Origin of the sequence: Undibacterium paludis (genome assembly GCF_022568815.1) — a bacterium.
Classification (GTDB): Bacteria; Pseudomonadota; Gammaproteobacteria; order Burkholderiales; family Burkholderiaceae_D; genus Undibacterium.
The window spans coordinates 1-43478 of record NZ_JAKZHX010000024.1 but is presented as its reverse complement, the minus strand read 5'-3'; the positions used below and the strand labels follow the sequence as shown (position 1 = coordinate 43478).

At 52.3% G+C, this 43478-nt stretch carries 34 protein-coding genes; 13 read left to right on the top strand and 21 right to left on the bottom strand.

The genetic code is table 11. The annotated features are described in order from the left end of the window. The 4 genes from LZ463_RS29165 to LZ463_RS27660 form a co-directional block, all read right to left on the bottom strand. A partial coding sequence (locus LZ463_RS29165) for a DUF4347 domain-containing protein (protein ID WP_277624196.1) occupies positions 1–3603 on the bottom strand: 3603 nt, incomplete at its 3' end. Between the two features lie 98 nt (positions 3604–3701). After that, complete coding sequence (locus LZ463_RS27670; protein WP_241459558.1) at positions 3702–4568, bottom strand: sulfotransferase; 867 nt, start codon at positions 4566–4568, stop codon at positions 3702–3704. Next, positions 4565–5125, bottom strand: coding sequence for an adenylyl-sulfate kinase (gene cysC / locus LZ463_RS27665; protein ID WP_241459557.1), 561 nt, complete (start codon positions 5123–5125; stop codon positions 4565–4567). The genes LZ463_RS27670 and cysC overlap by 4 nt, the downstream gene beginning before the upstream one ends. A gap of 279 nt (positions 5126–5404) precedes the next feature. Continuing rightward, a complete protein-coding gene (locus LZ463_RS27660) occupies positions 5405–5734 on the bottom strand; it encodes a DUF6916 family protein (RefSeq protein WP_241459556.1) in 330 nt (109 codons plus the stop codon). 90 nt (positions 5735–5824) lie between these two features. Between LZ463_RS27660 and LZ463_RS29250 the strand changes: the two genes are divergently transcribed. From LZ463_RS29250 to LZ463_RS27640, 4 genes are all read left to right on the top strand, one after another. Further along, entirely contained in the window at positions 5825–6343 is a 519-nt protein-coding gene (locus tag LZ463_RS29250) for a GNAT family N-acetyltransferase (RefSeq protein ID WP_241459555.1), read from the top strand. Then, complete coding sequence (locus LZ463_RS27650) at positions 6333–7043, top strand: aspartyl/asparaginyl beta-hydroxylase domain-containing protein (RefSeq protein ID WP_241459554.1); 711 nt, start codon at positions 6333–6335, stop codon at positions 7041–7043. Before LZ463_RS29250 ends, LZ463_RS27650 begins: the two co-directional genes overlap by 11 nt. Before the next feature lie 169 nt (positions 7044–7212). Continuing rightward, positions 7213–8244: a sulfotransferase gene (locus tag LZ463_RS27645; RefSeq protein WP_241459553.1), complete on the top strand. Its 1032-nt coding sequence runs from the start codon at positions 7213–7215 to the stop codon at positions 8242–8244. A 195-nt stretch (positions 8245–8439) separates the two neighbouring features. Beyond that, complete coding sequence (locus LZ463_RS27640) at positions 8440–9120, top strand: phage tail protein (protein ID WP_241459552.1); 681 nt, start codon at positions 8440–8442, stop codon at positions 9118–9120. A 51-nt stretch (positions 9121–9171) separates the two neighbouring features. On the opposite strand, the gene prmC is transcribed toward LZ463_RS27640, so the two are convergent. From prmC to LZ463_RS27585, 11 genes are all read right to left on the bottom strand, one after another. After that, positions 9172–10014 carry a peptide chain release factor N(5)-glutamine methyltransferase gene (gene prmC, locus LZ463_RS27635; RefSeq protein ID WP_241459551.1) on the bottom strand — a complete coding sequence of 281 codons (843 nt, stop codon included), beginning with the start codon at positions 10012–10014 and terminating at the stop codon, positions 9172–9174. Next, a complete protein-coding gene (locus LZ463_RS27630; RefSeq protein ID WP_241459550.1) occupies positions 10014–10520 on the bottom strand; it encodes a disulfide bond formation protein B in 507 nt (168 codons plus the stop codon). The genes prmC and LZ463_RS27630 overlap by 1 nt, the downstream gene beginning before the upstream one ends. 209 nt (positions 10521–10729) lie before the next feature. After that, entirely contained in the window at positions 10730–11809 is a 1080-nt protein-coding gene (gene prfA, locus LZ463_RS27625) for a peptide chain release factor 1 (RefSeq protein ID WP_241459549.1), read from the bottom strand. A 109-nt stretch (positions 11810–11918) separates the two neighbouring features. Next, a complete protein-coding gene (gene hemA, locus LZ463_RS27620; protein WP_241459548.1) occupies positions 11919–13199 on the bottom strand; it encodes a glutamyl-tRNA reductase in 1281 nt (426 codons plus the stop codon). A gap of 195 nt (positions 13200–13394) precedes the next feature. Continuing rightward, a complete protein-coding gene (locus LZ463_RS27615; RefSeq protein WP_241459547.1) occupies positions 13395–15800 on the bottom strand; it encodes a CHASE2 domain-containing protein in 2406 nt (801 codons plus the stop codon). 36 nt (positions 15801–15836) lie between these two features. Continuing rightward, positions 15837–17588, bottom strand: a complete 1752-nt coding sequence (locus LZ463_RS27610) for a FecR family protein (RefSeq protein ID WP_241459546.1) — start codon at positions 17586–17588, stop codon at positions 15837–15839. A 55-nt stretch (positions 17589–17643) separates the two neighbouring features. Continuing rightward, positions 17644–18336: a response regulator transcription factor gene (locus LZ463_RS27605; RefSeq protein WP_241459545.1), complete on the bottom strand. Its 693-nt coding sequence runs from the start codon at positions 18334–18336 to the stop codon at positions 17644–17646. Positions 18337–18590: 254 nt separating this feature from the next. After that, complete coding sequence (gene minE / locus LZ463_RS27600) at positions 18591–18854, bottom strand: cell division topological specificity factor MinE (protein ID WP_241459544.1); 264 nt, start codon at positions 18852–18854, stop codon at positions 18591–18593. A 1-nt stretch (position 18855) separates the two neighbouring features. After that, the gene (gene minD / locus LZ463_RS27595; RefSeq protein ID WP_241459543.1) at positions 18856–19671 is read right to left on the bottom strand and encodes a septum site-determining protein MinD; all 816 of its coding nucleotides are present in this window, start codon (positions 19669–19671) and stop codon (positions 18856–18858) included. 63 nt (positions 19672–19734) lie between these two features. Next, positions 19735–20523 carry a septum site-determining protein MinC gene (gene minC / locus LZ463_RS27590; RefSeq protein WP_241459542.1) on the bottom strand — a complete coding sequence of 263 codons (789 nt, stop codon included), beginning with the start codon at positions 20521–20523 and terminating at the stop codon, positions 19735–19737. A gap of 167 nt (positions 20524–20690) precedes the next feature. Then, on the bottom strand, positions 20691–21593 hold the full coding sequence (locus LZ463_RS27585; protein WP_241459541.1) for a LysR family transcriptional regulator: 903 nt from the start codon (positions 21591–21593) through the stop codon (positions 20691–20693). A gap of 148 nt (positions 21594–21741) precedes the next feature. Here LZ463_RS27585 and LZ463_RS27580 point away from each other — a divergent pair, with 148 nt between their 5' ends. From LZ463_RS27580 to LZ463_RS27565, 4 genes are all read left to right on the top strand, one after another. Further along, positions 21742–22671: a DMT family transporter gene (locus LZ463_RS27580; protein ID WP_241459540.1), complete on the top strand. Its 930-nt coding sequence runs from the start codon at positions 21742–21744 to the stop codon at positions 22669–22671. Further along, a complete protein-coding gene (locus LZ463_RS27575; RefSeq protein ID WP_241459539.1) occupies positions 22658–23635 on the top strand; it encodes an aldo/keto reductase in 978 nt (325 codons plus the stop codon). The genes LZ463_RS27580 and LZ463_RS27575 overlap by 14 nt, the downstream gene beginning before the upstream one ends. Positions 23636–23829: 194 nt before the next feature. Continuing rightward, complete coding sequence (locus LZ463_RS27570; protein ID WP_241459538.1) at positions 23830–24312, top strand: cyclic nucleotide-binding domain-containing protein; 483 nt, start codon at positions 23830–23832, stop codon at positions 24310–24312. Beyond that, positions 24309–25424, top strand: a complete 1116-nt coding sequence (locus tag LZ463_RS27565; RefSeq protein WP_241459537.1) for an AI-2E family transporter — start codon at positions 24309–24311, stop codon at positions 25422–25424. Before LZ463_RS27570 ends, LZ463_RS27565 begins: the two co-directional genes overlap by 4 nt. A gap of 182 nt (positions 25425–25606) precedes the next feature. On the opposite strand, the gene LZ463_RS27560 is transcribed toward LZ463_RS27565, so the two are convergent. Both LZ463_RS27560 and LZ463_RS27555 read right to left on the bottom strand, forming a co-directional pair. Further along, positions 25607–29044, bottom strand: a complete 3438-nt coding sequence (locus LZ463_RS27560) for a S8 family serine peptidase (protein ID WP_241459536.1) — start codon at positions 29042–29044, stop codon at positions 25607–25609. A gap of 173 nt (positions 29045–29217) precedes the next feature. Then, positions 29218–31629, bottom strand: coding sequence for a penicillin acylase family protein (locus tag LZ463_RS27555; protein ID WP_241459535.1), 2412 nt, complete (start codon positions 31627–31629; stop codon positions 29218–29220). Positions 31630–31859: 230 nt separating this feature from the next. Here LZ463_RS27555 and LZ463_RS27550 point away from each other — a divergent pair, with 230 nt between their 5' ends. Further along, positions 31860–32309, top strand: a complete 450-nt coding sequence (locus LZ463_RS27550) for a MerR family transcriptional regulator (RefSeq protein ID WP_241459534.1) — start codon at positions 31860–31862, stop codon at positions 32307–32309. A gap of 2 nt (positions 32310–32311) precedes the next feature. Here the strand turns inward: LZ463_RS27550 and prfH are convergent, their stop codons facing one another. The 3 genes from prfH to LZ463_RS27535 form a co-directional block, all read right to left on the bottom strand. After that, a complete protein-coding gene (prfH, locus tag LZ463_RS27545) occupies positions 32312–32938 on the bottom strand; it encodes a peptide chain release factor H (RefSeq protein WP_241459533.1) in 627 nt (208 codons plus the stop codon). Beyond that, positions 32938–34131: an RNA ligase RtcB family protein gene (locus tag LZ463_RS27540; RefSeq protein ID WP_241459532.1), complete on the bottom strand. Its 1194-nt coding sequence runs from the start codon at positions 34129–34131 to the stop codon at positions 32938–32940. Before LZ463_RS27540 ends, prfH begins: the two co-directional genes overlap by 1 nt. A gap of 349 nt (positions 34132–34480) precedes the next feature. Then, positions 34481–35674 carry a glycerophosphodiester phosphodiesterase gene (locus LZ463_RS27535; protein ID WP_241459531.1) on the bottom strand — a complete coding sequence of 398 codons (1194 nt, stop codon included), beginning with the start codon at positions 35672–35674 and terminating at the stop codon, positions 34481–34483. A 472-nt stretch (positions 35675–36146) separates the two neighbouring features. Between LZ463_RS27535 and LZ463_RS27530 the strand changes: the two genes are divergently transcribed. Continuing rightward, positions 36147–37340 carry an alpha/beta hydrolase family protein gene (locus LZ463_RS27530; RefSeq protein WP_241459530.1) on the top strand — a complete coding sequence of 398 codons (1194 nt, stop codon included), beginning with the start codon at positions 36147–36149 and terminating at the stop codon, positions 37338–37340. 190 nt (positions 37341–37530) lie between these two features. On the opposite strand, the gene LZ463_RS27525 is transcribed toward LZ463_RS27530, so the two are convergent. Then, positions 37531–38865 carry an Ig-like domain-containing protein gene (locus tag LZ463_RS27525; protein WP_241459529.1) on the bottom strand — a complete coding sequence of 445 codons (1335 nt, stop codon included), beginning with the start codon at positions 38863–38865 and terminating at the stop codon, positions 37531–37533. A gap of 824 nt (positions 38866–39689) precedes the next feature. Between LZ463_RS27525 and LZ463_RS27520 the strand changes: the two genes are divergently transcribed. From LZ463_RS27520 to LZ463_RS27510, 3 genes are all read left to right on the top strand, one after another. Then, positions 39690–40943 (top strand): glycosyl hydrolase family 28 protein, encoded by a 1254-nt coding sequence (locus LZ463_RS27520; protein WP_241459528.1) that lies wholly within the window; start codon positions 39690–39692, stop codon positions 40941–40943. 126 nt (positions 40944–41069) lie between these two features. Next, complete coding sequence (locus LZ463_RS27515; protein WP_241459527.1) at positions 41070–42119, top strand: pectinesterase family protein; 1050 nt, start codon at positions 41070–41072, stop codon at positions 42117–42119. A 265-nt stretch (positions 42120–42384) separates the two neighbouring features. Next, positions 42385–43461 carry a hypothetical protein gene (locus LZ463_RS27510; protein WP_241459526.1) on the top strand — a complete coding sequence of 359 codons (1077 nt, stop codon included), beginning with the start codon at positions 42385–42387 and terminating at the stop codon, positions 43459–43461. The last annotated feature ends 17 nt before the right edge of the window (positions 43462–43478 follow it).

Below are 43478 nucleotides of genomic sequence, written 5' to 3'. Positions count from 1 at the left end.
AGTGATGTCATTCGTCGCACCTATGGTTTTAACCAGACCCGTTCCTGTCACTACCAGGATATTGGTGGCGCCGTCAAAGGTTGCGGAGGTGATCGTTGGGGCTGCGACGTTCGATACCGTAACAGCATTGCCTGTCAGGTCAGCTGAGGTGGTACGGCTGGCGTCCCATGAGGCAGCGGCTGCCAGGTTGAAGGTGGTTGTATCCACCGCAGAGGTGCCGTTCTTGTTCAGGATGCCGTTGATGTTGATCTGGTCAGCAGCGTTCAGCGTGACGGTGAAAGAAGTTGCACTCGCTGCGGTGACGTTGGGCGAGGTCAGGGTGTAGGAACCGCCCTGGCCAGCAATCGACAGTTTGGACACATCAATCGTGTCGCCAGTGACCATGTTGGCACCGGTGACAACCAACGTGCCTGTGCTGGCATCATAGGTGGAGCTGATCACTACCGGTGCAGCATTGGACACGGTGATGCCGTTACCTGTCAGGTCAGCAATATTGCCGCCGGTGATGACGCTGTCCCAGTCGTCCGCAGCAGCAAGGTTGTAGGTGGTGCTGCTGATGGAGGAGGTGCCGTTCTTGTTGAGCAGATTGTTGACCCCGGCGATGTCGGCACCAGAGAGGGTGATGCTAAAGCTGGTCGCGGAGGTGATTTCGACATTGCTGGAAGTGGACAGGGTATAGGTCGCACCACCTTCACCGGTAAACGTCAGCTTGGAAACAGTGATGTCATTGGTCGCACCGATGGTTTTAACCAGGCCTGTACCCGTTACGACCAGGATGTTGGTGGCGCCATCAAAGGTGGCCGAGGTAATCGTCGGCGCAGTGACATTGGATACTGTGACACCATTACCTGTCAGGTCGGCTGAGGTAGTACGGCTGGCATCCCATGAAGCAGCGGCTGCCAGGTTGAAGGTGGTTGTATCCACCGCAGAGGTGCCATTCTTGTTCAGGATGCCGTTGATGTTGAGCTGGTCGGCAGCATTCAGCGTAACGGTGAACGAAGTTGCACTGGCCGCAGTCACATTGGCTGAAGTCAGTGTGTATGAACCACCCTGACCAGCAATCGACAGTTTGGAGACATCTATCGTGTCGCCTGTGACCATGTTGGCACCGGTGACAACCAGGGTGCCAGTGCTGGCATCATAGGTGGAACTGATGACGATAGGAGCAGCGTTGGAAACAGTAATACCATTGCCCGTTGCATCTGAGATATCGCCTCCGGTGATGACGCTGTCCCAGTCATCTGCCCCTGCCAGGTTATAGGTCGTGGCGCTGGCTGCTGAACTCGTGCCATTCTTGTTAAGCAAGGCGTTGACACCGGCAATATCGCCACCAGACAAGGTAATGCTGAAGCTGGTGGCAGATGTGATTTCCACATTGGATGTGGTGGACAGCGTATAAGTCGAGCCGCCTTCACCAGTGATCGTCAGCTTGGAAATGGTGATGTCGTTGGTCGCGCCTACCGTTTTAACGAGACCTGTACCCGTCACCACCAGCACATTGGTGGCCGCGTCATAGGTGGCCGAGGTAATGGTAGGCGCCGTGACGTTGGATACGGTGACGGCATTGCCCGTCAAATCTGCCGACGCACTTGCCGTTGAATCCCAGTTGGTGGCGGCAGCAAGATTGAAGGTCGCTCCACCTGCTGCAGTTGTACCGTTATTATTCAAAATGCCGTTGATATTGATCTTGTCGGTCGCATTGAGTGTGACGGTAAAAGTCGTACTGCTGGCAGCGGTGACGTTGGCTGATGTCAGTGTGTAGGAACCGCCTTCACCAGTCAGCGAGAGTTTGGAGACATCAATCGTGTCGCCAGTAGTCATGCCTGCGCCGGTAACAACCAGGGTGCCGGTGCTGGCGTCATAGGTCGCACTTGTTACAGTTGTTGGTACAAAGTTAGTGTTTTGTGTTCCACCGTTTGTGGAGGAAAGTGTGGATACCGCTGATCCATTTCCACCATTTGTGTTGGTACCGCCAACTGCAGAGCCTCCTGAACCACCAGCTCCTGTGTTGCCTGTGCTCAGAGTTGCATTAGTCGTTGCGTCCAGTTGGACGATGCCGCCTTTGTTCCAGATGGCGCCAATCCCGACACCGCCAGCACCGCCATTCCCAGTGTTTGAAAAGTAAGTTGAACCACCACCACCACCGCCACCGCCCGCCGCAATATTATTGGTGATACTACTGTTCGTAATGGTAATCTTACCCGTTGAGGCGTTATAAATACCACCCGCAGCATTGCCGCCGGCACCGCCAGTACCTTTGGTGCCCGTACCGCCGCCGCCGCCACCAATACCGATGCTGCCATTGTTTGCCGTCGCTCCATCGCCACCCGTTGTGTATCCCGTACCAGAGTAAGTTGCACCCGCCCCTCCAGTTGCGCTGCCGCCCTTACCCGCAGAGCCAGCTCCGCCGCCGCCGCCCTTACCACCTGTTATGCCAGAAGCAGCGCTTGCGGCGGCATAGGCTCCACCCGGAGTGCCATTGCCGCCGGAAGCTCCATTGCCGGCACCAAAGCCACCGCCGCCGCCGCCGCCGCCAGCATAGTTGGTGCCAGTAGATGCACCACCACCGCCGCCACCGGCAGCTTTATTTGTTGTAATGGTGCTGTTGGTAATGACCAGCGTACCTGCATTTTTTATGCCAGCACCCAAAGCATCACCGCCAGCTCCGGCTGCGCCACCAGCCCCGGCTGCACCACCAGTACCTGATACCTTCCCATTGGTAATGGTCAGATTATCGATGGAAACAGTGCTGCCTGCACCGCTGGTTGTAATGTCGAGTACCCGTGCAAAATTACCGCCGCTCAAAGTGAAACCACCGCCGACAATCGACATGGTCTGACCATCCGTCACATTGATGGTGATGGCATCTGCCGCGCTGGCAAAAGTGATGTTGCCGGTCAGCGTGATGGTATCAGCGGAGCCATCGGTATTGCCTGTTGCAATTGCGGCCTTCAACTGGGCAACCGTATTGACACTGGCGGTATGAAGCAGGTAACTGTATGCAGACAGGTCTTTGGTATTGATGGCTGAAGGCGCATCGATATTGCCTGTCTTGATCTCCAGATCCCAGTTGCCAGTCGCGCCGCTTGTGGTGTCGGAAGAGGCGGCAACATCGGCACCGGTTATCTGTGCCAGTTTATTGACGAAATTTGCACCTTGTTCACCGCGCCCGATATCGCAACCATACAAAAGGAAATCACCGCCTTTTGCCAGGGATTGACCGATGGTTTGCAGTTTTGCCTGGTTCTGTTCGAGATTGCCAGCAAACAAGGGGCCATTGCCGAGCAGTACTACGCCCTCATCACCATGCGAGATCACACTGATGGATTGCAGATTCTTTACACCCTGCAGCGCTGTGATCATCTGGTCCAGACCATTCTGGTTGGCATCCAGAACGACCACTTTCACTCCGGGGGCTGCTGCATTGATGAATTTTTGGAGGTCAGGGACGCGGCTGTCGATGAACAGGACTTCTTGCGGTGCGCCTGTAGCCGCTGGTGCGGGTGCAAGTGGATTTACCTGCACGGCGTCGTTGATCTGATTTGCAGCCTGATCATGTTCGGTTTGTACATCTTGAGGGCGATTGAAATTATTTGTGTTCATGATATGCAGGCCTGACTGTAAATTGGAAAACAAAAAGTAAAATCCGATGTGATGGTGCAGATAAAAATCAGATCAATAAGGTTTTTTCAAATGTGGCTTCACGATGCTGGCTCATGACCTGCCTCCTTTTCAGTAGCAGATGCTTTGACGGCAATGACATTGGCCCCGCTCTGGCTGGTATTGGTCCAGAACGACAGTGCAGCGTATTTCTCGAACAGGTCAGGCGGAAGTATGCTTGCGCGTTTTTCATAACTAACACTGTTGCGCACCTTGTGCATGCCATGCAAACCCAGCTGCGCGTCGAACTCTGGCGCGTCGTAGTTGACATTCGAAAAATCATGCTGGAAGGCGGGCTCGTCTATGAATTGATAAATCAGTGGCATGACTTTTTCTGGCGCCTGTGCCAGCAAGTCATAGTCAACGATCAGGAGTGACGATGCATGCTCACCATAGAAAGCATCTTTGAGGGCAGTCCATGGATAACCTACCAGCCGGTTGGCCTGTGCCAGGGTTTCAACACGGCTATACACTGTATTGCGCTCGATATCATCGTTGAACAGTCGGGTGATCTCGTAAGGGTTGGAGCGGTACCGGCGTTCCACGCTGTCCATGACCCAGGCTACATTGCGCACACAGGCAATCACTTTTGAACCAGGGAACTGATCCATCAGTACCGGCATATGAGCGCACCACATGCGGTTGGTATCAAAGATGACTTCCTTGTCTGCCTGGTCCGCATAAAACGATTCGAAGATACCGCGAGTCAGCCTGCGTCTTTGTTCCTTGGTAACGACACTGCCAAATTCGGAACCCGCACCCAACTGATTGAGCATGCCGCGAAACAGGCTGCCAACCGGACTGGTCATGCCTGCATGAAAGCGCGGGTTTTGCAAAAGCAATGCGGCCAGCAGAGTTGAACCCGAGCGCGGCAGTCCAGAAATAAAGTGATATGTGGTCTGACTCATGAAGTTACAGGTTCTTCCAAAAATGAAAACAGTTGATTGACAGCTTCAGTCAACGGGGTCTGGCTGGTATCGATAATACATTCGGGATTGGCCGGTACTTCATATGGAGCGGAAACACCCGTCAACTGCAATGCCGGGTTGTTTTTTGCCTTGGCGTACCAGCCTTTTGGGTCGCGCTGCTGGCAGATGTGCAGCGGGGTTGCTATATACGTTTCAATGAAATGCTTGTCGCCCACGATCTGGCGGGCCACTGCCCTGCCATCCGCGCTTGGAGAAACCAGGGCGACGATGGCACAGATACCGTTGTCGTTGAGGATTTTTGCTACCTCTGCTGTACGGCGGCTTTGCTCTTCCCGGTCTGCCGTACTGAACCCCAGGTCTTTTGATAAACCATGACGCAATTCATCGCCGTCCAGTACGCAAACAGGTACAGACTGATAGCGCAAGTGCTTTGCCAGTGCTTGCGCAATCGTGGTCTTGCCTGCACCGGGCAGGCCGCTGAGCCACCAGGTCTTGATGCACCTGCCAGCATGCGAGGGTGTTAGTGTTAAATTCAAATCAAGCATTCGCTAACCACCGATTATGTGACTTCATACATCGGGAGTCATTAAAGCCCGATACCTAAGCTCCTGCCAGGCGCCATTCAATTATTGTTGCCGCCAGGAACTTGTTAAGACTTGACGGTATTTACAATAAGAAAGACACAATAGGCGGAATTTTATTTAACAAATGATACTAAAAAAATAACTGTAAATTTAGCATTTATTTGTTACGGAAAATGAATTTAACAATAATTTGCTTATTTCTTGAGCATTGATTGTGCCACAGAAATTTTATTAACTGAACAGGACCTGATAGAAGACGGTAAAACTGCCATCCGCCTGGCGGTTGGCATGTTGGCCTTTTTCAGGAGCTGGCATGGTAGGGACGAATGTCCAGATTTGGTGTCCCAGAACAGGGTGATCAAAAGGAAAATTGGCCTGGGCGAGTTCAAACTGGCTGGGGCCCGTAAATATCAGGCTCAGCGGGGTACGAAACTGTTCTGGCAAGCCTCGCCTTGGCCGTTCTTCTGCTTCAATGAGCGTTAATTCTACGATGCCAGCAGTAGTCTGGACCCCAAACTTGTCGCCTACCAAGGCTTGCATTTGTTCAAAGGTAATGGTCATGCTTTTTCTAGTGTAAAAGACGGACTTGCAGAAAATGCCAAAAATAGGCAGGATGATAAGCATGTCATTCTAACCATCTTGGGAGCACGTGTGTACAATTTACCTGGGACTTTACGTTTGCGTGCTGTTGATGAGACAGACAGCGAATTTCTGGAGGAACTGTATTTCAGCCGTCGTGCAGATTTACAACAAATCCCGGGAGATGCGCAGTTTGTACGGCAGTTAATCAAGATGCAGCAGCAAATGCAGGCGGTCGGAATACGAAATAATTTCCCAATGGCAAAATACTTGCTGCTTGAGGATGGGGGGGGACGCATAGGGAGGCTGGTGGTTGACCTCGGTGCAAGCGATGTGCGCCTGGTTGACATTGCCTTGTTGCCGGAAGTGCAGGGGCGTGGCATAGGAAGGAAGGTTTTGCAGGCAATGCAGGAAGATGCCTTATCACAGGGATTGAGTATGAGTCTGGCAGTCGAAAAAAACAATGTGAGGGCCAGGGCGCTTTATCTTTCAGCAGGCTTTCATGTGCACAGTGAAGACAGCATGTTTGAGCAACTGCATTGGCACCCCGAATCAAAAAGACTGGCAGATGGGGTGCAAGATGCAGCCTAGCACTTATCTTAAACTGCCTTTTTCTTTTGAGCTTGCGCGCTTACAGGCAGATTTGAAGGCATTGGAAAATTCTGCATGGATCAGTCATTTCAATACCCGTGCCTATGAAAATGACTGGTCATGCCTGCCTTTGCGTTCTGTGGATGGTCGCATGGACCATATTATTCCTGTCAATGAGGGGAAGTTTGAGGATACGGTTTTACTGGAGAGCACTCCTTACTTCAGGGAGGTGATTGATTTTTTCCAGTGTGAAAAAACTTCGGTACGCCTGATGTCCTTGCAGGCAGGTGGAATAATCAAAGAGCACAGGGATGATGGCACTTCCCTCGAAGATGGAATTACCCGCCTGCACATTCCCATTACTACGACGCCTGATGTTCTGTTCCGGATTGAGGGAGAGAATGTGCATTTCTCTGCTGGCGACACCTGGTATCTCAATGCCAGTTGTTTGCATGGTGTGACTAATCCTGGGCCACGAGCGCGTGTTCACCTCATGCTCGATTGTGTTAGTAACGACTGGCTGGAGCAGGCATTCATGAAGGCAGGATGGATTGCCAGGCCCGCACCAAAATATGGTGATAAAGCCATACACGATGGCAATGTGGCAGATGTGATTGCGCAACTTCGCGCTACCGGGCAAATAACAGCACAGCAGATGGCCATCAGGCTTGAAGCCATCCGCAGCGGGCAGCAGGTTTGACTTAAAGGCTGTTGCGAAATTAACCTCGCTCTGTTGCGCCTCCGGCTTGTAAAACCCGGTACTAAAGTACTGCCTACGTCGGCGACGCCTAGCGATCTTAATTTCGCAGCAGCCTCTTTATACTTATTAGCATGTCGGTTTCGTCGGGCTTGTTCCCGGATAGGATTTCATGATCATCAAGCAGGGTTTTGCAGCAGAAGAGCGCGCCATGCTGCGCGGAACAAGAATCGATGCGCAGGAGCTCACGTCGTTCGTCAACTGGTATCCGGTAGCGATTTCTGCCGATGAGCAGGAACTGTGGTGGCGTAATATGCACGACCAGGCTTTTACCGAGGCATTTTTCCAGGACAGTCTGGCTATACAGGACCGTGACAAAAGACAGGTTTGCAACACTCCACTTCACGCATTGCACAGTATTGTGGCCGGCCTTGACTGCGTCAGGCCGACGGCGTTTATTTTTCATGTGTCGCGCTGCGGATCAACTCTGCTCACCCAAATGCTAAGCAAGCTGGAACAGTGCATTGTTTTGTCTGAGCCGCCTGTGCTGGATGCATTTTTCCGGTTTTATCATGACAATCCGGATATTCCTGATGCGCATGCCTTGTTCCGGCAACTTGTTTGCGCATTGGGGCAAAGACGTAGTCAGGCTGCTCGCAAGGAAGAGCATTTCTTTATCAAGTTTGATAGCTGGCATTTACCCTGGCTGGATTTCATTCGTGAAGCTTTTCCCGATGTTCGTTTTATTTTTCTTTACCGGGAGCCGCAGGCAGTGCTTGCTTCGCACCGCCGCCAGCGTGGTCCGCAGATGATTCCGGGACTGATCAACACCACCAGGTTGCAAGCAGGTTTTCCAGATTGTGCCAGGACAGACCATGATGCCTACACTGCTGCCATGTTGCTGGCCATGTTCCAGGCTGGCCTTGAACATGGGAAATTAACTGGCGCTAATCTGGTCAATTACAGCCAGTTGCCTGCGGTCTTGTGGCAACAGTTGCTTCCTATGGCGGGTGTGCATTTCGAGGAAAGCGAATTGAGACTGATGGAGCAGAGATCCGCGCGGCATTCAAAAAACAGGCATCAACTCTATACCGGCGATGCCTTCACAGGCACTCAAAGTAGTGAGACCTGCGAACTGCTCATGTCACAAGTTTCGGCTGCGTACGAGTTGCTGGAGCTGCAAAGGCTGGCAGAGGAGCAGTAATGTTTTGTTAAATGTTGTAAAGTTGGATGAATTCTTATCAATACTGTATTTTTACGGAAAGAATTGAAGTGTGTTTTTATGATAAGAATTGTAGAATTAGTTTGCTTTTTTTGAAAGCATCGAAGCACAAACGATTGGCCTTCAATTAGGCATTTGCAGGGTCTTCTACAACTGAAACTGAGATTGGAGTTAACGATGGACGCATTTATTGGGACGATTTTACCTGTGGCATTTAATTATCCACCACGCGGCTGGCTATTTTGTAATGGACAAACCTTGCCTATTGCACAAAATTCAGCACTATTTGCCCTTTTAGGTACTATGTACGGTGGTGATGGACAATCTACTTTTGGTATTCCAGATCTGCGTGGTCGTGTCATTGTCGGTTCGCAGGGAGCTGGTCCAGGATTATCCCCCGTTCAGCAAGGAGAGAAGGCCGGTACAAATAACACAACGGTAGTCAGTTCTGGCACCACATCTTTCACCTTGAGCGTCAATAATTTGCCATCGCACACGCACACTGGTACTGTGAATACTTCGGCTCTGACCGCAACAACAACTGTCACTGTAGGCACTGGTACCAATGGTGGCGTTGGCGCAGTATTGAATAATGGTGGCCTGACCAGTACAGCATCCGGTTCGGCTCCGGCAGCGGCAATTTACTTGCCTGCGAGCACGGCACCAACTTCCCCGGTCAATCTTGGCGGTGTTTCCACTGTTATTGGTGGAACTGCCGCGGTGGCTAATTCCAATACTGGCAACGGAGCCTCAGTTACAGCACCAGTGACGACAACAGCCAATATATCCAATATGCAGCCTTACCTCGGTATTAACTACATCATCGCAACAGAAGGTATATTCCCATCGAGGAACTAAGCCTTTTTGTTTGCCCTTGAAAATGGCGCATTTGATGCGCCATTTTTATTTTCAGTCTCTCAAGCTGCCGCCGGTGACACGTTCTATGCCTGCCAGGTCACGCCAGCTTTGTACTTGCCCAAAACCAGCCGCCGTCAGTAACTCCCGTACAGCTTCTGCCTGGTCATAGCCATGTTCGAGCAAAATCCAGCCCTGCTTTTCCAGATGCAGGTGCGCATCGTCGATCAGTCGGCGGTAAGCACTTAATCCGTCACCGTGATCGGTCAATGCGTTCAGCGGCTCGAAGCGTAAATCGCCCTGGGACAGATGATGGTCGTCCTTGACGATATATGGGGGATTGCTGACGATGGTTTGAAAGCGCCTGCCAGTGACCGCTGCATACCAGTCACTTTGCAGCAGTTCCATACCGTTCGCAGGCAAATGACGGTTTGCATTTTCTTGCGCAACGGCTAGAGCTGCGGTGCTGATATCAAGGGCGCAGACTGTGAGGTCCGGTCTTTGGTGTGCCAGCGAAACGGCAATGGCGCCGGAACCCGTGCCCAGATCCAGCAGGCTCGATGCCGACGGTGCATATTCCAGCGCCAGTTCCACCAGCAACTCGGTATCAGGACGCGGGATCAGCACATCTGGAGTGACATAAAAACTCAAGCCAAAAAACTCGCGCTCCTGCACGATGTAGGCTAACGGCTCACCATTGATACGGCGCTGGAATAGTTCGGCAAGCACCTGCACCTGAACGCTATCAAGTGCCTGATCGGATCGGGTAATCAGTTGTATGCGGGTTAAACCCAGGCCATGCATCATCAGCAGGCGCGTATCAAGCTTGTCCAGCGGACAGGCATTTTCGCAGGCTGCAATGCTGATACCTGCGCGTAGCCAGCCAAGATTCTGCATCAGCGTGAAGAGCCAAACATGCTGCGCTGGGTTTTTTTGCTGCGCACCAGGATGATCAGCAGCACCAGGCTAAAGGCGATAAAACTGATACCCGCCCACGCTGGCAACGATAGGCCCAAGGTTGGAGGGTAAGGTGTTTCGCACAGGCCGTCGGCCCTGAACATCGTCGGCCAGAGTTGCGCCAGGAAGATGCTGTTAAGCCCGGTCTCCAGTGGGTCTATGCCGCAAGACAGGGCAGGATTACTGAGTACCCAGAGATGCTTGCCAGCGACACCCAGGCCAACCAGACCCGACAGCAGGGCCAGACCCACCGTTATCCTGTGGCCGACTCCATCGGTAGCGGCGGCGATCAGGCAGAATATCGCAATCAGCGCGAAAGCATAACGCTGGAATACACAAAGCGGGCAAGGCAGCATTTTTTCCACAACTTGCAGATACAGGGCGCCAGCCAGCAAGCCAACACAGCTTGCAGCCACTAACAGCAAAACTTTTTTCGACAGATTCATGATGGGTACGTTGTGAGCGATCTAGGCGATCTGGTAAAAAACCTTGGATGCAGTTCAGGTGTTTTAGTTCTGCATCAACAAATTGCAACAGCAAATTCCCTCTGGTACAAAGCACATTGCCTGCGAGTATCTGACAGTTTAAGGGATGAACGCAATCAAAAATTGTTGCCATGGCGTCAAACCATGTTTAATCAGAACGTAATACCGGATTAATCATCACCCAGTTCGGCCAGCAATTCTGCCTGGTGCTCCGCCACCAGGGCGTTTGTCAATTCAGACAAGTCACCATCCATGATGAAATCCAGCTTGTACAGCGTCAGGTTGATGCGGTGATCCGTCATGCGGCCTTGGGGGTAATTGTAGGTACGTATGCGCTCACTGCGATCGCCTGAACCGATCAGGCTCTTGCGGGTTGCTGCTTCCTTGGCCTGCTTTTCGCGCAACTGGCCGTCCATGATACGGGTAGCCAGCACGCGCATTGCCTGCGCCTTGTTCTGATGCTGGCTGCGGCCATCCTGGCATTCCACCACGATACCGGTAGGGATGTGTGTCAGGCGCACGGCCGAGTCAGTCTTGTTGATATGCTGACCACCAGCACCACTGGCGCGGAAGGTATCTATGCGCAAATCCGCATTATTGATGACGACATCAGCCAGCTCATCAGCCTCGGGCATGACGGCTACCGTACAGGCCGAGGTATGGATGCGGCCCTGGGTCTCGGTGGCTGGTACGCGTTGCACCCGGTGGCCGCCTGATTCAAATTTCAGCTTGGAGTAAGCGCCCAGTCCGGCCAGGCGTACGATAACTTCTTTATACCCACCCAGTTCAGATGGGGACTCCGACATCATCTCCACCTGCCAGCGATTACGCTCGGCAAACCGCGTATACATGCGCAGCAGGTCACCGGCAAACAAGGCGGCTTCGTCACCGCCTGTGCCAGCGCGTATTTCCAGCAGGATATTCTTTTCGTCGTTGGGGTCTTTGGGGAGCAGCATTTTTTGCAGATCACTTTCCAGTGTCTGCATGGTGTTTTTTGCCGTTTCGATTTCTTCCTGGGCAAAGGCTTTCATGTCGGGGTCGCCGAGCATGCCTTCGGCTTCGACAATATCGGCCTGCGCCTGCTTGTAGTTATTATAAAGCTCGACCAGGGGGCTGAGTTCAGCATGCTCGCGATTGAGCTTGCGGTAGGCGTCCATGTCATTGGTGGCGCCTTCTTGCATCAGTAAATGACCGACTTCGTCGAGGCGTTCTGCCAGCTGGTCCAGCTTGGCAAGCATAGATGGTTTCATAGTGTGACTCTTAAGGCTGATGTTTGATATGAGGGCTCGGTCAGAGGGACCGTGTGTGCAGACACGCCTGCCAATAACGGTCAAGGCATGAGCAGGGCGTAGCGTTTCGCTAACGCTTGGTGCGGAATAATTGTGGTAACAAAGTAGCCAGACGGGCGCGTTCATCGCCGCTGGCCTGGTGCAGGGCTTGCTGCGGGCCGTGCAGGAATTTGGCAGTGATACCCTTGGACAGGGCCTCGAGCACGGCGTCTATGTCTTCACCGCGTGCCAGCATCTTGCGGGCGCGTTCAAGTTCCATCAGGCGCAATTGCTCGCTGCTTTCATGCAAATCCTGTATCACCGGGACAACAGCACGGCCATCGACCCAGTGCATGAAAGACTGCACGCGCGTTTCTATGATGGCTTCTGCCTGCGCAACGGCAGCCTGACGGTTCTCCAGGCCAGTCTGCACCACGGTACCCAGGTCATCAACAGTATATAAGAACACGTCATCGAGCTTGGCGACTTCAGGCTCGATATCCCGCGGCACCGCCAGGTCCACCATGAAAATGGGGCGATGCTTGCGCGCTTTTACCACACGCTCCACCAGGCCCAGGCCAATGATGGGCAGGGACGATGCGGTACAGGACACAATAATGTCGAACTGCACCAGTTGCTGCGGTAAATCGGCAAGTCGTATTGCTTTGCCACTGAACCTGTGCGCCAGAGCCTCACCACGTTCCAGTGTGCGATTGGCAATAGTCAGTGTTTTCGGGTTTTGTGCCGCAAAATGGGTGGCGCACAGCTCTATCATCTCACCGGCACCGATAAACAAGACATGCTGGTCGGCAATCTTGTCAAAAATCCTCTGTGACAGGCGTACCGCTGCGGCTGCCATGGACACGCTGTGGGCACCGATTTCGGTCGTGGTACGTACCTCTTTGGCCACCGCAAAGCTGCGCTGGAACATCTGATGCAGATAAGTGCCCAGGCCACCGGCAGCCTCTGCCTGACGCACTGCATCTTTCATTTGCCCCAGGATCTGGGGCTCACCGATGACCATGGAGTCCAGGCCAGAAGCTACACGGAAGGCATGCCTTACCGCATTGTCTTGCGGCAGGGTATACAGGTGTGGGCGCAAATCACCGTAAGGTAGCTTGTGGAAATCCGCCAGGAAATGCGCCGCCGCATCAACAGCATTGTCCGTCTTGCAGGCAGCATACAACTCAGTACGATTGCAAGTTGATAAGATGGCTGCCTCATTGCCGTGCTTGTCTGCATGACCGTCACGACCAAACCAGGCACGGGCAGCCGTCACCGCCTGGGCAATTTGCTCCGGCGAGAAAGCGACCTTTTCGCGCAAAGACAGCGGCGCGGTCGTATGGTTGAGGCCAACGGCAGACAGTTGCATGCAATGACAGGGCAATTAAAAGGCAAATAAAGGGGGCGGGATGAAGGCTCCATTATAGCGCGTTGGCCGAGCATTTTCTTGGGCGGCTGTGTTTGACGTACATCAAGGGCAGTCACCATCAAGAAATATGATATTTTTACAACATTCTATTGCTGCGTATTAATCAATGTTGATAACGAGTGATGGCAGGCAGGATCATTCGAGATCAGCTGGCATGCGAATGGTAAAAGTCGTGCCTTCGTTCGGTGCGCTGATAAAGTCTATTTTGGCAAGATGACGGTCAAGCACGGCTTTGACAAATACCATGCCCAGACCGACTCCGTCATTTTTAGGTTGATCATTGGCTTTGAAGCGCTGGAAGCGCTGGAACAGCTTGGCCTGGTCTGCGTGGGTAATGCCATAACCCTGGTCGGTGATGGAGCAGACTATGGTTGAATCGGCCAGGTTTTGTTCAAGTAGCAATGAGCATTTGATCGTGGTGTCACGCGGGCTGTACTTGATGGCATTCGATAATAAATTGGTCAGTACCCTGGTCATCAGGGACCTGTCGACAGTGACGGGGAATTCTTCATCCGCGATCTGCGTCTGTATGCGGATATTCTTGCTACGCGCCAGCGTCCACATTTCTTCCGTGGCAACCAGCAGGATGTCCTGGAAATCCGCTTCTTCAAAGCGGTAATCCTGCGATTCTGCCTGGGCCAGATGGACGAAATTGTCGGCCAGCCCCAGGGTGGAGCGCGAGGCTTTTTCTATGCGTGACATGAATTCTTCTGTCGGCAAGGCGGTGCTGCTGTCTCTTTGCAATTCCAGCAAGGCCAGTATCGACGCCTGTGGTGCACGCATGTCGTGGGAAATGAAGTGCAGGGTTTCATCACGGCTGCGTTCCGCTGCCCTGACGCTGGTGATGTCTATCATGCTGACTATCCAGCCCACCAGTTGCTTCTCACCGTTATAGCTGGGTGCACTCTTGATCAGCAGGTCCCTGCCCTGGGGATCGCGTACTTCTATGCCTTGTGACATGGCTTTGGTGTGTTTGATATCGAGCAAATCCCACCAGCTAAAGCTGCTGTCCGGCGCATATTCGGTATTTTGCGGACCAGACATCTTGGCAAACAGATAGGGTACGAGGGCGTCATTCACCTTGGGCATGCCGATTCCTGCAAAATAGTCCAGTGCTGGCTGATTGGACAGCAAGACATTGCCGTCAGTCGTTGTCACCAGGGTGGCATCGGGCAGGCTGGCCAGGCTGTCGCTGACAAACTGACGCAGATCGCGGACCCGGTCGACTGCTTCACGCATGGCATTGATGCTCTGCTCCAGGGTATCAGTCAAGGCGCGCACGGGCTTTACTTCATCTTCATCAATAAATTCAGGCAGGAGATGGGGTTCCTTGTCCAGCACCCTGAATTCATCTGCCAGAAAGCGTATGGCTGCTTCCAGCCTGCGCCAGCTCCATAAGGGATAGGCGATGACCAGCGCCAGCAGGGTTGCAGTTGGTGGCGCCCAGTAACCGGAATAACGCAGGCTGGCCCAGCTGCCTATTACCGTAATGGCAGCCACCAGGGCGGTTGCCAGCAAGGCCTTGCGTGGTGACAGCAATTGATAGGCGAGCAAGGCAACAGCAACCGCGACCAGATTGAGCAGGTAAAGATAGCCAGCAGGGGCTGCATCAATGCTGTGCCGGTCCAGCAGGGCGGCCAGGATATTGGCATTGATTTCCACCCCGGCAATCATGCCCTCGTTGCCAGAAACCGGCGTAGGGAAAGAATCCGCCATGGCACTGGCTGTCGGGCCGACCAGCACATACTTGCCTTTGAAAAATTCGGCCGGGACTTCACCGCGCAATACGCTGACGTAGGGGACGGTACGGAAATGGCCGCTGCTGCCGGCAAAGGGGATGTGCATCAGGTAGTCGCGTTGCCAGGTACCTGGTTCGGGTTTGGCATTGCGCAATGAGGCAGACAGCCGTTCACCGGGCAGGTAGGTCTCAGTCCCTGGCACAATGCCGCTACCGACGTCTGCCAGCGCCAGGGCAAAATGCGGCCACCACTCGCCGTTCATGCCTTCGCGCAAAAATACGCTGCGCACTACACCATCCTTGTCCAGCTCCAGATTGATGTGAGCGAGCTGGCTGGCGGCGCTGCTGAGCAAGGGGATGGGCTTGACGGTCGTCAATCCCCTGCCGGCGTTTTCCGATATCAGTGGCAACACCACGCTATTGCTGCTGATCAGTGCTTCGGCCAGTTGCTGGTCGCCATTCTGGAACTGATCATGACGTTCTTCTGCTTCAGAAAATACAAAATCCATGCCGATTGCCAAAGGCTGGGCGGCGTTGATCTGTTTGATCAGTTCCGCATGGCGCTGGCGTGGCCAGGGCCACTTGCCCAATTCACTGAGGCTGTGGCTGTCTATACCGACGATGATGATATCGTCGCGGGCCGGGCGGGTATTAAGTTGCATCAACCTGTCATACAGGACCAGGTCTGAACGTTCCAAGGTTTTGAAATACAACAATCCGGCTGTGAACAGCAGGATCAGGACACTGAGAACCAGCCACTCACGTAATGCGATACGTTCTACTCGTATTTGACTGGTTTTCATATCGTGTTGCTATAAACCACATGCTCTTCTGGCGTATTAATAATTGGTCCCTACCGGTCCGCTGCCACTTTGTATGACGCTGCCATCGCTACTGGTCCAGCGTGGCAGCAAGGTGATTTTCTGGGTGGAGGTGAAGGCACTGACATAACCATCAGGGTCGGTAGAGCGGACGCGGATAAAATACACGCCAGCGTCAGGACGCTTGATCTTCAACTCGGCCTTGTCCAACTCTTTGCTCAGGTAGATTTTCCTGAATTCAGCATCGGTACTGACCTGTATCAGGAAAGTCTGCCCTGGTTCTGACGACCAGCTCAATGACAGCAGATTGCCGGCGTCATCCGGCGGCGCCATGCTGGTGACAGGCAAAACGGTGAATTTTTGTACATCACTGTAAGGACCGTGATCAGTCTGTCCATTGGTCGGGGCAATGGTTGCCACACGCCAGTAATAGTCGCCTTCTTTTGGACGCCCTGCTCCGAACTGCGCTTCTTTCAAATCAGTTTTGTCAATCAGCAGGTTCCTGAAACCGGCGTCGCTGGCAACCTGCAGGTGGTAGGCGATGGCATTGCTGGCTTCCGTCCAGGCAAAGTTCAGGCTCTCGGCGCGTACCTTGTTCTTCGGTTGTACGGTGAATGGTGGTTCTGGCCTTGCTTTCATCTTGAAGGCCTTGATCATGGGTAAACCCTCCAGGCCTAACTTATCTATGGCGGTGATACGGACAAAGTAATTACCATCAGCAAAACCGTCGAACTTGAAGCGGTTTTCCTTGTAGCGATTTTCTGCCAGCACATCAAGGACCTCTTTGTCCCTGGCAATCTGTACACGATAGCCCACGGCTTCCGGCCTGTCTTCAACCTGGAACAGCAGGGTTGGGCGCTCTTGCAGCAGGAAACTGTCATTCATGACTGGTGGCGTCAGCAAGTCAATTGGTTTGCCCACACCACTTGTGCTGACGACATTGCCTTTGCCAGCCGGCAAGATCAGTTCATCGGATTTTTTTCCCTCCGCACTGTTGACGGCGACGCCGCCTTCCAGCACCTCGTTGGCTACCCCGTCCGTGTTCACACCGACACGGAAATTGGTGCCGCGTACACCGGCCACAGCCAGATTGGTACGTACTTCGTAGCGCCCCTTGTTATTCGAGAGAGGGGAAACGCGCGACTCCACCTTGCCTTGCAATAAGCTGACTTCAGTCCGCGGGCTGCCTGTGTACCTGGTCTTGCGCAGTTTGGCCAGACTGACATCGCTGTTGGACGGAATCGAAATCCTGGTTTCATCAGGAAGAGCCAGTGTCAGGAAGCCGTTTTTGTCGGTACTGATCTGGGTACCTTCCTTGACGATGCTGCCCAAAGCCAGGTTGCCGCTGCTGCCATCGACAGCTTTATACGCCGGGTTGCCGGTCATGGCAATGACACGTGCTTCACTGGCTTCTTCGGGTAACAAGTCCAGTGGTATCAGTATGGGTGTACCTATGGGAATGGCCCTGTCATTGCTGATCTTGTTGCGCTTGCCGATAATCTGCCAGTTTTGTGTTCTTTCAGTATAGCGTTTGGCAATCGACGACAGGGTATCGCCCTGCAAGGCGAAATAAGTCATGTCGGGAGGGGTGCTGATGAAACTGCCGGGGATTTGCATGGCTGCGGTGACTGGTGCTGCCGATATACTGGATGGTGTTGCCACTGCGATCAGCGCCAGACACAGTAAAGGACTTCTTATCAGTGAACTCAGTAACAGGCGGGGCAGGGGGGGGGAAATTTGTCGCAAGAGCAGGGGGCGGGTTAGTCTCATGCGGGACTCCTCGTAGGGTGAAGCGATCCGGGGCGATCTTGTCGCCCCGGAAGTTTTATTCTGTAGTCATTTGTTCCAGGCGATAGCCGTAGCTATAGACGGGAGCCAGGCGATAACCATTTTCGGGACGCAATTCCAGTTTGCTGCGCACTCTGGAAATATGGGTATCCATGGTACGGGAAGGGATGTCCACATCGCGTGACCAGACGGCTTCAAGGATGTAGGCGCGTGACAAGGGGCGACCAAGATTGCGGAATAACAACAGTGCGAGATCAAATTCCTTCTGTGTCATTTCTACCGGCACATCATTGACACTGACACGGCCAGCGCGGGTTTCAAATTTGTAGATGCCGAATTGCAGATGCTCTGATGCTGTCTGTGTCGGGTAGGCACGGCGCAACAGGGCCTGTACACGTGCGACCATCTCGCTGCGACGGATGGGCTTGATCATGTAGTCATCCGCACCGGCAGCCAGGCCGGCGACGATATCATCCTCGCCCGAGCGGCTGGTCATGAACAACACCGGCAGGGTGGGCGAGAGTTTTTCGCGCACCCAGTGCAGGATTTCAGTCCCGCTCAAGTCTGGTACCTGCCAGTCGAGTATCAGCATGTCATAACTTTCCCTGCGCAGCTGGTGCAGCATGTCTTTCCCGCTCAGGAAAGGATGGGTGGTATGACCGGCTGCATTCAATATGGTGCAGACCAGTTCGAGCAAATTATTGTCGTCGTCAAGTACAGCGATTCTCATGGGATGTTACCGTTGATGTCCGGCAAATAAAGTGGAATAACTTCCATTATATCGAAAGCAAGTGAAAAAATAAGGAATTGTCAAAAAATGTGAACGAAATATAAATTACTTATTGTTACAAAGTTTCCGTGATAATAGTCTAATTACCCCGCTTGATTTTGGTTTTTTTCTAATTCCCCTGACTGGTTTTGTGGTCAGGCCGGGGATTACCCTTATTTACGCAAATTCATTTATACAATTTTATTGGCACAATTTTAGCTACGCAATTCCAGTTCAGGTAAAACAACGTTGACGTCAAGTACTTCCAGGTTACCTTGCTTGTCCAGTGAAACCTTGATGTCTTCCGGGTTGACCTTGGTGTACTTGGAAATCACCGCAATCAGCTCTTCGCGCAAAGCCGGCAAAAAATCATAGCCTTCGCGGCCCGTACGCTCGCGGGCAATGATGATCTGCAGGCGTTCCTTCGCCACATTGGCGGTCTTGGGTTTGCTATTAAATAAAAATGAAAGCAGAGCCATATTATTTGCCTCCGAAAATGCGTTGCAGCAGCCCCGGTTTTTCGTAATTGATAAAACGCAGAGGTACTTCAGTGCCCAGGAAGCGCGAAACCACGTCTTCATAGGCCTCGGAAACATCGCTGCCCTTCATGTGAATAGCGGGGTTACCCTGATTAGACGCATGTAACACCGCTTCGGATTCAGGAATAACACCAATTAATGGGATGCGCAAGATTTCTTGTACATCAACATAAGACAACATCTCACCAGCTTCCACCCTTTTTGGGGAATAACGGGTGATCAGCAGGTGCTCCTTGACCGGTTCGCCGCCAGCCTGGGCACGTTTGGACTTGGCCTGGATGATGCCCAGAATGCGGTCAGAATCGCGTACTGACGATACTTCAGGGTTGGTCACGACGATCGCTTCATCGGCAAAAGTCAGGGCCATCACGGCGCCGCGCTCGATGCCGGCAGGGGAATCGCAGACGATAAATTCGAAATCCATCTTGATCAGATCGTTGAGAACACGTTCCACGCCTTCTTCGGTCAGCGCATCCTTGTCGCGGGTTTGCGAGGCTGGCAGGATGAACAGGTTATCGCAGTGCTTGTCCTTGATCAGGGCCTGGTTCAGGCTTGCTTCGCCGCTGATGACGTTGACCAGATCATAGACCACACGACGTTCACAACCCATGATCAGGTCAAGATTGCGCAAACCCACGTCAAAGTCCAGCACGGCTGTTTTATGTCCGCGCATGGCCAGGCCAGAAGCGAAACTTGCGCTGGATGTCGTTTTTCCCACGCCGCCCTTACCGGATGTTACAACGATGATTCTTGCCACAAATAACTCCTTTTATTTGTCCGGATAATGATCGTTACCCGAAAATACTGAAAATTGAGGGCGTCAGCCTGCTGATTTCACTGATGATACTTCAATACTGTCACCATTCAGTTTAACTTGAACGGGATGATGGGCCTGTAACGGCGGAAAACCGTTTTCAAACGTGCGATAGATGCCGGCGATGGATACCAGCTCCGGTTCCATGGTCAGCGCAAATATCCTGGCTTCGGTATTGCCGGTCGCTCCCGCCAGGGCACGACCACGCAAGGGTGCGTAGATATGTATGCTGCCATCAGCGATGACCTCCGCCCCGTTATTGACCGAGGCGGTAATGATGAGATCGGCGCCGCGGGCATAAATGCGTTGACCGGCGCGTACAGGTGTATCAACCAGCATGGCTGGCATGTTGCGTATGATGACTTGTGGTTCTGCTACAACGGCGGGCGCAACTGGTTCTGCCGGAACAGGGTTTGCTGCTGGTTGTGCTGGCGCTGCTTCCACAGCTGCGGACTGGATTTCCGGTTCTTGCCGGGGTTTGCTGACGACATCTATGCTCAGGCCATGCGAGCGTATGGTGGCATGGTCCTGCTCGCGCGCATGGCGTACGGCAACCGGGTTCAATCCATGTGCCTTGAACAAAGGTATCAGGGCATTCCAGTCCAGTTCCTGGTCGGTAATGGCTTCGACATCGATGACAGCAAACTCATCATCAAAAAAATCGGGTGATCCGGCAGTCATTTCCTGCAAAGCTGCTTCCAGCGCAGGGAAAGACGATTCATTGAGCAGAATTGCAACAGCAACAACAGTAGAAATCTTGATCTCGATGGGCTTGCGTGTCAGGCTGTTTTGCATGGCATCCAATGGAAAAGTAGTATAAATCTGCGTACGGCCCGAATTCTTTCACTTGAGAAACAGTTCCAGGTTCTCGTGTCAGAATTATATCCATGTACCATTGACGGCAAGCATGGAAAGGACTAATCCTACCAATAGGCGGGCAGGATTGCAAAATTTGCTCATGACTAATGCAAATTTATCGCTCCCGCAGACACCAGGTAATCAATGAAAACGCGGATTTTTGGTGCCAGATGCCTGCCCGGTGTGTATACGGCAAAAATCTTTCCGGCATAAGGCTCGCAGAACTCCCATTCAGGCAGGACTTGAACGACTTGCCCTGCAAGTATTGCCTCACGGGCGGTGAAGAATGGCACCAGACCTATGCCGCCATTCTGTAGGACGGCTGCCAGAATCGCGGCGCTATTGTTGATCGTCAGACGGGCAGGGATGCGTATGCGGCAACTCTCGTTCGCTGTCTGCATGGCCCAGTATTCACCAAAGGCGCCATAGCCAAGATAGATGCAGCTTTGCTTGCCCAGCTCTTCTGGCCTGCCCGGAGTGCCTGACTGCTGCAAGAAGTCCGGTGTGGCAACCAGTATATAACGCATCCTGCCCAGGGGCCTGGCGGCCAGACCAGGCGCCAGCTCGCGTGAAATGCGGAGTGCCAGGTCCACCCCCTCTTCGATAAGGTCCATGGTGTTGTCTGTCAGGGTCAGGCGTACAGACACATCGGGGTAAGTATCAAGAAAACACGGCAACAAAGGGGCCAGCCAGACTTCACCAAACACGACGGGAGCAGTGACACGGATGACACCGCTGGGATGCTGACTGTAGCTGCCAGCCAGCGCATGTGTTTCGCGCGCTGCCTGCAAGATACGCTTGCTGCCGTTCAAAACTTCTTGCCCCAATTCCGTCAGGGCAAATGAGCGTGTGGTTCTTTGCAATAGGCGACCGCCCATATGCGCCTCAAGCCTGGTGACATGGCGACTCACGGCTGAGGTGTTCACCCCCAATTGCCTTGCCGCCGCCGAGAAGCTGCCACTTTCCACTACCTGGGCAAAGATTGCCATTTCATTCAGCATTTCCATTCCAGTACCCTTTTGATTGTTGTCAGGCGCGCTTTTGCAGGTCAGATATTTGCGTTTGAGGCAATAATTATTTGTATTTTATGCTTATTGTTCAAGAGTGTCAGTCTGTTGATAATAGCTGTAGATCAATCAACGGCAGGTGGATAAGATGAATAGCAAATCTGGCAAGTGGCAAATGGTGGTGGCAATGATGCTGTCAGGTACGATAGGCTTGTTCGTCCTGATCAGTGCTCAGACCGCGCTCAATGTTGTGCTGCTACGCTGTCTGATCGGTGGTTCCTGCCTGCTGGCCCTGTTGTACTGGCAGGGTGGCTGGAAGAATCTCAACCCGGGACAGCTGACATGGCTGCTGCTAGGTGCAGCGGCTCTTGTCATCAACTGGTTGTGCCTGTTTTCTGCCTATCGGCTCAGTAGTATTTCAGTGGCGACAGTGGTCTATCATGTGCAGCCTTTCTTTTTGCTGGTTTTGCTGGCTATTACGCAAAAGGACGGGCAAATCTGGCGCAAGCTGCCTTTCTTGCTATTGGCGTTTTCCGGTGTGGTGCTCAGCTCCGGCATGGATATACAACATGATTTGCGTATGGAAGGTGATGGTCAGGTAAGCCGGGCGCTGGCAGGGGCAGGCCTGGCTCTGCTGGCTGCCTTGCTGTATGCCATCGCTACCCTGGCTACCAGGAAACTGCAGGGCATAGCTCCGGCACAGATTGCCGGCCTGCAGTTGCTGGTGGGCGCCATTGTCCTGTTTCCCATGGCAGATTTTTCCGCCTTCACCTGGAAGTGGTCAAGCTGGGGAAGTCTGCTGTTGCTGGGCGTGGTACATACGGGGCTGATGTACAAACTCATGTACGATGCTTTCCAGAAGCTGCCCGCAGCGAGTATTGCCACGCTGTCGTTCATCTATCCTTTGGTCGCCTTGCTGGTTGATTTGTGGTTTTTTTCTATGGCTTTAAGCGCGGCGCAATGGCTGGGTATGGCGATGATATTACTGGCGGTAATAGCAAATCAGCGCGATTGGCATTTGGGGGTGCTCAGGCACGCCTTGAATTTTAAACATGGGATAAAAAATGAAAAAACGTAAACTGGGGCAACAAGGTCTGCTTGTGTCCGAATTGGGTTTGGGATGCATGGGCATGAGTACGGCCTATGGCACGGCAGACGAAAAAGAAAGCATGGCTACCATCCATAAAGCGCTGGAGTTTGGCTTGAATTTTTTTGATACCGCCGAGCAATATGGTCCCTACGCCAACGAAGCCTTGCTGGGCAAGGCGCTGCGGGGCCGACGCCATGAAGCTGTCATTGCCACGAAGTTTGGCTTTAAAATCGACAACAATCAGATTACCGGTCTGGACAGTCGCCCCGAGCACATACGTCTGGCCGTGGAAGGGTCTTTGCAAAGACTGGGTACGGATTACATCGACCTCTTGTACCAGCACAGGGTAGACCCCGTCATCCCGATCGAAGAGGTCGTCGGTTGCATGGCGGACCTGGTACAGCAGGGCAAGGTGAGATTTTTGGGGCTGTCAGAAGCCGGTATGAGCACGATACGCCGGGCCCATGCCATCCATCCCATCAGCGCATTGCAGAGTGAATACTCCTTATGGGAACGTAACCTGGAGGCAGACATTCTGCCGTTCTTGCGTGAACTGGGGATAGGTCTGGTGCCGTTCAGTCCGCTGGGGCGCGGATTTCTCAGCGGCAGCGCGCAGCGTGCCGAAACGTATCCGGTCACGGATTTTCGTCACCTTGACCCACGCCTGCAGGGTGAGAATTTTGATCGCAACATGCAGGCTGCAGCACGCGTCAGGGAAATCGCAGCCGCTAACAATGTCAGCCCTGCGCAATTGGCCCTGGCCTGGGTCATGCATCAGGGTGAAGATATTGTGGCCATCCCCGGAACCAAGCGTGTAGCGTATCTGCAAGAAAACCTGCTGGCTGCCGATGTGATGCTCAATAGCGCCGATTTGCAGGCCCTGGGCCTGGCAATGCAATCTGTGGCAGGTGAGCGTTATAGCAAGGAGAGAATGGCCCTGGTGGACCGATGACATGAATCTGCCCCGTCAAGAATCTGCCAGGATGCGTTATTGAGATAAATGCGCAGTTTTCTTTGCCGAGTTTGTGGAGAGAATATCGACCTCTGACCGAGGTGAGCAGTGACTTGCGCCAGATTTTGATGGGCAAGTGCCGCCCGGTAAAGCATAATTGTGGATTGATCTGCCAGCAATAATAGAGGGGCGCCATGACACTTACCTGGATAAAGCAGCCACAACCTTCATACCGACTGTTACGCCTGTCAGGGGTGTCGCTGTTTGCCACCTTGAGTCCGCGTGAGCTGAAAATCATTGATGGCATGTTGCATGACAGGCATTACCTTGCCAACGAGATCATTTTTGATGAGGGGGAAGAGGGGCAGGCCCTGTACATTCTGCTGTCAGGGAGCGTACGCATCAATCGTACCCGTGACCATGGTAACGAAGTCATCGCAGACCTGGCAGCCGGCGACTTTTTTGGTGACCTGGCCCTGCTCGACAATTCGCCACGCAGCGCCCAGGCCAGGGCGGCAGAAAACTGTGAGGTCGCGGTATTTTTTCGCGCCGACTTCAGTTCCCTGCTGGAAACCAACGCCGTCATCGGCTACAAGATTTCGCTGGAGCTGGCACGCCTGAACAGCCGCCGCCTGCGCGAATCAATGGCAGGCATTTCCCGTAGTGAGGCATTGTGAACCAGCGTCAATCCGGCCCCATAGTCTGGCTGTGCGTCCTGTTTGCTGCGTGCCTGCTGTTATTCCTGCTACCCAAGGTATTGTGGCTGCTGATGCCTTTTTTGTTTGCGATGATACTGTATTACATCCTGGTGCCTGCAGTATCGCGACTGACTTTGCTGGGCATCCCGCGTGAAATTGCAGCTGTGCTGGTAGGTGGTGTCTTCTTCATTTTGCTGGCGCTGGTACTGGCCTATGGCATCAACAGTTTCACGGTGCGCGCAGGTTCCCTGCAAGACATGCTTGCCCATTATGTCGATGGCGGCATCAGCTTTGTCCGCAATACCATGATGGCCCTGGAGGTCAATTTTTCCATCCTGCGCAAGGCTCACGCAAGCGAAACGGTGAATGCCTGGATGGCCAGCAACACTGAGAATTTTGCCCAGCAGTATGTCGCCAATATCCTGGTCTCCATGGCCAGTTTCTTGCCGGCAGTATTCCTGACCCCTTTCCTGACTTTCTTTTTCCTGCGTGATGGCCGCAAGTTCAAGCATTTCCTGGCACGTGCAGTGCCGAATGCTTTTTTTGAAGAAACCCTCTTCCTTATGCATGAAGTTGACCAGACAGCACGCCGTTATTTCCAGGGTTTGCTCAAACTGACTCTGATCGACACCGTCATACTGGCGCTTGGCCTGGGCGCAATAGGCATGTCTGCACCATTGTTACTGGCATTGATTTCTGCCATCCTGGCCTGGGTGCCGTTTGTCGGGTCTGTCCTGGGCTGCATGATGGTGGTACTGGTAGCCGCTACCGATGCCCCTGATGCACCCCTGCTGGCTTATGGGGCGATTACCGTATTCATCATGGTAAGACTGCTTGATGATTTCATCTTCATGCCGCTGACCCTGGGTCGCAGCCTGCATATGCACCCGCTGATTTCCGTGCTGATGATTTTTGTCGGCGGTGAACTGGCTGGTGTGGCCGGCCTGATGTTGGCCTTACCTATACTGGGTGTTGCTATGGTGGTCGGTGAGACCATGGGGCGCGTCATTACCAATCCCCGCTTGCGGGCGCGTCATCGTCATGCCAGGAAGCTCAGGGGCCGACAGGCAAATCTCGACTTACAAGAATAATTGAGTATGTATTGCTATCATCTGGAGAGCAATACAATCAAACTGGATATGATATGAATAGATCTGGCCGGGGTCATATCAAACACAACGAATTGCGGTAGTGCCGACCAACAGTATCGATCTGATTGACAAAAAAATGGTCAGTGATGAACATTCTTGAGTCAATCAGCATTCATCTGTTTTCACGCCTGGTAAGTCAGGTAGTCAATACCGTTCTTGATCGCGGCAATCACCTGCGCCTGGTTTTCTGCACTTTCGGAAAAACTCGCCAGCAAACCTGCAGCATCAACATGGCCGCTGGACAATTCGGCTGTCCAGTAATCTACGCCTGCCTTGTCTGGTGCTCTGTGCAGTACGTTGGCATACATGGCGGCAATCAGGGTATCGTTGCTGGGTTTGCTGCCATACAGGGACTGGAACTCCTTGGATTGTACAAAGCCTGCTGCCACCATATTGAGACTGGTGCCCTTGTCCATCTGTCCCATCCAGTAACCAAGGCCTGCCAGGTCTGGTTTGCGTCCGAATGCTGCCTGGTAAATCCTGTATGCCTGCCCGGCAATGCCATTGACATCAAGTGCGACGGACATGTCGGAAAAATTCAAGCGCTCTATGTTGCTCAATGTGTCATTACCGTTTGCGCCGCTCACATTTTTTACGGTAAAGGTATTATTGCCAGCGGTAATCTGGTAATTGCTTCTTGCTGTGTCATACAAGGCTGTATCAAAGCCACTGCCACCGTCAATCACATCGTCACCCTTGCCGCCAACCAGGATGTCGTTGCCTGCACCGCCAGTCAGTGTGTCGTTACCACCCATGCCATACAGTATGCTGCCTTTTGCATTGGCAATCAGGGTGTCGTAACCATCGCCGCCATAGGCATTCTGTATGGTTGTTCCTTTGGCGATGGTCAGTGTGCCGCCATTCAGGTTTGATGCCGTGGCTCCGCTCAGGTCGATGCGGTTGTCCAGCCCCAGTGCGCCTGCATTGATGGTATCGATGCCGCCATTCGGGTCACTCAGGATACCGCGATTGGGATCGGCCTTGACCAGGTCAGGGAAGGCGCTGGTATAAATAAACGTATGATCGGTGCTGCTGTTATGGCCTATCAGGTCTATGCTCCAGCTGTCAAATGTACCTGTCGACAGGGCTGCCAGGTCGCGCACATTCAAAACCCAGTTACCGCGGGCAGATTCGCCCATGTCCAGTACGGTATCAAAAGTAAAGTGAACATTATCCTGGCTGGAACCCAATGCACTCAGGCTGCCCTTGGACGGGCGGTACATCAGATAGCTGGTTGTCCCGGTAGGCGAAGTCAGCACGACTTCAAGATCACCGATAAAGGTATGCGTGATATTGACTGTGACATCCACCCGCTCCACCATCATGTTGCTTGCAATATTGATGCTGCTGCTGACGCCGGTCTTGTTGTTGTCAGGGATGGCCAGTTTCACCGTCTGACTGGCGACGACATCCACAGTATTGGCGACTGTTTTGGCCGGTGTATTCCATGTTTCCGCCAGTCTGACTGCTGCCAGAGCATCAACCTGCCCAAAACCGGATGACTGAGTAACCGCTTCAAACTGCAAGCCGCCGCCATTCCAGTCTGTTGCCCCATTGTTGACCCAATTGCTGGCGTTGCCCGTCTGGTGTGCGGTATAAGCGAGTATCTGTTGTACATCGCGGTAGCCCAGTTGGGGATTGGCTTCCAGCATCAGCGCAATGATGCCAGAAACGATGGGGGCAGAAAACGATGTCCCATCTGCGAATGCGATGTCATTGGCATTTTCACCGGCTGTGCCGCTGCGGTCAGTCGTCATGATGCTGTTGGAGTCGCGGAAACCTGCTCCGCCAGGTGCAGATACCAGGATGGATGCGCCTGTCGTACTGAAATAGGAATCGCTGCCAAAATAGTCGGTAGAACCTACCGTGATGATGTAACGGCTGTTCTGGAAATTATGCAGATTGGTGTCATCCCCATAGCTGTATGAATTACCGGCAGACTGGACCACAATCGTGCCAAGACCATTGCGTCCTGTCGCTGCCAGGTCTTTTAGTGCGCTGAAGGCCGGAGCAAAATCAGGACTGTTGGCGTTGTCCAGGAAGGCCCAGTTAGTGCTGCTGGCAAGCAGATTGCCGTAACCCCAGGAATTATTCAATATGTCAAATGATTTGGCGTAGGCGAAGGCATTCCTGATTTCGGTCAGATATTTTTGTCCATACGCAGACGATGTGTAGATCGGTATCAGTTGCGCATTGTAGGCCGTACCGACCAGGCCTTTGCCATCACGGGCGGCAGCAATTACACCCGCTACCAGCGTGCCGTGATTATCGTCCGCCAGCACCGGCGAGCCGCCAGGTGTCAGGGTGTAGGCATTGACGCCAGGGCCGATGTTGGGGCGCAGGTCGCTGTTACTGCTGTCTATGCCTTGGTCAAAGACGGCTATCTTTACTCCCTTGCCTGTCGCATGGCTCCAGGCAAGCTCGGTCCTGGTCGTGAACAGATACCACTGATACTGGAAATACGGGTCGCTTGGCAAATAGCCGGCCGGACCATAGTCAGAACCGAAGATCACCCCCCAGGCATCTGCCTGCTTCGTGTTCTGCAGGGTGCCGCTAGGGTCATAATAGTTGGGTCGTATCGTTGCCCCCACAGCGTTGCTGAGGTTGAGCTCAAAAGCCAGGGCTGGCAACAGGTTGCTGTTGCCGATAATCGGCACTTTGACTGTGGCAGTTGTCGTGTTTGGCTGAAATGTCACGGTCTGGTTGACAGGCTGGTAGTCCACGCCGGACAGTGCAGTTTCGCCGAGGGTTTTAGCCGTAACAGTAACGGCTGTGGAAACCGCCGATGACAGTGTGAGTGTAAATACCATCTCGCTGTTGCCGCTGCTGTTGCGATTGATGTACTGATTGCTGACCTCTATCGTCGGCAATTGCACAGCCTGGGCATCACTGACCTTTAGTTGATATGTTCCGGTTTGCCGCATGGAATTGGAACTGATATCCAGATAATAGGTGCCCGTTACTGTAGGTGTGTAAGTCATGCTACCGCTGGCAGAAAATACCAGGGAGGGACCGTCTTCACGCGCATAAAGTTCCAGGAACGGGTCTGTCAGACTACCTCCCGTTTTACTGAACGTGTAGGTATGACCCGCTTGCAGCGCGACCATGTGCCAGTCAGCATCGGCCCAGGTTTCAATGGCTCCTGTTTTTGTCTGGCCCACGGTCAGCACGCTCGATGTACTGGCGCGGGCAACAAAGTCGTCACTGCTGCTGTTGATGGCTGTCAGCGAATAAATGCCGGTCGTACCGGCGCCCTGCACATCCCAGTAATAAGCGCCGCCAACAGCAGGCGTATAGTAGATGCCATTGCTGCCATTCCCGGTAACAGGAGCAGTATATAAAACCTTGCCTGTACTGTCGTGCAGCACCAGACTCAGGTTCATGCCGCTGGTCAGTGAATTCAGGGTGACGGTGTATTTCACTCCTGCCTGCATATCCATGCGGTACCAGTCGGTGTCTTGCGTCGTATCTATCTTGCCATAAACGATGCCGCTGGATTCGAGTGTTGCAAAAGTACTTGAACTACCTGGTACATCTATATTTTGTTCATACCACGGCATGGAAACTCTCAATTTTCTTGTTTGATGATGGATCCCATTTTAACAGTTGGCGATGAAATTTTTATGTCAAGCAGATATATGTATCGAGATATTTCTGCTTGTGTTGTCAATCATGTCAACACAAGAACGGGATTGCGCAAAAAAAAAGCAGATCACTTGATCTGCTGTGTGTTTTACGGAATCAGCGTTTGCCGGTTCTTGGCATTTGCCTCTACCTTGTCAGGTGCAAACCACCAGGGGCGACGCTGGTTTTGCGCCCATAGCTTTGCCATATCATTCTGGTGTGGCTGGAAGTGCCTTTCGTTGACACCACCCGCCATGGCGGCTTCGATCTTGTCCTTGTCACCAAAGTCCATGATAACCTGCATGGAGGCGAAGAAATTGCTTTCATACGGCTTCTGGAAATCATAAACCCCACGATTCACTGTTTCGCCGCTGCCCGAACGCTCTACGCTAAAGCCACCCAGCAATTCCTGACCGGCGCCATTGCGCCTCAGCGGACTGACAAAGCGTACGGTATGGGCTTTGCCCCAGCGCCATTGGGTGCTGTCCTTGCCTTGCGCGGCTTCGATCTCGGCACGTGCCAGCGGTGCAGCCTTGCGTATGACGTCGGCCAGGGTTTCGTGCCTGTCTTTTGTGCGCACGTCATCAAACCAGATGGAGTCGGGGTTGGCGATCAGGGTATCAAAGCGCTGCTGCCAGAAGTACCAGGTAGACAGCATGTCTTTGGCCACGTCCTCACCCAGCTCATCGCTGAAGGTGGCAATCACGACTTGCCGGTACAAGGCCTGGTATACGAGTGGTGCAGCCTGTTCGGCATCATCATTGCCGTCCCATTTTTTCAGGATATCTGCCAGGTCCTTGTTGGCAGCGTCGTTTTCCAGTGCGGCTATCAGGGCAGGGCGCAAGGCATCGGATTGCAGATTGCGATTGTCATGCATGAGCTTCCAGTGATCATCCACGGTCATTTTTTTTGCTGTCCCCAGCACCTGGCCTATGCGGGTATAGCGGTAGTTGGGTGAGACATAATTGGTGTAATACCAGGGAAAGTTTTCTGGCCGGGTGTCATGATTGGCAGTGCCGACCCAGGAACGCTCCGGGTTGTACATACCGGGCATCTGGTCCTTGGGAATGAAGCCGGTCCAGTCGTCACTGCCATCGGCTGGTGGCAAACGCGGGAAGCCGCCGTCTGCGCCGCTGCGTATCGGTACTGCGCCAGTGGCCCTGTGAGCAATTGCGCCCTGATCATCCCCAAAGACAAAATTGAACATCATCAAGTCGATTTTTTGTACTTCTTTGTCAAAGTCTTTGGCGCTGGCTGCAGTCAGCATGCCTTCTATGCCAATTTGCGGCTTCAAGACTTCTGCGTCAGTAGATCGCAGGACCAGCAGCTTGTCACCTGTCGGCCCCAGACCGGCATGGTCGGTGATCACTGGCCCGCGTTTGGTGTAGCGTATTTTCAGCGCTTGTTCCCTGAAGCCGCCAGGCGCAGACTTATCCTTGATGCGTATGCTTTCATTGATGACAGTAAACGGCACACTCTTGCTACCATCCATGTAATTGTCCTTGTTCGCCGGGTCCAGGGTTTCCACATACAGGTCTTGCACGTCACCATAAGCATTGGTGACACCAAAGGCCACATGCCTGGTACGGCCAACCATGATGCCTGGCATGCCGGGGAGGGCGGCGCCTATAGCCTGGATGTCAGGAGTGAACAAGCCTACCGGGTGCCAGGTCCCAGGTAATATGCGGTTGTCCAGATGCGGATCGTTGGCCACCATGACCTTGCCGGATTGCGATCGGCTGGGGCCGACAGCCCAGTTGTTCGAACCCAGTCCCTGATGATTCAGGGTTTCAGGTGCGATGTTCAAATCACTCCAGGCCAGGTTCAGTTGCGTTGCTTGTGTGCTGGTGCTCGGCGGTGCAGGGGGAGTCTTCCAGTCAGGGTTCACCGTCAGTGGGAAAATCTCGCGCGCCTTTTCCATGCCCAGATGATCAATCAGTTTCTGCGCCACCACTTCCGCCTTGAAGTTGGTGGAATGTGTGTAATGTACAAAATGCACCAGTGCCACCAGGTCAGCCACACGCCAGGCTTGTGGCACCAGGCCGACTGCCTTCAGTTCTATCGGGTGTTCATCCGGGTAAGACTTGATATAGGCATTGATGCCGTCAACGTAATATTGAAAATAGGCGCGTGATTCTGCACTGAGTTTTTCTGCATGGCGTTCGCCATTGCGATGTATGCCCAGCACACGCATGCGTATGTCACTGGGCAGGGTTTCTGCTCCCAGGCTGGCAGACAGTTCACCACGCCAGGTAGCACGGAATAACTCCATCTGCATCAGACGGTTTTGTGCCGTCACAAATCCCTGGGCGCGCAATAGGTCAGGCGTATTACTGGCGAAGATATAAGGTATGCCGAGTTCGTCACGCAGGACCTTGACGGGGGCTGTCAGGCCGACCAGTTTCATCTCTCCGTCAATTTGCGGATGGCCGGAACTGCGAAGCTTGAGATAACCAGCCGTACCGCCTAGCACCAGCAATACCAGCAGACTGCCCGCCGTGCGCTTGAAGATTTTATTCATGTAGTCTCCAGAGATAGTTTTTCTCTTTTTTTGTAAAAATAAGATGTAAAACATATTGCAACAATGTATTGCAACAAATTTAAGCACACGTATCATTTCGCATGCATATGCTGACGTCAAGTCCAAATCAGTAAATGTGCTGACTATTTGTGCAACAACAAAAAATTTGTGGATGTAGCTTAAAGCCTGGACTACACTCCAGGGTCAAGCATAGCCTCCATTTGACATCCATGAACATCAGCCAGTTTGCAAAAGCCTGCCAGGTATCGAGTGACACAGTGCGTTACTATGAAAAGCAGGGCATCATTGGACACGCTGCGCGGCAAGCCAATGGTTACCGCAAATACAGTGAGGCAGATGTGGAGTTGTTGCGGTTTGTGCGCGGCGCGCAGGCGCTGGGGTTTAGCCTGGCAGAGATACAGCTGATTTTGCCGCGCCTGGAAAAAGGCGACTTTGGTCGGGCCGATATAGAGCAACAGCTGTTAAGAAAAATGGCGCAGATAGATGAACATATGCGCCAGTTGAAGACCTTGAAAAAAGAGTTGCAGGCAACTTTTGCATCGTTAAGCTGCCCGCCAGGCCAGTCCGTATCAACAGCGCACAGCACCGCCACCGATACCGGCAGCGGTGCAGCTGCTGCTGTCAGCCGTCAACGCTTCAAGAAAGCAGCAAGCAAATAAAATTACCTGGCTTGTTCCTTGAATTCCATGCCAACGAATATACGTTTTGCATTACCCCTTTCCGTATCATGATGCTGCATGCGTCTTTCGGCCCTGCTGTCGCGTTCGTTTGCGCTGTTCAATTCCTCCAGTTTACTGCTTAGCAGTTGGGTGGCGAGGCGCTTGTTGGCAAACTGGCTGCGTTCTGTCTGTACCTTGACTGAAATGCCGGTAGCAATATGGGTGGCCCGTATGGCGCTGTCGGTTTTGTTGACATGCTGTCCGCCTGGTCCAGATGCACGGGTAGCCTCATAACGTATTTCACTGTCCGGTATGTCTTTGCCAGGTAAAAATGTCCGGCAGCCTATGAACCAGTTCTTGCGTTTATGTCCCGGCCGATAGGGGCTGGCACATATCCACAGCAGGCTACCCTGCCAGGCATTGGCCAGGATTTGCGCTGCATCACCGCTGGCCTGCAATTCCAGCAGTACAGAGCGTAAGCTGCCAGAGTAAGGGCCGTCAACTTCTTCCAGGATACGTACTTGTACACCGACCTTGCCTGCTTCTTTCTGCAATTTGTGCAAAGCCTTGACGACAGCCAGACAACATTCTGCCGGACCGGTATTGGATGTGATTTGCAGATACAGCATCAGCAGCACTCCCCACGTGTTTTGTAAGTCAGCAATGGTTTGCTGCGCGCCACGACCTTGACCAGTTTGGCGCCGAGCAGGCAGTCAAGGACGGTATCAAGGTTTTTGTATGCCTGTGGCGCTTCTTCATAGATCAGGGCGCGGTCAGCGCAGATTACTCGGCTGCCCAGTTCAGTGCGGCTCAGTTGTTCTGGTGTTGCCAGTCGGAACAGACGGTCCTTGCAATCGGTGCGCTGCCATTTGCGCCCGGCGCCGTGCGCCAGGGAAGCCAGACTGTCTGCGGCCTGGCTTACATCAGGCTGCAGCAGGTAGCTGTAGTCACCGCGCGACCCCGGCAACATCACCAGGCCCTGGTCACTGGGGCTGGCCCCCTTGCGATGCAGCCACAAGCTCTGACCTGCATTGTGTACCGGTGTCACCAGGTTGTGATGCACATCCAGTATCATCTCTCCCTTGCAACGCAGGCGACGCAAGATGCGTGCGGCAATCAGGGCGCGATTCAGTGCCGCATATGATAAGGCCGCATCATGTTTGCGCAAATAGTCTGCTGCTGCAGGACTGTCACTGACCAGGCCGGCGTGACTGTAGCCATCGACATGCTGGCGCAATATGAATTGCCCAAGACCACGCGAGCCGCTGTGTACCAGCAACTGCACACGCTTGTAGTGCAAACCTGCGTGATCATAGACATCTGCATTATCAACCCGGTCAGTGACTTGTAGTTCGGCGAAATGATTGCCTCCACCGATAGTGCCCAGTGAGCGCATCTGTAATAGGTCCAGACCGGCAGCCTGCAGGGCTGTGCTGACCAGTTCTTTTTCAGCCAGCAGTTGTGGATGATGTTCTGCCAGTTGCGACCATTCACTGTCATCCACAGGCTGATCAAGATTGCCAATCTGTTTGTCGAGTTTATCAAGTTTGACCTTGGCAATAGCCAGGTCAGTCTGATACAGACTCATGCCGCAGCCTATGTCATTACCGACCAGGGCAGGGTAAAAATGATCTTGTGATAAAAATGCGGCACCAACCGGGTAACCACGCCCCGGATGCAGGTCCGGCAAGCCGACCACGCTGACCATGTGTGCCAATTGTGCTGTAGTCTTGAGTTGCTGTATCGCGCTGTCTTCAAGCCACAGACGGTCTGATGCGATCACGGATACGCGCTCAGACAAATGCTGGATAAAATTGCCCATGTAGGAATTCCAAAAATAAAGAGTAAGGAATTGGGCACTGGATAGATACAGTCAACCATCAGCCTGAGCTGACAGCTATTGCGTATCTTGAATTGCTTGCAGTGAACGCGTTTGATGTATTCGAAACACGCCGTAAAAATTTTTTAGCGCAGGCAGCAGAAAACCAGACCCAAAGCAGGAGAGAGGTTTTGTAGTTGTCGCATGTACTTCTCCTTTCAATAGGTGATGGATCGGGTTAATAGAGGACCTTGATATTAGCCGACAGCTTTTAGGTTTGGCAAGAACTTTTTAACCGCAAAAGCATAAGGGCCTTTTGCGGTTAAAAAAGTGGATAAAAATTGCCCGTGTATCAGCGGTTCAATTCTTTCAGATAATCAGCGCGTGCAGCCAGGGCTGTGTCAGAAAAATCAGAGAACATGCCATCGACACCAAGGCGGAAGAATTGCAGGTATTCCGCTTTAGGGTCACCGTTATAATTGGCTGCCAGACGGCGTTTTTCATTGCGGAAGGTGTAAGGGTGCACCAGCAAACCTGCCTTGTGCGCATCGCTGACCAGGCTGGTTGGGGCCAGGGTGGTGGCATCAGTTTCATTGATCTTGCCGTCACCATTGACGTCAACCACCTTGCCATCGGCACCAACCGTGCCCTTGACGCTGACAATGTAGCGCTTCCATGGCCCTATGCCATCTGCGTAGGTTTTGATTTCTGCCAGACCGGCGGGAGTCACCATGTCGCTGAACAGGCGCTTGTCACCGGCCAGTGCCCAGTCATAAGGGCGGTCGTAGGGGGCTGCAAACGTCAGGGCACCGGTTTTCAGGTCAACATCATCAGCATCGATCAATTGCACCAGTTTGACGTTCAAGCCTTTCTTACGCATTTCTTTCAGGCTGCCTGGCTCAAATGATTGTACGAAGATCGGCGCATTTTTGTCATTCCAGCCCGCCTTGATGATCAGGTCTATCAGCTTGTCTTCCAGCGGCAAGCCAAGAGCACGGTGATAGCTGGGGTTTTTTGTTTCAGGGTAGACAGATATCGTGCGGCCGGTTTCCTTGGACTTGGCTTTGACGAGGTCGATGATTTCCTGGAAACTGACTATCTTGTACAGACCATTGTATTGCTGTGGACGCTCAGCGTCGGTGGAAATGCCGCCCAGGGTCTTGATTTCTGCAAAGGTGAAATCACTGGCGAACCAGCCTGTCTGCACTTCGCCATCGACGGATACGGTTTTCTTGCGCGACGCAAATTCAGGATGTTTATCTACGTCGGTACTGTAGGCCAGGTTGGGATCATGACGGGCAATCAGTACACCATCTTTGGTTGAAATCAGGTCTGGCTCTATCGCGTCGGCGCCGAGTTCAATCGCCTTGACATAGGCTTCATAGGTTTCTTCCGGCAGGTAGCCGGAAGCGCCGCGATGGGCCACGATGAAGGGTTGGTCACCATTCAGGGGCAGGAAGGGCTGGATACCGTTACCGCCGCAGGCACTGAGCAAACCCAGCAGGGAAGTAGCCAATATCAGTTTGGGAAAAGGTGCACTTAACATATGCCGTCTCTGGTTAAAAAACCGTGAAGATATAAGTTGAGTATGACGGGCTGATGACAGTAACAGACTATTACAGATGCGATGGCAGGCTGGCTTTGCTCCGGTATTTTGGCGATGTTTCGATCGTTGCCATCAAGGGGATACACATGATTTTTCGCGGTATTGATTTGCTTTTGCCAATGCCAGCGATGTTGTTGATTTTCTTGATAAGGATGAAAATATCGCGACCATGTTGCAGTGAAAGAATTGAATGCGGCAACAATTTACTTTCCAGATGACTGACCATTTCCCGGTCTGGATACAGGTCAAGACAAATATAGAAGGTTTCCGTCTTGACCAGATCATCCAGGCAAAATCCAGATAGGCAATAGATAGGCACTATTTGCGACTATATTGTCATCCACACGGGTTGATCAATCGTTATATGATGATTGGGTCTGCTTGCTACTGGTCTGGTCATATGGAAAAGAATATGAAAACTCGCTTCTTAAATAACTTATATCCCATGACGGCAAGCTGTCTTGCCTTGTGTTTAAGCATGGCCGGTTGCGGTGGCGGTGGTTCGTCGAATAACGGGCCAGGGCCGGTCACCGCGCCCGAAGTCAGCAATCCGCCAGGTGCCGGGCATTTTGAGGCAGCCACCTTCATCAAGACCATTAGCGCCAGCGATGTGGCCGCCGCCCTGCCCAAAGACGTGGCGTCCGGTGTGACCCCGCTGTATGCAGTTGATGCCTACAAGATCACCTATACCACGACAGACTCTGCCAGCCGCAGTGTCACGGCGTCCGGCCTGGCATTGATACCGCGCAAATCTGCCAGCGTGGTCAGCCCTGTGCTTGCCTACCAGCACGCCACCATCAAGACCGATGCCGAAGCACCCAGCAATCACGCTACCCCGGATGAGCCTGCGGTGCTGTTTGCTGCAATGGGCTATATTGTCAGTGCGGCTGACTATGTCGGCTATGGCAGCACCAAAGGCATGCCGCATCCCTATCTGCTGGCAGCACCAACGGCCAATTCCGTTGTCGATTTCATGACTGCCACGTCACGCTGGCGCCAGACCAGGTCAATTGCGGACAATGGGCAATTGTTCATGACAGGTTATTCGGAAGGCGCCTATGCGACTGCGGCAACTTTGCGCCTGATGACGCAAAACAAGGCAGCGCTGCCTGTTGTTACCTATGTTGGTGCTGGCCCTTACGATGTGACGCTGACATTGAATGCGATGCTAAGTGCCGTACGCCAGCAGAACCCCATAGTCGGCGCTTTGATCAGCCCGGGTTTCCTGAAAAATCTGGGCGCCAATGACAGGGCCAATGTCCGCAATCTGCTGCTGTCCAGCGCACTGGGCAGCCAGAGTGACATCAGCTTTGATCCGGCCTTTCTTGATAACTTCCTCAATGATGATACGGCTGCCATTGCCGCGCAAAGCAATGTGTATGACTGGACACCGCAATCAGCGATCAGTTTCTTCCATGGACGCGATGATACGACTGTACCTTACGGAAATACCGACTCCATTTTTAACGCCATGAGCAAGCGTGGTGCCGGGAGTTTGATAGACCGCACGGACTGTACAGTCAAACCGGCTGAACACATACCCTGCGTGCCATCTTTCCTGGTCAATGATATCAAGCGCATGGGGGCACTGGCGAAAGGTTTGTAAGGTTTGCTGATGAAATCGGGGATGTGGAACTGCAGGTATAAAACTGGGAGATTTGAGACTGGGGAGTAATTACCCGAGATCGAACTTCACTGGCGGGTAAGAATGGGATTTGATACGTGGTGGTACTAGATAGCTATCGAAACTTCATCGTGCCCCGGATTGTTGATCCAGGCTTGAACTGCACAGGTATTTAATTTGTTGCTGAAAGAATGTTGATCTTTGCACTGACGGTAGCGCGACCATAGCTGACTGTGTAGCTGAAAAAATCTGCGCCCGTGTAACCGGGTTCCGGTGTGTAAGTCACCGTGTCACCATTAAGCGTCGCCGTACCGCGCAATGGGCTCGATGCCAATCGGTAGCTGAGCTTGCCATTATTACCTATCGCTCCTTTCAGGCTGATCGTCGTTGCCGCGCCACTGTTGCTGGCGCTGACATTCGCGGCACGCAGACCTTCATACTGTTTGACGAAACGCACTCCGCCGTTCACTGTCACCATCAGCACGGAACCATCCCTGGACAGCTTGGTACGCCCCTGAACGTAGGCGTTATTGCCGTTGGAGGTAAATGTATCTTCAAAATCATAGCTCGATACCTGCTTGAGCGTATTGGCGTCGTAGACCTTGACCTCACGCGTCTGCGCCCATGGGAAGTAGATCAGGTTTTCAACCGGGTGATAGGCAACACCAACTGGTTGTGGGCCGGCATACTGGCCTATTGTGCCAATCTTGCTGTAATTGGCGCCAAAAATCTGTGTACCAAAATAGGTGGGTATGGCGATCTGCGTACCATTACTGTTCGCGGCGATTTCATAGTTGAATGCCGACGTGCCGGTCTGGTAATCGGTAAAGCGCTTCAGGCTGGCATTGAGCACATCATAACGCCCCCAGGAGCCGGAAGAGATGTTGGATTCTGCAAACGAAACGACGGCGCCATTGCCGCTGGTGGACAACATGGTGTTTTGCCTGTAGGTATTGTCAGGGTAAGCATTGCCAACTTTGTTCCAGGTCCATGTGATCGGGTCCAGGCGTCGCAATGGCACCCAACCAGAACCGGCAAACTGTGAAGAAGCAAATATGCTGCCGTCACCTGCATAAGCAACCGACCAAAGACCGTTTTCCATGAACTCCTTGTTCATGGGGATTTTATTGACGGTCTGGCAGCCGCAACTGGCGCCCCCCAGATTGATCAGATAAACCCATTGCGTTGTTGCGTCTGATGTCTGGTCAGCGACCACCAGGGTCTGACCATCTGGCGAAATATCTATGCCCTTCAACTGTGCCTTGGGTTCGTTGGCACTGGTGGAGCCGAGCACAAAGGGTGACAGCATCTGACCGCTGGCTATATCGTAACGCAGCACCTGGTTACTGTCGGTAACATAAATAATATTGCGGCTTGCATCGTGCAGCATGTCGACACGATTGGCTGATGGAATGAGTGTGCCGGCTGCATAAGCACCAGATGCCGACATCATCAAGGCAGTAATGGATGTGATGATATTTGCGAGTACATTTTTTTTAAAAGCCATAGAAAATTCCTTATATAAATTGAAGAAATGCCCGTGAATACAATGCAATAAATTGCATTTAAGGCATCGACAGAATATCGTTAGCATGACTCTGGAGCAAATTTTTATTTGCCGGATTTTATTGGTTTGGGCACTTGAAAAAATGCGCTGTTTTTAGAGTGCAAGCAGTTGTTTCATGTCGAATAAATCCGCTTTATCTGGAGCAGATATGGCGATAAAAACTGGCGTTTTCTTTGTGCTGAATGTCTGAAGAAATCGCTCCTGTCTGATTTCACTCCATGAAGAATTTGGTCTCGCCGCCAGACCTGAAATGCGTGTGAGCAGATGCAGGCATCAGTTATTGTTTACCCAGGGTGAAGCAGTGTAATAACGGGCGCAAAGATGTGATTGAAATCTGTGAAATGATGAGAAATGTGCAGCGCCAATAGACAGATAAATGTACATCTTTCGAGCTGCATCTTTAATTCAGGGTATCGGGTTTGCATGCATCATATGGTCTGGCCAGGACAGTGGATATGTCTTCAGCAAAAAGGTTTTGTGGACAGGCAGTAAAGGCAAGGCGGCGGGCAATATGGAAACAGCGACAGACCATGAACATGGGTTTTCTTCCAGACCGCACTTCAGTCACAAGCAGGTCAATGATCTTTTCGGCGTACATACGAGCATGCCAAATCTGGCAGAAACAACAATCTCTCCTTGACAACGGTAACAGAAATACCTATAACGTTACCTGATATTGGTTGGACCAATTTAATATTGGACCGGCCAATATCCTTGTTTCTCAAGATATTTTCATAATCATAATATTTATATAGGGGACTTTTATGACTGCAATTAATGCACTTCGCTTCTATAGTTTAACCACTGCACTACTCGTATTTTCGGCATCTGCCGGGGCGCAGACCCTGGCAACCGGGGACAGTCGCACAGTCACCGAACCGACCTACCCTGGCGTTTGCGATACAATTCCCGCCCAGTTCTCCAGCTCGCAGCGCGCCTCTCCACCATCTACTGACGATACAGTGCGTTTGCAAAACGCGTTAACCAAATGTAAAGGAACAGGGAAAAGCGTTGTGCTTACGGCTTCAGGTTCCAGCAATGCCTTCTACAGTAATAGCCTGAACATTGATGGGGCAAGCCTGGTCATCAATGCCGGTGTCACGTTGTATGGAAATAACAGTTATGCAAGCAATCCGCAGTTCATCCTGTTCAACGGCACAAATGCTTCTTTGATGGGCCCTGGCACAGTCGATGGTCGTGGTGATATTCTGAGCGGTAGTTCGCGTCTGGTGCAGGCAAAAAACATCACCAATTTCACTGTTTATAACGTCACCCTCAAGGAATCTGTTTTCCCGAATCTGTACGTTGAGGGAGGCAACGGTTTCACGGCATGGAAAGTAGTAATACGTACACCGTCTACCCGTACCAATGCCGATGGTATTGATATTGACAGCCTCACCAATGCGACGGTAGCCAACTCTTCCATCGAAGCAGGCGATGATGGTATTGCAGTCAAAACCAATTCTGGCAATGCCTCAAACATTACCGTTCGAAACAGCCAGCTGTATGGCACACATGGTCTTTCGATTGGCAGTATTTATAAAAATGCCGTATCAAATGTCCTGTTCAAGAATAACTATGTGTATGGTGCTGATCTCTCTGGAACCACATCTGCCAATGCCAATGCGATCAATATCAAGACTGGTCCCTGTGCTTTGACAGTCAGCAAAGTCAGCTATGTCAATACCTGTATAACCGGTGCAAAACATCTGATTATCATGGACACGAATTATCATGCTTGCCCTGTATCCGGCGGCACGCCGTCGCTGTCAAATATTGTTGTCAACGGCGCCTATGCAACCTCGTCGGTGTCAGGCGCCTATACCCGGATAGATGGCCGTAACGCCAGCTTCCCTGTCAACGCCTATCTGGCACATGTCAATCTGGATGCAACGGCGCAAAGTGGTGACCAGTATGCCAATGTCGGTCTCAATGACTCAAATGACATCCCGTCCGGAACGGGAGTTACCACGAGTAACTTCACAATGAGCGGTGCAGTCCCAAGTTGCAAATTCTGAGTTTTTATTCATTTAACTCTACGTCTGGGTGAATAAAAGATTAGCTCCATAAGCAGATTAAGCAGTGACTTCAGATTACTACAATAGCCGGGACATGGTCATCATGTCCCGGTATAGGGAGATAACATGAAAGAAAAGAACCGTGTGTGGCAAATTGTACTTGTCGCCACTTTTTTACTGGGCAGTGCAGCAAGCCATGCCATCACGAAAGTCACTGTTGGCGGTACCGGTCCAGGTCATTACACAAGCATCCAGGCCGCTGTCAACGCATTACCGGCAAATGGCGGCGAGATAGACCTGACACCCGGGACATACACGGAACAGGTAACAATTACCAAACCCAATGTACGGTTGATAGGCCAGGGTGCACACGCCACGTCCACCGTCATCACCCAAAGTTATTGGGCGCAAAAATCCAATGGCAGTGGCGGGACAGTGGGAGATAAAGGATCATCAACAGTCATTGTCACGGGCGCGGGATTTTTCGCCAATAACATCACCATTCAAAATACTTATACCCAGGATGGGCATGCTGAAACACAGGCACTTGCACTGTTTCTTGCCTCTGATAAATCCGTACTGCGCAATGTGCATCTTATAGGGCGGCAAGATACCTTGTATGTCGGCAGTCTGGGTTGCTCTTCGACTACCTGCACGCCAGCCCGGTCGTACTTTTATGGCGTAACCATCGAAGGTAATGTCGATTTCATTTTTGGTGATGGGGCTGCCGTATTCGACAATTGCGTCATCGTTGCTGACCAGCATGGAAGCTTGAGCGGAGAGGTCACCATTACCGCGCAAAACAGGCATTTTACGAATTATCTTAGCGGCTATGTTTTTTATAACAGCACCATTTCCAGTAACCCGAAGACAGGTTTGACTAGTGCATATCTGGGGCGCCCATGGGGGGCTTTGGCTTCCAATATATTCATCAACACCAATATACAGGCGCCAGTTAATGCAGCAGGGATGATTGAATTCACTCCTGGCTCAACCAACAATTTGCCAACGTCCTTTTTTGCCGAGTATGGCTCTTCTGGCCCTGGTGCTGCAGGATTCACTGCAAAAACCAGGGAAAAATACACTGTTTATCTGACGTCTTCACAGACCACGCAATACCAGCCGGATAATTTTCTTGCAGGCTCCGACGGCTGGATTCCCACGTCTGTTTTCTAGTGTAGTGTTGCACGGATTTGTAAAGATGGGGCGGCGCGAAAGACGTATTTTCATGTCGCAAGAAGGGGGACAGCATTACTAGTGGGCTGTCACAGTGAAAAGCGAATTGCCTGCCATGCGCGCGACGACCAGGGCGGCGTTGCAAATACTCGCGATAGCCCCGCTATCGCTGCGTTTATTTGCCAACACCTTGCCTTGCCCTGATTCGCCGGGCACATGTCCTTCACTTCAGCTTTCACTGTGACAGTCCGTATGGTGTTGATTATTGAATGGTATTTTTTGTCCATGCACGAAAGTACAGAAAACATGGCTGCCAATAGTTTGGCAAGCCATTAAACCAGTAATTTATACACAAATTTCCATGTTCATTTTATCCAAAGCCCATTCAACCAAACACTATAGAAGACTTGCTTCTGTCGTCATCTTGCTGGCTATTATTCTGCTATTGATGCAATATTTTTGGCATGAGGAACCGAAAGAGGTGGCGCCAATACGTGCAAAGGAAAATTCGCCAGTCATGGTATTGGGTCCCGGTCAGATGACGCTGCCCGTCAATGATGTAGAAGTTTCATTTTCGCCGAGTGATAGTCGCTTGCTGCCTTCAGGGCTGGCTACTGAAAACCAGCAACTGGTCATCAATAGCGCCTTGCTGGATGTCATCAATTTTTTCTTGCTGGAACAAGTTTCAACAGACCGGGTAAATGCATTACGCAGCCATCTCAAGAGTGTGCTCCCACCCCCTGCATATAATGAAGCAATGCTCATCGCCGGACACTACCTGGATTACATGAAAGCGCATGATGATTTATTGGTGGCGCATAATCTGGGTAGTATCGGCAAAGACATAACGCTGCAAGGGATCCGGCGTATCAGCACATGGCGCGATCAGCGGGACCGCTTGCGGCGGGCTTATCTGGGGGAGGCGGTCGTACAGGTGTGGTACCAGAATGACGATGCGCAGCTGACTCAGATGTTGAATGAGTTGGCACAACTCAAAGACGATACCTTGCAAGAGAAAAGTCAGGATGCATTCTCAACTGAAGAGCAGCCAAGTATTTCCCGGCCGCCGACCTGGACCAGCAAAAGCGATGAGTCGCGCCATGACAGGTATGTGCAATGGGTGCTTGACAAGGCTACTCGCAGTTTCAATAGCTGGGCAAGCACGGGGCCACAACTGGCAAACCGGCTTACTGGCTACTTGAATGCTGCTGGCCAGATCAATCAAAATCGCCAACTCAATTTTTCTGAACGCACCATTCAGATCCAGGAACTCTTGATCAAATCTTTTCCTGTTGAAGCAGAGCGGCAACGTGCACGAGATTTGATGTTCCCAACGCATTGAACTATTTTTAGGGAATA

Excerpts from the sequence above, each read along its gene's own strand:
- LZ463_RS27615 (WP_241459547.1), bottom strand. The coding sequence starts at position 15,800 with ATGAAAACCAGTCAAATACGAGTAGAACGTATCGCATTACGTGAGTGG.
- minE (WP_241459544.1), bottom strand. The coding sequence starts at position 18,854 with ATGGCTCTGCTTTCATTTTTATTTAATAGCAAACCCAAGACCGCCAAT.
- LZ463_RS27570 (WP_241459538.1), top strand. The coding sequence starts at position 23,830 with ATGACACTTACCTGGATAAAGCAGCCACAACCTTCATACCGACTGTTA.
- prfH (WP_241459533.1), bottom strand. The coding sequence starts at position 32,938 with ATGCTGTATCTGCAAATCACATCCAATACCGGTCCGGCAGAATGTTGT.
- LZ463_RS27550 (WP_241459534.1), top strand. The coding sequence starts at position 31,860 with ATGAACATCAGCCAGTTTGCAAAAGCCTGCCAGGTATCGAGTGACACA.
- LZ463_RS27660 (WP_241459556.1), bottom strand. The coding sequence starts at position 5,734 with ATGACCATTACCTTTGAACAAATGCAAGCCTTGGTAGGCGACAAGTTT.
- LZ463_RS27670 (WP_241459558.1), bottom strand. The coding sequence starts at position 4,568 with ATGAGTCAGACCACATATCACTTTATTTCTGGACTGCCGCGCTCGGGT.
- LZ463_RS27575 (WP_241459539.1), top strand. The coding sequence starts at position 22,658 with ATGAAAAAACGTAAACTGGGGCAACAAGGTCTGCTTGTGTCCGAATTG.
- LZ463_RS27610 (WP_241459546.1), bottom strand. The coding sequence starts at position 17,588 with ATGAGACTAACCCGCCCCCTGCTCTTGCGACAAATTTCCCCCCCCCTG.
- LZ463_RS27645 (WP_241459553.1), top strand. The coding sequence starts at position 7,213 with ATGATCATCAAGCAGGGTTTTGCAGCAGAAGAGCGCGCCATGCTGCGC.
- prfA (WP_241459549.1), bottom strand. The coding sequence starts at position 11,809 with ATGAAACCATCTATGCTTGCCAAGCTGGACCAGCTGGCAGAACGCCTC.
- LZ463_RS27540 (WP_241459532.1), bottom strand. The coding sequence starts at position 34,131 with ATGGGCAATTTTATCCAGCATTTGTCTGAGCGCGTATCCGTGATCGCA.
- LZ463_RS27515 (WP_241459527.1), top strand. The coding sequence starts at position 41,070 with ATGAAAGAAAAGAACCGTGTGTGGCAAATTGTACTTGTCGCCACTTTT.
- LZ463_RS27640 (WP_241459552.1), top strand. The coding sequence starts at position 8,440 with ATGGACGCATTTATTGGGACGATTTTACCTGTGGCATTTAATTATCCA.
- LZ463_RS27525 (WP_241459529.1), bottom strand. The coding sequence starts at position 38,865 with ATGGCTTTTAAAAAAAATGTACTCGCAAATATCATCACATCCATTACT.
- LZ463_RS27560 (WP_241459536.1), bottom strand. The coding sequence starts at position 29,044 with ATGCCGTGGTATGAACAAAATATAGATGTACCAGGTAGTTCAAGTACT.
- LZ463_RS27555 (WP_241459535.1), bottom strand. The coding sequence starts at position 31,629 with ATGAATAAAATCTTCAAGCGCACGGCGGGCAGTCTGCTGGTATTGCTG.
- LZ463_RS27520 (WP_241459528.1), top strand. The coding sequence starts at position 39,690 with ATGACTGCAATTAATGCACTTCGCTTCTATAGTTTAACCACTGCACTA.
- LZ463_RS27535 (WP_241459531.1), bottom strand. The coding sequence starts at position 35,674 with ATGTTAAGTGCACCTTTTCCCAAACTGATATTGGCTACTTCCCTGCTG.
- LZ463_RS27585 (WP_241459541.1), bottom strand. The coding sequence starts at position 21,593 with ATGGAAATGCTGAATGAAATGGCAATCTTTGCCCAGGTAGTGGAAAGT.
- LZ463_RS27605 (WP_241459545.1), bottom strand. The coding sequence starts at position 18,336 with ATGAGAATCGCTGTACTTGACGACGACAATAATTTGCTCGAACTGGTC.
- LZ463_RS27530 (WP_241459530.1), top strand. The coding sequence starts at position 36,147 with ATGAAAACTCGCTTCTTAAATAACTTATATCCCATGACGGCAAGCTGT.
- LZ463_RS27630 (WP_241459550.1), bottom strand. The coding sequence starts at position 10,520 with ATGAATCTGTCGAAAAAAGTTTTGCTGTTAGTGGCTGCAAGCTGTGTT.
- prmC (WP_241459551.1), bottom strand. The coding sequence starts at position 10,014 with ATGCAGAATCTTGGCTGGCTACGCGCAGGTATCAGCATTGCAGCCTGC.
- LZ463_RS27580 (WP_241459540.1), top strand. The coding sequence starts at position 21,742 with ATGAATAGCAAATCTGGCAAGTGGCAAATGGTGGTGGCAATGATGCTG.
- LZ463_RS27650 (WP_241459554.1), top strand. The coding sequence starts at position 6,333 with ATGCAGCCTAGCACTTATCTTAAACTGCCTTTTTCTTTTGAGCTTGCG.
- hemA (WP_241459548.1), bottom strand. The coding sequence starts at position 13,199 with ATGCAACTGTCTGCCGTTGGCCTCAACCATACGACCGCGCCGCTGTCT.
- minC (WP_241459542.1), bottom strand. The coding sequence starts at position 20,523 with ATGCAAAACAGCCTGACACGCAAGCCCATCGAGATCAAGATTTCTACT.